Below are 44,971 nucleotides of genomic sequence, written 5' to 3'. Positions count from 1 at the left end.
CCCCGGTCGCCCGGGGAACACGCCGCTTTGACCATCAACGTTGATGGTCGAAGTGACACGTTCCCCGGTCGACCGGGGAACACGCCGCTTTGACCATCAACGTTGATGGTCGAAGTGACACGTTCCCCGGTCGACCGGGGAAAGTTTCGGGACGGCCTCAGGCCGCGAACTCCAGCTCGTCGAGGGACCGCACGCGGCGCACGCCGGCGGCGGGGTGCTCGTCGTAGCGGTCCAGCAGCACCGCCGCGAGGCCTGCGTCGAGCGCGCCGCGGACGTCGTTGACGAGCGAGTCGCCGACCATCAGCGTCGCGCCGGGCGTGACGCCGAGCCGGTCGCACGCGGCGGCGTAGGAGCGCGCGTCCGGCTTCGCCGCGGGGAGGGCGGAGGAGGCCAGCACGGGGGCGCCCAGGCCGTCGAGCAGACCGGCGATCCCCACGGCCTCGGTCTTGCGGCGCTGCTGTGTCGCGTCGCCGTTGGTCAGGACGCCGACGGCGAGGCCGGCGGCTGCTGCCCGACGCAGCGCCCGGGTGGCGTCGCCGAACGCGCGCCAGGCCGCCTGGTAGCCCACCAGGTAGCCCGCGAACGCGTCGTCGGCCGCCGCGTCGCTGCGGAGGTCGAGGTGGGGCAGGAACGCCCGGACCCGCGCACGGCGCTGCTCGGTGAACGTCAGGCGACGCTGCTGGTACGCCGCGTAGTAGCGCACCTCGAGGGCGGTCCAGCGCTCCGCGATCTCGTCGGGGGTGCCTGCCACGCCGTGGCCCGACGCCCATCGCTCGAGGCCCGCACGGGCCGCTCCGCGGTGGTCGACCAGGGTGTCGTCGAGGTCGAACAGCACAGCGGCGAGGGGGCGGCGGGGGATCACCCGCCGCAGTGTGCCAGCGACCTGCGACAGACCTCGATCTCTCCCGGCTGGCCCCGGAGTTGCACCGCTGTGATTCGGCTCGACACGCAGAACGCAAGGCGACACGCCGAGGAAGTCCACATTTTCCGGATCCAATCTTCCCCATCCGTCACACGAGGCCCTATTCTCACGCCAACCCCATGCGTCAGTGGGTCGGACGGCCCGTCCGGCGCGCGTGGGCACGAAAGCGGTGCCTGATGCCCCAGCACGACGGTCCGACCGGCGACCTGTCCGGAGTCCGCTTCCTCACCATCGCCGAGGTGGCCGCGGTCATGCGCGTCTCGAAGATGACGGTGTACCGCCTCGTGCACGGGGGCGACCTCCCCGCCGTGCGTGTCGGGCGGTCGTTCCGGGTGTCCGAGCACGACGTGGACGAGTACCTGCGCCGCAGCTTCTACAACGCCGGTTGATCCCGCGGGGCGACGCTGGTTTCGGTGCGGCGTGGCCCTCCGGCTACGCTGAGCGTCTGGCCGCCCCGTGTCCTCGGTGCGCGGTTCCGCTGTAGGCATGTGAAGAGGTAACTCGTGGGTTCTGTCATCAAGAAGCGGCGCAAGCGCATGGCGAAGAAGAAGCACCGCAAGCTGCTCAAGAAGACGCGCGTCCAGCGCCGCAAGCTCGGCAAGTGACGCCGCTGCGGGACTGAGGCGTCGCGGTGGGCCGGGTCGTTCTCGTCACCGGGGTCTCACGTGACCTCGGGCGGCGGGTCGCGCACGCCCTCGCCGACGATCCCGGCGTCGACCGCGTCATCGGTGTCGACGTCGTCCCCCCGCGGGGGGACCTCGGTTCCGTCTCGTTCGTCCGTGCGGACATCCGCACGCCCGTCATCGCGAAGGTCATCGCGCGTGAGGACGTCGACACCGTCGTCCACATGAGCGTCATCGCGACCCCCGGTGCGACCGGGGGTCGCAACGCGATGAAGGAGCTCAACGTCATCGGCACGATGCAGCTCCTCGCTGCCTGCCAGAAGTCGGAGACGGTCCGCCACCTCGTCGTGAAGTCGACGACGACGGTGTACGGCGCGTCCAGCCGCGACCCGGCGATGTTCACCGAGGACATCGAGCCCCGGGTCGCCCGCGGTGGCTACGGCAAGGACGCACAGGAGGTCGAGGGCTACGTCCGCGGGTTCGCCCGCCGTCGCCCCGACGTGCGCGTGCTGATGCTGCGCGCCGCCAACGTGCTGGGGCCGTCCGTGACGAGCCCGATGACGTCCTACCTCCGGCTCCCGGTGGTGCCGACCGTGCTCGGCTTCGACCCCCGCATGCAGTTCCTGCACGCGGACGACCTCGTCGGCGTGCTGCAGCACGGGGTGCACGCCGAGGTGGGGGGCACGTTCAACGTCGCCGGCGACGGCATCCTCACGCTGCACCAGGCGGTGCGGCGGATGCAGCGACCCAGCGTGGCCCTGCCCCCGTTCGCCCTCGGCGGCCTCGGTCAGGTCGTGCGCAGGGTCCGGCTCGCCGAGCTGTCGCCCGAGCTGGTCGCGTTCCTCACCTACGGTCGCGGCGTCGACACCTCGCGCTGCCGCACCGAGCTGGGGTTCACCCCCCGCTACACGACCGACGAGGCCTTCGCGGACTTCGCGGCGGACCTGGCCCCCACCTTCACGGCACCCCAGCAGGCCCTGGCGCTGCTCGCCGAGCGCCTGCCCGAGCCCGACGTCGAGCGCTCGGCGCCCGTCGCCGTGGCCTCGGGCTCCGTGCACCCCTTCGTCGCACCGGGAGGCCCACGTGGGTGACGCCGACATCATCCCGATCGGCACGCGCGGGCGGCCCGGTCGCGGCAGCGGCCGCGCCCGGCCGTCGACGTCCGCGCGCGACCTCGCCGGGTCCGGTAGCCGCCCTGGGGACGCGGCCACGCGGCGTACCCCCGCGGCGGAGCCGCCCGACTTCGCCGCCCCGCCCGAGGCTCCGAGCACCGAGGCCCCCCGCGCGCCGGCCACGGCCCAGGAGCGGGGCCCCCTCGCCGGGGTGCCCATCGGTGACTGGTTGGCCGCCTTCCAGCAGGCCGCCGCGGAGCTGTTCGGCGACGACGCGGAGCAGCAGCTGGCCCGCTTCCTCGCCTTCCTGCGTCGGCGGGTGACGGGGGAGTACGTCATCGACGAGTTCGGCTTCGACGCCGAGCTGACCGAGCGGTTCTTCCTCGCCGCCCTCAGGCCCATCGCCGAGAAGTGGTTCCGCGTCGAGGTGCGCGGCGTCGAGAACCTCCCGACGACGGGCGGGGCGCTCGTCGTCTCCAACCACTCGGGCACGATCCCCGTGGACGGGTTGATGACGATGGTCGCCGTCCACGACCACGCGGGCCGGTTCCTGCGCCCGCTCGGCGCTGACCTGGTGTTCCGCCTCCCGATCGTGAGCACCGTGGCGCGCCGTGGCGGCACGACGTTGGCCTGCAACGCCGATGCGGAGCGCCTGCTGCGCTCGGGCGAGCTCGTCGGGGTCTGGCCCGAGGGCTTCAAGGGGATCGGCAAGCCGTTCTCGGAGCGGTACAAGCTGCAGCGCTTCGGGCGCGGCGGGTTCGTGGCGGCCGCCGTGCGCACGGGCGTGCCGATCGTTCCGCTGTCCGTCGTGGGCGCCGAGGAGATCTACCCCCTGGTCGGCAACGTGCCCTCCCTGGCGCGGTTGCTGGGGATGCCCTACGTCCCGATCACCCCGACGTTCCCGCTGCTCGGCCCGCTGGGCCTCGTGCCGCTGCCGTCGAAGTGGATGATGGAGTTCGGCGAGCCGATCCGCACGGACGAGTACGACGCGGGTGCCGCCGACGACCCGATGCTGGTGTTCGACGTGACCGACCAGGTGCGCGAGACGATCCAGAGCACTCTCTACCGGTTGCTCATCGATCGCGGCGGCGCCTTCGGCTGACCGGGCTCCTCGGCGGCCGCGGGCCCATCCCGGACGTCATGCGATCCGGTGCGCGGGGCGACCGCAGCGCATGACGTCCCGCGGCGGGCTCGTCCCGACTGCCCCGACTGCCCAGGCCCCGCGCGGAACTGTGCGGATGGTGCGGCTGGGGCCGGGGCGGCGGCGTACCGGCGTCCCACTTGCCGAGTCCGGGCGCGGGGGCTCGCCAGTGCCCACCGGTCGTGGTGCCAGCCCTGCGGAAACCGGTGGCCTCCCACCACGACCCGGGGGACGGGCACTTCCGCCCGCCGGACGTCATGCGATCCGGTGCGTGGGGCGACCGCAGCGCATGACGTCCCGCGGCGGGCTCGTCCCGACTGCCCCGACTGCCCCGACTGCCCAGACTGCCCAGACCCCGCGCGGAACTGTGCGGATGGTGCGGCTGGGGCCGGGGCGGCGGCGTACGGGCGTCCCATTTGTCGACCCCGGGCGCCGGGCCGTCGTCAGTGCCCACCGGTCGTGGTGCCAGACCCGCGAAAAGCAGTGGCCTCACACCACGACCCGGGGGAGGGGGAGCGGTCAGGGCGTCGACTTGAGCCCGAGAAGCGTGTCGAGCGTCTCGGTGATCGCCTGCAGGGGCTCGGCGAGCGGCCCGGTGAGGCCGGTGATGCCGTCGGTCGCGCCGGTGATCCCGCCGCTGGTGCCGGGGATCCCGGCCCCGGGCTGCGGGCTGGCAGGGGCGGTCGGCTCGCTCGGCGTCGCGGCCGGCGGCTGCGACGGGGTGCTCGGCTCGCTGCCTCCGCCGGTCGCGGGCGGGGTGGTCGCGGGCGGCGCCGCGACCGGGTCGCCGCCGTTCTGCGGACCGGACACGCTGCCCGGGGGCAGGGCGGAGACGTCGACGTCGGGCACCACCGGCGGCGGGCCGTCGAACACGCCCTGGTCCAGCAGCGCGGCGGCGTTCGCCAGCGCGAACGGCAGCTCGACCGCGGAGGTCGACCCGCACGTCGGGCACAGCTCGAGAGCTCGACCGTCGATGTCGCGCAGCGCCGCGACGGCCGTCGCCAGGCCCTCCTGGTCGGTGGCCGTCAGGGACGGCTCCAGCTCGGCGAGGGTGGCGACGGAGGCGGCGACGAAGGCCCGCAGGTCGGTGACGGACCGGTCGTCGCCCTGGGCGCCGGCCGCGAGCAGGAGCTCGGCGGCCTCGTCGGACTGCTGCACGAAGGTGTCGAGCGCATCGGCGACGAGCGCGTCGCTCGCGGTGTCGTGCCGGTCGACGAGGCCCTGCACCTCGGCCAGCCGCTGCTGGGCGTGCCGCAGCGTCAGCGCGCCCCGCGACTCGTCGGTGAGGCTGATCGATCCGCGGGCGCCCTCGAGCGCACGCTTGACCGGGTAGAGCGAGTCGCCGGGGAGGGCGCCCTGCGCGGCGTACGCCATCGTGCTCGACCCGCCGGCCACGACGAGCGCGGCGGCGACGGCGGTGACGCGGCGCTGGCGGCGCGGGGCGTGGGGCGAGCGGCGGACGGTGAGCAGCTCGTCGGTGGCCGGGTCGGGGGCGACGAGCACGGTCGCGGCCTCCGTCATGAGGCGCGCGCGGAGCTCGGCCGCGAAGTCGGCACGCGGGGTGGGCACTGCGGCGCCCTCGGCGCGCAGCTGGGCGACCACGTCGAGCAGCGGCTCGAGGTCGGCACTCGGCGCGGAGGCGTCGTGCGCCGACCCGGAGACCGCTGCGTCGAGCTCCTCGGCACGGCGACGCGCCGTCGGGAGGGACATCATGCGGGCATCCTCATCGGTCGGTGGCCCTGTCCGAGGGAGGGCCGGACAGGTGCACTGTCCCGCTCAACGAGGGCGCAGGCCCGGAGGTTACGGCGGCTCACGAGTCCCGCATCCCCTCGGGCATCAGCTTCGCCAGGTTGCGCACGCCGCGCAGCTGGAGCTGCTTCACCGCACCCTCGCTGCGCTCGAGCGCAGCGGCGGTCTCGGCGATGCTCATCCCCTGCAGGAAGCGCATCACGAGGCAGTCCTGCTGCTCGGCGGGGAGCTGCGTGAGGGCCTCCATCAGCAGCTCGTTCGTGATCGCCGAGAGCACCGTCGACTCGGGACCGTCGTCGTGGCCGTCGTCGTGCAGCCCCATGTCCTCGACGGTGTGCTCGAGGCGGGTGCGGCCGGCCTTGAAGTGGTCGGTCGTGAGGTTGCGGGCGATGGTCATCAGCCAGGCGCCGAAGTCCTTGCCCTGCCAACGGAAGTCGCTCATCCGGCGGAGGGCGCGGAAGAAGGTCTCCGACGTCAGGTCCTCGGCGAGGGTGACGGAGCGCGTGCGGTAGTAGAGGAACCGGTAGACCGCGCCGTGGTAGTGGTCGTAGAGCAGGCCGAACGCCTCACGGTCGCCACCGCGGGCGAGGTCGACGAGCGCGATGAGGCGCTCCCGGTCCTCCGGGCGCTCCTCGGCGGAGTGGGCCTCGGCGCTGCCGTCCCCACCGCTGCCGTCCCCGCCCGGCTCTCCCGCGCTGCCGGCCGTGTCGGCCGACGGGGGCGCCGCGGTCCGTGCGCTGCCGACCACCTCGTGGTGGAGCATCGACGCCAGGGGGCCTCCGGCCGTGGCGAGCGCCGGGGGTGCGAGGGAGGCGAGCACGAGGTCACGCAGCGCGTCGAGCCCTCGCTCGAACGCGCGTGCGTGCTGCGCTGCACTGCCCATGGTGGTGCCCTCCCCGCTCCTCTCCCCAGGGGAGCGTCGGCCCAGGTTAGGCCTCGTCCGGGGCCTTGGGAACCGCTATCGACAAACTTGTCGGAGACTCGAGGCGGACCGATCGCCCGTGGACGACGTCCAGCAAGGGCGCGGGATACCGGTCGGTAGGGGTGGGGAGCGGAGGATCAGCGACGGGCGGAGCGGAGCGCCGTGCCGGCCGCCACGGCGCCTGCGGCGGCGCCCACGGCGGCGCCGGTCAGCAGGCCCAGGCGAGCCGCCTTGCGGCCCGTGCGGTAGTCCCGCACCCGCCAGCCCTGCTCCCGCGCGTGGGCCCGCAGCCGGCTGTCGGGATTGATGGCGCAGGGGTCGCCGACGAGACCGAGGAGGGGGAGGTCGTTGAAGGAGTCGGAGTACGCCGAGCAGCGCTCGAGGTCGAGGCCCTCCCGGGCGGCGAGGGCCTTGACGGCCTCCTTCTTGGCCGGGCCGTGGAGCATCTCGCCGACCAGGCGTCCCGTGTAGACGCCCTCGTCGTCGTGCTCCGCGACGGTGCCGAGCGCGCCGGTGAGCCCGAGCCGGCGGGCGATGATCGTCGCGATCTCCACCGGCGCCGCCGTCACCAGCCAGACCCGCTGGCCGCGGTCGAGGTGCAGCTGCGCCAGCGCCCGCGTGCCCGGCCAGATCCGCATCGCCATGGCCTCGTCGAAGATCTCCTCGGCGAGCGACTCCAGCTCGCCGACGGTGTGGCCGGCGATGAAGCCGAGCGCCGAGCTGCGGGCCTCCGCCACGTGCTCGGGGTCCTCGACGCCGACGACGCGGAAGTAGGCCTGCTTCCAGACCGCCCCGGCGATCTCGCGCGTCGTGAAGAACTCCCGCCGGTAGAGCCCCTTCGCCAGGTGGAAGATGCTCGCGCCCTGCATCAGCGTGTTGTCCACGTCGAAGAACGCTGCCGACGTCGCGTCGCGGGGCACGTCGAGCGCGGTCTCCACCTCCGCGGCGGCCGCCGACGCCTCGCCGGCGAGGCGGGAGCGGCGCTTCAGGTCGGTGCGCCGGACCGTCGCGGCGTGCGAGCGCGGACGGTCGGCGGCGGTCTCGTGCTCGGGGTCGGCCACGGGGTCGAGCCTAGGATGAGGAGCGTGACCCTGCCACCGGAAGCGACCCGCGAGCCGCGCGTCGTGCTCTTCGGGCGCGACGGCTGCCACCTGTGCGAGACGGCCCGCGCGGTCGTCGCCGCGGTGTGCGCCGAGCTGGGGGAGACCTTCCGCGAGGTCGACGTCGACGAGGACGAGGACGCCGCCGCCCACGTCGACCTCGACGAGATCCCGGTGACCTACGTCGACGGCCGCCAGCACGACTTCTGGCGCGTCGATCCCGACCGGCTGCGCGCGGCGCTGTCCTGACGGTCGCCGGCCACGCCGCACGGTCCTCGCCCAGCCGCTCCACAGCCCCCGCACGGGCGCGCTCCGTAGACTCCCCGATCGTGTCCGAGCCCGCCGCGACCAGCGCCGTACCCGCCGACGCGCAGGTGCGTCGCCGCGTCGCCTACGTGCTCCCGGTGTACGACGAGGGTCGCACCCTGCAGGCCTTCCACGCCGCGCTGCTGGCGGCCACCGCGCAGCGGCCCGACCTGGACTTCGAGTTCCTCTACGTCGACGACGGCAGCCGCGACGACTCCCTCGAGCAGCTGCTGGCGCTGCGGGCCGCCGACGACCGGGTCGCGGTGCTGGCGCTGTCCCGCAACTTCGGTCACCAGGTGGCGCTGACCGCCGGGCTCGACGCGGCCGGCGACGCGGACGCCGTGGTCGTCATGGACACCGACCTGCAGGACCCGCCGCGCGTCAGCCTCGAGCTGATCGCGCTCTGGGAGACCGGTGTCGACGTCGCCTACGCGCAGCGACGCACCCGGCAGGACACGTGGTTCAAGCGCACCACCGCGAGCCTCTTCTACCGGCTCCTCGCGCGCCTCGCCGACGTCGAGATCCCCCGCGAGGTCGGCGACTTCCGGCTCATGGACGCGCGGGTGGTGGCGGAGGTGGGCCGCTACCGCGAGCACGGCCGCTTCCTGCGGGGGATCGTGGCCCACGTCGGCTTCCGGCAGGAGGCCGTGCTGTTCGACCGCGACGAGCGCCACGCGGGCGCGTCGGGCTACGACCTGCGCACCATGCTCTCGTTCGCCTCCCACGGGTTGCTCGGGTTCTCCACGGCGCCGCTGCGGATGATCAGCAAGCTCGGGTTCGCCATCTCGGCGATCAGCGTGCTGCTGGCGGTCTACGTCTTCTCCGTGCGGGTCTTCACGCCGGAGCAGGCGGTGCCGGGCTGGGCGTTCCTCGGCGTCGGCATGTTCCTGCTCTCGGGCCTGCAGCTGATCATGATGGGCGTGATCGGCTCCTACCTCGGCCGTGTCTACGTCGAGACCCAGGACCGCCCGCTCTACTCGCTCGCCCTCGCGGCGCGGGGCCGCCGCAGCGCCCCCGGCACGCGCGACGCCCGCGACCCTCGGGGATGACCGCCCCCGCCGTACGCCGCGGCGCGGCCCTCCCTCCCGCCGTCCGCTTCGCCGGGGTCGGGATCCTCAACACCGCCATCGACGTCGGCCTCTTCCTGCTGCTGCACGCGTCGCTCGGGATCGTGCTCGCGAACCTCGTCTCGACGAGCGCGGGCATGGCGTTCAGCTTCGTCGTCAACGGCCTGTTCACCTTCTCGGCGCGGCGCCTCACGTGGCGCCAGGCCGGGCTGTTCGTCGCCACGACGGGCACGACCATGTGGGTGCTGCAGCCGCTCTTCATCCACGCCGCGCTGCTCCTGGTCGACCCCCTGCTGGTCGCCAAGATCGTTGCGATAGGTTGCAGCCTCGTCGTCAATTTCGCCGCCTACCGATTCGTGGTATGGCCGCGGGGCGGCCGCTGAGGCCTGCCCTCCCGTTTTGTTCTCCCGCCCCGGACTACCTACAGTGAGCGGGCCGCTCGCCAACCCCCGAGGCGCCCGAAAGTCCGAGTAGGTGCTCGCGCGCGGCTGGAGACGAGACACGTTGACTGCACGGACCCAGGCCGAGAGCCCCCGGGGCATCCCGGAGGCGACCGTCGCGCGGCTGCCCCTCTACCTCCGTGCGCTGACCCTGCTCTCCGACGAGGGCACCTCCACCTGCTCGAGCGAGGCGCTCGCGGTGGCGGCGGGCGTGAACTCCGCGATGCTGCGCAAGGACCTCTCCCACCTCGGCTCCTACGGGACGCGCGGGGTCGGTTACGACGTCGAGCACCTCCGCTACCAGATCGCCCGCGAGATCGGCCTCACCACCGACCGCAACGTCGTCGTGGTCGGCCTCGGCAACCTCGGCCAGGCCCTCGCGAACTACGCCGGCTTCCGCACCCGCGGCTTCCGCGTCGTGGCGCTCCTCGACGCCGACGAGCGGCTGCACGGCACCGTCGTCGGCGGCGTCGCCGTGCGCCCGGTGCACGACCTCGAGCAGGTCGTGGCCGACCTCGACGTCGCCATCGGCGTGCTGGCCCTGCCGGCCGCGGCCGCGCAGGAGGTGGCCGACCGCCTCGTCGCGGCCGGGGTCACCGCCATCCTCAACTTCGCACCGACCGTGCTGTCGGTCCCCGAGGGCGTGGAGGTGCGCAAGGTCGACCTGTCGACCGAGCTGCAGATCCTCGCCTTCCACGAGCAGCGTCGCTCGCCGTCCTACCTCGCGGACGGGGAGCCGGTGGCCACCGGTGTCGGTGGCCGGGAGGAGGTCCGATGAGCGTCCTGGTCGTGGGGGTGTCCCACCACTCCGCTCCGGTGACGGTGCTCGAGCGTCTCGCCCTCGACCCGGAGGGGGCCCAGAAGCTCGTCGCCGACGTCGTCAACGCGGAGCACGTCACCGAGGCCACCGTGATCTCGACGTGCAACCGCCTCGAGGTCTACACCGAGGTCGAGCGGTTCCACGGCAGCATCGAGACGATCTCGCGGCTGCTCATCGAGCGCGGTGGCGCGAGCACCGAGGCGATGCTCCCGCACCTCTACGTGCACTACGACGACGCCGCCGTCTCCCACCTCTTCCGGGTCACGGCCGGCCTCGACTCCATGGTGGTCGGCGAGGGCCAGATCCTCGGCCAGGCGCGGGAGGCACTGCGTCTCGGCCAGGAGCTCGGCACCGTCGGTCCCGCCCTCAACGTGCTCTTCCAGCAGGCCCTCCGGGTCGGCAAGCGCGCCCACGCGGAGACCGAGATCGACCGTGCGGCGCCGTCCCTCGTCTCCGCCTCCCTCGAGCTCGCCGCCCCCCACGTGGGCGGGCTGACGGGCGCGAAGGCGGTCGTCGTCGGTGCCGGTTCGATGGCCTCGCTCGCCGTCGCGACCCTGGCCCGTGCCGGGGCCGGCGAGATCGTCGTCGTCAACCGCAGCGAGGGCGGCGCCCAGCGGCTCGCGGTGGAGTACGGCGCGCGTGCGGCCCTGCTCGCCGACCTCGAGCGCGAGCTGATCGGCGCCGAGGTGGTCGTCTCCTGCACGGGCGCGACCGGCACGGTCGTCACCCGCGAGCTCCTCGCCCGCGCCCGCAGCGGCCAGGCGGACCCGACCTCCCCGCTCTCCATCGTCGACCTGGCGCTGCCCCACGACGTCGAGCCCGCGGTCGAGCACCTGCCGGGCGTGCAGCTCCTGGGGCTCTCGCGCCTCGCCGAGGAGCTGCGGGTCGCCGAGGTCGCGCCGGGCATCGACGCCGTCCGCGAGATCGTCACGCAGGAGATCTCCGCGTTCACGACCGCCCGCCGCCAGGCGAGCGTGACGCCGACCGTGGTCGCTCTGCGCACGATGGCGACGACCGTGGTCGACAACGAGATGGCGCGCCTCGACGGCCGCCTGCCCGACCTCGACCCCGTGGCCCGCGCGGAGGTGCTCCACACGGTGCGACGCGTGGCCGACAAGCTGCTCCACCAGCCGACCGTCCGCGTCAAGCAGCTCGCCAACGAGCAGGGTGCGGTGTCCTACGCCGCCGCGCTCGCCGAGCTGTTCGCCCTCGACCCCGAGGCCGTCGACGCCGTCACCCGCCCGGGAGGTCGTCCGTGACCGCCCCGCTGCGCCCCCTCCGCCTCGGCACGCGTGCCTCGGCGCTCGCCATGACCCAGTCCGGCCACGTCGCCGATGCCCTGCGCGCCCGCCTGGGGCGTGAGGTCGAGCTGGTCGAGGTGACCACCCACGGCGACGTGTCCCGCGCCCCGCTCGCGCAGATCGGCGGCACCGGCGTGTTCGTGAGCGCCCTGCGCGACGCGCTCCTCGCCGGCGAGGTCGACCTCGCCGTGCACTCGCTCAAGGACCTGCCGACGACCCCGGCCGACGGCATCGCGCTCGCCGCGGTCCCGCCCCGGGAGGACTCGCGCGACGTCGTGATCGCCCGCGACGGCCTCACCCTGGGCGAGCTGCCCGTGGGCAGCCGCGTCGGCACGGGCTCGCCCCGCCGGGCGGCCCAGCTCGCCGCGCTGGGTCTCGGCCTCGAGATCGTGCCGATCCGCGGCAACGTCGACACCCGCATCGGCAAGATCGCCGCGGGCGAGGTCGACGCGGTGCTGCTGGCCCGCGCCGGGCTCGCGCGGCTCGGCCGCGTCGACGAGGTCACCGAGGTGATCGACCCGTTCCAGATGCTCCCGGCCCCGGGCCAGGGAGCGCTCGCCGTCGAGTGCCGCGCCGACGACGTCTCGCTCGTCGAGGCGCTGTCGGTGCTCGACGACCCCGCCACCCGGGCGGCCGTGACCGCCGAGCGCGCCGTCCTGGCGACGCTCGAGGCCGGCTGCTCCGCGCCCGTGGGTGCGCTGGGCGAGGTCGTCGAGGGCGACGACGGCGAGGAGCTCTGGGTGCGTGCGGTGGTGCTGTCCCTGGACGGCGCCCTGAGCATCCGGATGTCCACCACCGGCTCCCCCGGCGACGCCTTCGGCGTCGGGAGCCGCCTCGGCCAGGAGATGCTGGCCGACGGTGCCGCCGATCTGATGGAAGGCCCTCAGCCAGGGGGTCCCGACCGAGTGGGAGAGCAGCACGCATGACGCGACGTACCGCAGGGAGCAACGACCGCACCACCGCCGCGCCGGGCGGCTCGCCGGCCGTGGCGACCGGCACGCCCGACGGGGGCTGGGTGTCGTTCGTCGGCAGCGGCCCCGGTGACCCGGGCCTGCTGACCGTCCGCGCGCTGGACCTGCTCCGGGCCGCCGACGTGGTGGTCACGGAGGCCCCCGACCACGAGGTGCTCGTGCGCTCGGTGCTGGGCATCCCGACGCCGACCGTCGTCACCGACGAGGACGGCAACGAGACCGTCGTCGACGAGGGGCCCGTGTTCCTCGACGGCGGCTTCGGCGAGGACGGCCAGCCGCTGACCCACGCCGCCCGCGCCAAGGTCCTCCTCAAGCCCGCCAAGGCGGGCAAGCACGTCGTGCGCCTCATGACCGGCGACCCGTTCCTCTACGCCTCCGGTCCCGAGGAGGCGCAGGCCTGCGTCAAGGCGGGCATCGGCTTCGAGATCGTCCCCGGGGTCTCCGCGGCGACCGCGGTGCCGGCGTACGCCGGGATCCCGCTCACCACCCGCAGCCACCGCGAGGTGACCGTGGTGTCGTGCACCGACAAGGTGGACTGGAGCCAGTACGCCGACGGTCGCACCCTCGTGCTGCTGAGCTCGGTCGGTCCGATCGCCGACGTCGCCTCCGCGCTCGTCGCGGCCGGCCGCCCGGCCTCGACGCCGGTCGCGATGACGCGCGTCGGCACGACCACCGAGCAGGTCACCGTGACGTCGACGCTGGAGAACATCGCGGCCGACGCCCGCGCCGCGAAGATCCAGCCGCCGGCCGTCACGGTCGTCGGCGAGGTCGTCGACCTCCGCGAGACGCTGTCCTGGTTCGAGACGAAGCCGCTCTTCGGCTGGCGGGTGCTGGTGCCCCGCACCAAGGACCAGGCCGGCCCCCTGTCGGCGCGGCTGCGCGGCTACGGCGGCGTGCCCGAGGAGGTGCCGACCATCTCGGTCGAGCCGCCCCGCAACCCGCAGCAGATGGACAAGGCCGTGCGCGGCCTCGTCGAGGGCCGCTACGAGTGGATCGCGTTCACCTCGGCCAACGCGGTGCGCGCGGTGCGCGAGAAGTTCGAGGAGTACGGGCTCGACGCCCGCGCCTTCTCCGGCCTGAAGATCGCCGCGGTCGGCGACAAGACCGCCGAGGCGATCGGCGCCTGGGGCCTGCGGGCCGACCTCGTGCCGACGGGCGAGCAGTCCGCGGCCGGTCTGCTCGAGGTGTGGCCGGAGTACGACGAGGTGCTCGACCCCATCAACCGGGTCTTCCTCCCGCGCGCCGACATCGCGACCGAGAACCTGGTCGCGGGCCTCATCGACCTGGGCTGGGAGTGCGACGACGTGACGGCGTACCGCACGGTGCGTGCCGCCCCGCCGGCCGCGCCGGTCCGCGACGCGATCAAGACCGGCAAGTTCGACGCGGTCGTCTTCACGTCGTCGTCGACGGTGCGCAACCTCGTCGGCATCGCGGGCAAGCCGCACCCGTCGACGGTCATCGCCGTCATCGGCCCGGCCACGGCGAAGACGGCCGAGGAGCACGGCCTGCGCGTCGACGTCATGGCGCCCTCGCCGTCCGCCGAGGTGCTGGCCGACGCGCTCGCCGACTTCGGTGCCGCCCGTCGTCTCGCGCTCCTGGAGTCGGGCCAGCCGGTGACCAAGCCGTCGGACCGCAAGACCACGTCGCGGCGGAAGGTCTCGAACTGACCGGGCCGGTGCAGGACGGCACGCGGGCGGGCCTCGTGCGCCCGCCCGTGGAGTCGCCGTACCTGCGCCCCCGCCGCCTGCGCCGCACGCCCGCCCTGCGGGAGCTGGTCGCCGAGACCACGCTCCGGGCGGGCCAGCTCGTGCTCCCCGTGTTCGTGCGGGAGGGCGCCGAGGCGCCCGTGCCGATCGGCTCCATGCCGGGCGTCGTGCAGCACACGCGCGACTCGCTGCGCGCCGCCGCCGTCGAGGCCGCGGAGCTCGGGCTGGGCGGCATCATGCTGTTCGGCGTGCCCACGGCCAAGGACGCGGTGGGCTCCGGCGCCGTCGACCCCGAGGGCGTCCTCAACCGGGCGATCGCCGACGTCGCGGCCGAGGTCGGCGACGCGCTGCCGGTCATGGCCGACCTCTGCCTCGACGAGTTCACCGACCACGGCCACTGCGGCGTGCTCGACGCGGCGGGCCGCGTCGACAACGACGCCACCCTCGAGGTGTACGCCGAGATGGCGCGCGCGCAGGCCGCCGCCGGCGCCGCGGTGCTCGGGCCCAGCGGGATGATGGACGGCCAGGTCGCCGTCGTCCGCGACGCGCTCGACGGGGTGGGCGCCACCGACGTGGCGGTCATGGCCTACTCGGCGAAGTACGCCTCCGCGTTCTACGGCCCGTTCCGCGAGGCCGTCGACTCGTCGCTCGTCGGCGACCGGCGCACCTACCAGCAGGACGCCCGCAACGCGCTCGAGGGCGTGCGCGAGGCCCAGCTGGACGTCGCCGAGGGCGCGGACCTGGTGATGGTGAAGCCCGCGCTGGCCTACCTCGACGTGGTACGCCGCGTGCGGGACGCCGTCGACGTGCCCGTCGCGGCCTACAACATCTCGGGGGAGTACGCGATGGTCGAGGCCGCCGCGGCCAACGGCTGGATCGACCGTGAGGCGGCGATCCTCGAGACGCTGGTCTCGATCCGCCGGGCCGGCGCCGACGTGGTGCTGACCTACTGGGCCGCCGAGGCCGCGCGGATGCTGCGCTGACCCGACGACGCGGCCCCCTGCGCGGCCACGAACGACGAAGCGCCTCGGACCGCACGGTCCGAGGCGCTTCGTCGTCAGGGGCGACCGGCGGTCAGTAGCCGAGCGCCTTCATGCAGAGGTCCCACGGGTCGTTCGTCTTGAACGGGTTGTCGAACTTGCCCTGGGCGTTGCAGGAGACGCTGGCCTGCAGCCAGGTGAGCGTGTTGCCGACCGTGCCGACGGGGTCGGTGACGACGCCGCCCACGGTGCCCACCGGGTCCTTCGGGAGGTCGGCGAGGCCGCCGTCCTTCGGCTCCTCGGTCGGCGTCGGGGTGGGCGTCGGGACGGGGGGCGTGCCACCGCCGGAGCCACCACCCGTGCCGGGCGTCGAGCCGCCGCCGTCCGAGCCGCCGGAGCCGCCCGTGCCCCCACCGGAACCGCCGCTGCCGCCGGTGCTGCCCGAACCCCCGGAGCCGCCGTTGCCGCCGGTGCCGGGCGTGCTGCCCGGCGTCGAGCCGCCGCTGCCACCGCCGACGGTGCCCGGGTCGGCCGAGTCGACCGAGCCGCCGGTCTGGGGGCGCACCGGGTCGGGCACGAAGTAGTTGGCCGAGGCCACGGCGTTGGGCACCGACGTGTACTCGCCGTCGAGGTAGGCCTGCTCGATCGCGAGGACGAGGTTCACGTACTCCTCGCTCTGGTTGTAGCGCAGCACCGCCGCCCGCTTGCCGGCCTCGGTCGAGAGGTCCTCGGTGCCGGAGCAGAGGTAGACCGCCGTGCCGAGCGCCGCGTCGTGGACGTTCTGGGGGTCGCGCACGCCGTCGCCGTTGGCGTCGACCGCGATGACCCGCCACGTGGAGGGGATGAACTGCATGGGGCCGACGGCGCGGTCGTAGGTCGCGTCGTTGTCGAGCTCGCCCGCGTCGGTGTCGAGGATGCGCGTCGTGCCGTTCGTGCCGTCGAGCGGGATGCCGAAGATGCCGGGGGTGGCGACGCCCTCGTCGGAGAGCTGACCGCCGCCGAAGCGGCCGTGGTCGGACTCGACCCGACCGATGGCCGCGATGAGCTGCCACGAGATGCGGCAGGAGGTGTCGGCGCCGTTGATGATCGTCTGCGCCCGCTGGTAGGCGCCGAGGGCCACGGCCGGGATGCCGCTCGTGCTGCTCGCGCTGACGATCTGCGGGTCGGTCGTCGGCGTCACCGCGTCGGGGACCGAGACGCTCGCCGGCGTCTCGACCGCGTCGGTCGGGACGGCGATCGCGCCCTCCGTCACGGTGTCGTCGGCGGCCGTGAGGGTGCCGACCGGTCCGCCGGACCCGGCGATGACGACCGTGGCGGCGGCCGACAGGGCCGCCATCGGTGCGAGCGCGGTCGCCTTCTGCCAGCGCGCGAACTTGCTGTTGCTCATCTGCTCTCCCCATCGCCCGTGCGCCTCGTGGCTCACGCTCGGATCCGTGGCTCCCTCAAGCCGTGTGACGTGACTAACGCCGGTGTTCCCCGGAGGTTACGACTGTTCACCAAGCGCCGATCTTCTTGAGGATACCTTGAGGAATCGTTGCGTGTCAGCCCTCTGCTGCGATGGGTGGACCCGCCATCAACGACGCTGTGTCGTAGCCCGATGTGCCTTGCTTGCCGGCTTGCGCGAGAATGGGCCGGTGACTGCCCCGACCTCCCGTCCGACAGCACGCTCCGCCGACCTCTTCGCGCGGGCGTCGGCCGTGACCCCCGGCGGCGTCAACTCGCCCGTCCGCGCCTTCGGTGCCGTCGGCGGCACGCCGCGGTTCATCGCCTCGGCGCAGGGCGCCTGGCTCACCGACGTCGACGGCAACGAGTACGTCGACCTCGTCGGCTCCTGGGGGCCGATGCTGCTCGGTCACGCCCACCCCGAGGTGATCGAGGCCGTGCAGGCCGCGGTGGCGCGGGGCACGTCGTACGGGACGCCGACGGAGCCCGAGGTGCTCCTCGCCGAGGAGATCGTCGCGCGCACGCCGGTCGAGCGGGTGCGGTTCACGTCGTCGGGCACCGAGGCGACGATGTCGGCCATCCGCCTCGCGCGCGGCGCGACGGGCCGGGACGTCGTCGTCAAGTTCGCCGGCTGCTACCACGGCCACGTCGACGCGCTGCTCGCCAGCGCCGGCTCGGGCCTCGCCACCTTCGCGGTGCCCGGCACCCCCGGGGTGCCGCAGAGCGCGACGGACCTGACGATGGTGCTGCCCTACAACGACCGCGCCGCGGTGGAGCGGGTCTTCGCCGAGCACGGCGACCGCATCGCGTGCGTCATCACCGAGGCGACGCCCGGCAACATGGGCGTGGTCAACCCGGAGCCCGGGTTCAACGCCTTCCTCGCGGCCACCTGCGCCGCGCACGGCGCGCTGTTCGTCTCCGACGAGGTGATGACGGGGTTCCGGGCCACCAAGCGGGGCGGGTGGGGCCTCGACGGCGCGGTCGAGGGCTGGGTCCCCGACCTCATGACCTTCGGCAAGGTGATGGGCGGCGGGCTGCCCGCCGCGGCCTTCGGTGGTCGCGCCGACCTCATGGGGCTGCTGTCACCCGAGGGGCCCGTCTACCAGGCCGGCACGCTGTCGGGGAACCCCGTCGCGACGACCGCGGGCCTCACGACGCTGCGGCTCGCCACCGACGAGGTCTACGCCCACGTCGACGCCGTCGCGACGACGATCAGCGAGGCCGCCTCCGCGGCGCTCGGCGAGGCCGGGGTGCCCCACCTCGTGCAGCGCGCGGGCACGATGTTCTCGATCTTCCTGCTGGAGCAGGGCTCGACCCTGACGGCCGTGCGGGACTTCGACGAGGCGGGACGCCAGCACCTGCCCGCCTACGCGGCCTTCTTCCACGCGATGCTCGACGCCGGGGTGCACCTGCCCCCGTCGGCGTACGAGGTGTGGTTCTGCTCCGCCGCCCACGACGAGCGCGCCGTCCAGCACGTGCTGGCCGCGCTCCCCGCAGCAGCCCGGGCCGCGGCCGCGACGTACGGATCGCCCGCCTGAGCGGGCGGACCACCGAGAGGAACCGATGACCGAGCAGACCGTCGTCCACCTGCTGCGCCACGGCGAGGTGCACAACCCCGAGGGCGTGCTCTACGGCCGCCGCGACGGGTTCCACCTGTCCGCCAACGGCCGGGCCATGGCCGAGCGGGTCGCCGAGCGCATCGGCGACCGTCCCATCGTCCACCTGCGGGTCTCCCCGCTCGAGCGGGCGCAGGAGACGGCGGCGCCCCTGGCGGCGGCCCGCGGGCTCGACGTCGTCACGGACGCGCGGGTCATCGAGTCGACGAACAAGTTCGAGGGGATGCGGTTCGGCGGCGGCGACAACGCGCTCCGCAAGCCGTCGACCTGGCGGCACCTGTGGAACCCGTTCACGCCGTCGTGGGGCGAGCCCTATAAGGAGGTCGCCGCGCGGATGCTGGCGGCGGTGCACGACGCGCGCGACGCCGCGGCCGTGGCTCCCGAGGCGGTCGCGGGCCAGCCCAACGAGGCCGTGGTCGTGTCCCACCAGCTCCCGATCTGGACGACGCGCCTGGTCGTGGAGAACCGCTCGTTCCTGCACGACCCGCGCAAGCGCCAGTGCACGCTGTGCTCGCTCACCTCGCTGCACTTCCGCGGCGACCTGCTGACCCACCTGACGTACTCGGAGCCGGCAGGCGACCTCATCCCCACCCGTGACAAGGCAGCGCCGTTCTCGGCCGGCGGCGCGGCGGAGGAGCACCGACCCTGATGCGGAACCGACGGCGCGCCGCCCCGGCCGGGGCGGCCCTGCTGCTGGGCCTCGCCCTCCTGGCGGGCTGCAGCGACGTGGAGGCGACGGGCGACGCGGGCTACGTGTCCGCCGACGGGCAGCTCACCGAGTACGAGCCCGCCGACCGGGGCGAGCCCATCGTGCTCGAGGGCGAGGACCTCGAGGGCCAGCCGCTCTCGCTCGAGGACTTCCGGGGCACGCCCGTGGTCGTCAACGTCTGGGGCTCCTGGTGCCCGCCCTGCCGCGCCGAGGCGCCGGACCTGGTGGAGGCGGCCGACCAGCTGGGCGACTCCGCGGTGTTCGTCGGCATCAACAACCGCGACTCCTCGACCGCGCAGGCGCAGAGCTTCGAGCGGGAGTACGAGGTGGAGTACCCCTCGTTCTACTCGCCGGACGGCCGTGCCCTGCTGGCCTTCGCCGGCTCCCTGTCGCCGCGGGCCATCCCGTCGACCACGATCCTCGACAGCGAGGGGCGGGTCGCGGCCACGATCGTCGGGCGCGTGCCGTCCGCGACCACCGTGGTGACGCTCGTCGAGACGGTCATCGACGAGGAGGGCGGGGCCGGTGAGGGCGATGGGTGACGCGTTCGCGGAGACCGCCGCGGGCGGCTCGCTCCTGCTCGCCGTGCCGGTCGCCCTCATCGCGGGGTTCGTCTCCTTCTTCTCCCCGTGCGTGCTCCCGCTCGTGCCCGGCTACCTGTCCTACGCGACGGGCATGTCCGCCGCCGAGGTCGTCGACGCCACCGGCGGTCGGACCACCGGCGGCGGGGCGGCGACCCTCGAGCGGACGCGGGTACGCCGCGGGCGCCTGCTCGCCGGGTCCCTGCTGTTCGTCGCGGGGTTCGCCACGGTGTTCGTCCTGCTCGGGGTCGCGTCCGCCAGCATCGCCGTCTGGTTCTTCGAGTGGCGGCGCACGCTCACGGTGGTGCTGGGCGCCCTGACGATCGTGCTCGGCCTGGCGTTCGCCGGCTTCCTGCGGATCCCCGGCCTCGACCGCGACGTGCGGATCCACAAGATCCCGTCCGTCGGCCTGCTCGCCGCTCCGGGTCTCGGGTTCCTCTTCGGCCTGGGGTGGACGCCGTGCGTCGGACCCACGCTGGTCGCCATCACCTCGCTCGCCTACAACGAGGGCACCGCCGGGCGCGGGGCCCTGCTGTCCGGCGTCTACGCCCTCGGCCTCGGCATCCCCTTCGTGCTCATCGCCCTCGGCTTCGGCTGGTCGATGCGCGCCGTCGGCTGGCTCCGCAAGCGCCAGGTGCTCGTCATGCGCATCGGCGGCCTCATGCTCGTCGCCGTCGGCGTGCTCCTGGTGACGGGGTGGTGGGACGTCGTGGTGCAGGACCTCCAGCGCTCCCTCATCTCCGGGTTCGAGGTGGGCGTGTGAGCGGGCGCGACACCCCCGGGGCCGACGTCGAGCCCGGCGCCGCCCCCGTCGAGGGGCCGGGCTCCGGCAATCCGGGCCGGCGCAGCGGCGAGCTCAACGCCGTCGAGCTCGTCCGCTGGGGCTGGCGCCAGCTGACGTCGATGCGCACGGCGCTCGTGCTGCTGCTGCTCGTCGCGCTCGCGGCGATCCCCGGATCCGTCGTGCCCCAGCAGGCCGTCGACGCCTTCGAGGTCTCGCAGTGGCAGGACCGCCACCCGAAGCTGACGCCGGTCTACGAGGCGCTCGGCCTGTTCTCGGTCTACGACTCGCCGTGGTTCGCGGCCATCTACCTGCTGCTCATGGTGTCGCTCGTCGGCTGCATCCTGCCGCGCATCAAGGTCTACGCGAAGGCGGTGCGCGCGCGCCCGCCCCGCGCGCCCCGCAACCTCACCCGCCTGCCCGACCACGCGGCGTACCGGGACCCCGGGAGCGCCGAAGAGATCGGGAAGCGGTACGCCGCGGCGTTGCGCAAGCGGCGCTACCGCGTCGTCGACACCGACGTGGACCCCGACGGCGACGTCGTGGTCGCGGCCGAGCGCGGCTACCTGCGCGAGGCCGGCAACCTGGTCTTCCACCTGTCGGTGCTCGTCGTGCTCGCCGGTTTCGCCATGGGCAGCCTGCTCGGCTTCCAGGGCGGCGTGATCGTGCTCAAGGGCGGCGGGTTCTCCAACAACCTGACGCAGTACGACGACCTGAACCCCGGCAGCCTCTGGTCCGCCGACGACCTGCAGCCGTTCGCGTTCACGGTCGACGACTTCACCATCGACTGGTACCGCTCCGGCCAGGCCTTCGGCCAGGCGCGCGGCTTCGCCTCGGAGATCACGTACGTCGAGGACGCGACCGACCCGGACGCGGAGCAGAAGTCGTACGAGCTCAAGGTGAACCACCCGCTGAGCATCGGCGGCACGGACGTCTTCCTCATCGGCCACGGCTACGCGCCCGTCATCACGGTGCGCGACCCCGACGGCGAGGTCGTCTACTCCGGCCCCACGATCTTCCTGCCGACGGACCTGACGTTCGCCAGCTTCGGCGTCGTCAAGGTGCCGGACGGCCTGGAGCAGCAGGTGGGGCTGCAGGGCCAGTTCTACCCGACCTACGGCTTCGACATGGAGACCGGCCCCTACTCGGTCTTCGGCGAGGCGCAGAACCCCTTCCTCTCCATGGTCGTCTTCACCGGCGACCTGGGGATGGACGACGGCACCCCGCAGTCGGTCTACGCGCTCGACATGGACGGGCTGACGCCCGTCGAGGGCACGGGCGGGGCGCAGTTCCGGATGGACCTGGCGCCGGGCGAGAGCGCCGACCTGCCCGACGGGCTCGGCACGGTGAGCTTCGACGGGATCCAGCAGTGGAACCGCGTGCAGATCAGCGAGACGCCCGGCAAGCTCGTGGCGCTCGGCGGCGTCGTCGCCGCGCTGCTCGGCCTGCTCGGTTCGCTGTTCATCCGCCCCCGCCGGGTGTGGGTGCGCGTGAAGGACGACGGCGACGGTGCGCTGGTCACCGTCGGTGTGCTCGATCGCTCCACCGGGGCCGGTGGCGGCGAGGAGGCCCTCGAGGGCATCCTGGAGGACGTGCGTGCGCCGGACGGCGCCGCCGGTGACGAGCGGGCCCGGCCCGCGCAGGAGGAGGACCGCCCGTGAGCAACGAGGCGTGGGAGACGCTGAGCAACCAGGCCGTGGGATTCTGCGGGATCCTCTACTTCCTGGCGCTGGTGGCGCACCTGTGGCAGTGGGCGTCGCTGCGCAAGGTGCCGGTCGCGACCGCGTCGCGCGTGGCCGTCGGTGCCGGCGCGGGGCGCTCCCCGCGGCGTACGGCGGACGCGTGGACCGAGGCCGAGGTCGCCGACGCGGCCGGGGAGGACACCCGCCGGCGCGTCGCCATGGGCGAGCGGCTCGGCATCATGCTCACCGTCCTCGCCGCCGGTGCGCACTTCGTCGCGCTCCTCGGCCGCGGTCTCGCGGCGGAGCCGGCGCGGGTGCCGTGGGGCAACATGTACGAGTTCACACTGTCGGGCTCGTTCTTCGTGACGCTGACCTACCTGGTGCTGCTGAAGAAGTTCCGGCTCGGCTGGCTCGGCCCCATCGTCACCGGCTTCGTCGTGACGGTGCTGATGGTGGACGTCATCTGGCTCTACCAGCCGGTGGCGCCGCTGACGGAGGCGCTCAACTCCTACTGGCTCGTCATCCACGTGGTCTCCGCGGTCATCGCCACGGCCGCCTTCACGCTCGGCGGCTTCACCTCGATCCTGTTCCTGCTCAAGGAGCGCGCGGAGCGGAAGGCGAAGGCTGCGGTTCCTGCCGGTGACGTCGACCCGGTCGACGGCGCCGAGGCCCCCGTCGTGCGGGGCTACCTCGCCCGCGTGCCCGACCTCGTCGGCCTCGACCGCCTGACCTACCGCCTGCACGCCTTCGCGTTCCCGGTGTGGACCTTCGCGGTGCTCATCACGGGCCCGATCTGGGCGCACGAGGCCTGGAGCCGCTACTGGAACTGGGACCCGAAGGAGGTCTGGGCGTTCATCACCTGGGTCGTCTACGCGGCGTACCTGCACGCCCGCGCCACCGCCGGCTTCAAGGGCCGCAACGCCGCGATCCTCGCGCTCATCGGCCTGGCGACGCTGTGGTTCAACTTCATCGGGATCAACTTCTTCTCGACGTCGAGCATGCACTCGTACGCCTGAGCCGGCCGCGCCACTTTCCCCGGTCGACCGGGGAACACGCCGCTTCGACCATCAACGTTGATGGTCGAAGTGACACCTTCCCCGGTCGACCGGGGAAAGTGCCACCACCTCGGGAGCGACGTCAGTCGGCGACGCCGTACAGCCGGTCGCCGGCGTCGCCGAGACCGGGCACGATGTAGCCCTGCTCGTTGAGCCGCTCGTCCATCGCCGCCGTCACGACGGTCACGGGGATGGAGAGGTCGGCCAGCTCCTGCTCGAGCCGGGCCGTGCCCTCGGGGGCGCACAGCAGCGTCACGGCCGTGATGTGGTCGGCGCCGCGGTCGACGAGGAAGCGGATCGCGGCGGCCAGGGTGCCGCCCGTCGCGAGCATCGGGTCGAGCACGTAGCACTGGCGGCCCGACAGGTCGTCGGGCAGCCGCTCGGCGTACGTCGACGCCTGCAGCGTCTCCTCGTTGCGCACCATGCCGAGGAAGCCGACCTCCGCCGTGGGCAGGAGCCGCACCATCCCGTCGAGCATGCCGAGGCCGGCGCGCAGGATGGGTACGACGAGGGGCTTGGGGCTCGAGAGCCGCACGCCCGTGGTGGGCGAGACCGGCGTGGTGATGTCGGACGGCTCGACGCGCACGTCGCGGGTGGCCTCGTAGGCCAGCAGCGTGACGAGCTCGTCGGCGAGACGACGGAACTTGGGGGAGTCGGTCCGCTCGTCGCGGAGTGCGGTCAGCTTGTGGGCGACGAGCGGGTGGTCGACGACGAGGGTGTCCATGGGCTGAACCCTACGGTGAGCAGCGCGTATCACCATGGCGTGTCGTGGCCGGGTCTGTCACGCTGGGGCCCGGAGGGTCCGCAACGGCACGAGGAGGGATCGACGTGGAGACCGAGAACATCGACTTCGCCTTCGTGGCCTACCGCGAGGAGGGGGTCTGGCAGCTGCACGAGATCGTCGACGACGTGCTCGACTCGGTCGACGAGTTCGCGGCGGCGCTGCGCCGCTTCCCCGGGGACGGCGGCGCGATCGGTGTCGTGGCGGTCGACGAGGACTTCTTCGTGCTGCTGCGCGTCGCGGGTGCCCGCACGCGGGTGCTGCTCTCCGACGTCACGGCGGCCGACGAGTGGGAGATCGCCCGCTCCGCGCTGGAGACCCTCGACCTGCCGATGCCCGACGACGAGGACGAGCAGGAGCCGGCCGGCGACCTCGGTCTGCTCGCCGACCTCGGCATGAACGCCATGGACCTCGGCCTCCTGCTCGACGACTTCGACCTCTACCCCGACGAGATGGTCTCGGAGATCGCCCGCAAGCTGGGCTTCGGCCGGCTCTTCGACGACGCGGTGGGGCTCACCTCCGCGTGACGTCGTGATCCACCCGCAGGGCGGCCGCTGGCACGTCCCGATGCGTGCTGCGCTCACCGAGGCGGCGGCCGCGCGCGCCACCGGGGACGTGCCCATCGGCGCCGTCGTGCTCGGACCCGACCGGCGCATCCTCGCCCGCGGCCGCAACGTGCGCGAGGCCGACGGCGACCCCACCGGTCACGCGGAGGTCGTCGCCCTGCGCGCGGCCGCCCGCGAGGTCGGCGAGTGGCGCCTGTCGGGCTGCACCCTCGTCGTCACGCTCGAGCCGTGCACGATGTGCGCCGGCGCCGCCGTGCTCGCCCGCGTCGACCGCATCGTCTTCGCCGCGTGGGACGAGAAGGGCGGCGCCGTCGGGTCGCTGTGGGACGTCGTGCGCGACCGCCGCCTCAACCACCGCCCCGAGGTGGTCACCGGGGTGATGGCCGCCGAGTCGGCGCGGCTCCTCGAGGAGTTCTTCGCCGAGCAGCGCTGACCGCGCCGCCCGTCCGCCCTCAGGCGTCCGCGACGACCACCGCACCGTGGGGCGGCACGACGACGGAGGCGCCGCGCTCGTCGTACCCGCCCGGCGTCGCCCACACGACCGCGCGCCCCGCGGGCACGTCGACGGTGACGGGCTCGGTGCCGAGCGCGAGCACGAGCTCCACGCTGCGGCGCCGCACCCGCACGACACGGGTCGCCTCGTCGACCTCGCAGCCGGTGGAGGTGAAGTCGGGGTCGAGCAGGTCGGGCTGGCTGCGGCGCAGACGGGCGAGCGACCGGTAGACCTCGAGCAGCACCGCGTGGCGGCCCTCCGTCAGCTCCGACCAGTCGAGCTTGGAGCGCGTGAAGGTCTCCGGGTCCTGCGGGTCGGGCACCACGGCGGGGTCCCAGCCCATCTTGGCGAACTCCTCGATCCGCCCCTCGGCGGTCGCCTTCCCGAGCTCGGGCTCGGGGTGGGACGTGAAGAACTGGAACGGGCTCGAGGCCGCCCACTCCTCGCCCTGGAACAGCATCGGGGTGAAGCCCGTGCACAGCGTGAGCAGCGCGGCCGTGGCGAGCTGGTCGTCGTCGAGGTGCTCGGTGAGCCGGTCGCCGCGGGCGCGGTTGCCGATCTGGTCGTGGTTCTGCGAGCACACGACGAGCCGCCACGTCGGCGTGGTGGCCCGGTCGATCGCCACGCCGTGGTCGCGCTCGCGGAACGAGCTGTAGGTGCCGTCGTGGAAGAACCCGTGGGTGAGCACCTTCTGCAGGGCGGCCAACGGCTCGAAGTCCGCGTAGTAGCCGCTCGTCTCGCCCGTCAGCGCCACGTGCACCGCGTGGTGGAAGTCGTCGCTCCACTGCGCCGTGAGGCCGTGGCCGCCGGCCTCGCGCGGCGTGAACATGACGGGGTCGTTGAGGTCGCTCTCCGCGATGAGCGTGAGCGGTCGACCGACCTGCGCCGAGTACGCCGCGGTCTCGACCGCCATCTCCTCGAGCAGGTGCCGGTCGGAGACGTCCTTGAGCGCGTGCACGGCGTCGAGCCGGAGGCCGTCGACGTGGAAGTCGTGGAACCAGGAGCGCACGTTGTCGAGCACGTAGCGCCGCACCTCGTCGGAGTCCTCGCCGTCGAGGTTGACGTAGTCGCCCCACGTGTTGCGGCCGGTCGCCAGGTAGGGCCCGTAGAGCGGCAGGTAGTTGCCGGACGGACCGAGGTGGTTGTAGACGACGTCCTGCACGACACCCAGGCCCGCGGCGTGGCAGGCGTCGACGAACCGCTGGTAGGCGGCCGGCCCGCCGTACGCCTCCGTCACCGCGAACCAGCCCACGCCGTCGTACCCCCAGTTGTGGGTGCCGTTGAACGCGTTGACGGGCAGCAGCTCGACGAGGTCGACGCCGATGGAGAGCAGGTGGTCGAGGCGGCCGGCGGCCGCGTCGAGCGTGCCCTCGGGGGTGAAGGTGCCGACGTGCAGCTCGTAGACGACCGCGCCCGGCAGCTGCCGACCCGTCCAGCCGTCGTCGGTCCACGTGAAGGCGCCCGGGTCGAAGGTGCGCGACAGGCCGTGCACGCCCGCGGGCTGGCGCCGCGACCGGGGGTCGGGGCGCGGGTCGGGGTCGTCGTCGAGGAGGAAGCCGTAGTCGACCCCCTCGGGGAAGGCCGCGAGGTCGAAGCGGTCGAGGGTGCCGGCGGGCGGCGCCCACCAGCCGTCGGCCCCCCGGGCGAGGTCGACGACCTCCTCGTGGTCGCCGGTGCTGACGACGAGCCGCACGGTGCGCGGCCGCGGCGCCCAGACGGAGAAGCGGTGGTCGGTCACGAGTCCTCCCGGGTGAGCAGGGCGACGGGGTACGTCGCGAGCAGGTCGGCGACGCGGGTGCCGGTCACCGGTCGGGCGGCCATCCGGTCGAACCAGCGGCCGGGGGGCAGGTCGAGCTCGGTGTCGCCCCAGCCGCCGCGCCGCTCGAGACCGAGGGGGAGGCGGGTGGCGACGGCCACGACGCCGCCGCGGTCGTAGGCGAGCACGTGGTCCGCCGCCGGTCCGGTGGCGCCCACCGGGGCGTAGCCGGTGAAGCGGTGGGCCTCGTCGCGGCGGAGCCGCAGGGCGGTGGCCACGAGGCGCAGCTTCACCGCGCCCGAGTCGGACAGGCCGCCGACGAGCGGGGGCGTCACGCCGCCGAGCAGGGCGGGGAGCACCTCGGCGCGCAGGTCGAGGTCCACCGGCCGCCGGTTGTCGGGGTCCACGAGGGACTGCTCCCACAGGTCGCTGCCCTGGTAGACGTCCGGCACGCCGGGCATCGTCAGCGTCAGCAGCTTGGCCGCCAGCGCGTTGGACCACCCGGGGTCGACCACCGTGTCCAGCAGGGTGGCGAGCACGCGGCGCACGCGGGGGTCGTCGAAGGCGGCGTCGACGCAGCGGTGCATCGCGTCCTCGTACGCCGCGTCCGGGGCCGTCCACGTCGTGCCGTCGCCGGCCTCGCGCATCGCCTTCTCGGCGTACCCGTGGAGACGGCGGCGGTAGTCCGTGCCCGGCGACGCCGGCCAGGCGCCGACGATCGCCTGCCAGAGCAGGGCGGCGAACCCGGGGTCCGGCACCGGCACGGCCTCGAGCAGCTCGGAGAGGGCCCCCGCCCACAGGTCCGGGACCTCGGCCAGCACGCTGATGCGCGCCCGCACGTCCTCGCCGCGCTTGGTGTCGTGGGTCGAACCGGCGCTCATGGCCTGGGGCCGGGTGGCCTGGCGCTCGAGCATCGCGGCGTGGAAGTCGTCGGGGGTGGTCGCGAAGACCGACGGGTCGCCGCCGACCTCGTTGAGGCTGGTGAGGCGCGACGAGCGGTAGAACGCGCAGTCCTCGACGCCCTTCGCCATCACCATGCCGGAGGTCTGCTGGAACCGCACGGCCGCCGGGTGCGCCGGGTCGCCCAGCACCGACGCGAGGGCGTCGAGCGTGGCGGCCAGGTCGGGCCGGGCGGCGCGGGCGGCGGCGAACGCCTGGTCGAGGTGCTCGCGCCCCACCGGCAGGTAGGACCGGTAGACGGGCATCGTGGTGACCAGCTCGGCGACGGCGTCCACCACCTCCGGGGGCGCCTCGGGGCCGCCGACCACCTCGCGGGAGATGCGGCGGACCTCGGAGCCCAGGATCCCGTCGGCGACGTCGCGCTTGCGGTCGTGGACGAGCTGCTCCCAGTCGACCGGTGCGCCGCGGAGCGAGGCCTCGAGGGCGTCGAGCGGCTCCTGGCCGGCGGGGTCGACGAGCACGCGGTCGACGAGCGCCATCGCGTCGTACCCCGTCGTGCCCGCGGTCCGCCAGCCGTCGGGCAGCCGCTCGCCGTGCTCGAGGATCTTCTCGACGAGCACGTAGGCGTCGTCGGTGAGCCCCGCCAGGTCCTCCAGGTAGCCCACCGGGTCGCGGAGCCCGTCCGGGTGGTCGACCCGCAGGCCGTCGACGAGGCCCTCCGCGAACCACCGACCGATCTCCGCGTGGGTCGCGTCGAACCAGCGGCGCTCCTCCACCCGCACGGCGGCGAGCGTGTTGACCGCGAAGAAGCGTCGGTAGTTCAGCCGGTCGTCGGCGGTGCGCCAGCCGACCAGCTCGTAGTGCTGCGCCGCGTGGGTCGCCCGCGCGTCCGGTCCGCCACCCCCCTCGACGAGCGTGCCGGGCGCGATCGGGAACCGGTGGTCGTGGTAGCGCAGCTCGCCGTCCACGACCCGCAGGTGGTCGATGCCGCCGTCGGCCAGCAGGTCGTCGTCGCCGACCACCGGCAGCCGGAGCCGGCCGCCGCCGGCCGCCCAGTCGACGTCGAACGCGCTCGCGTACGGCGAGGCCTCGCCCGCGGTGAGCACGGACCACCACCAGGCGTTCTGCGCGGGGGTCGCCACGCCGACGTGGTTGGGCACGACGTCGACGAGCACGCCCATGCCGAGCGACCGGGCCCGCGCGGACAGGGCGGTGAGGCCCGCGGCGCCGCCCCGGGAGGCGTCGATGCCGTGGTGGCCCACCACGTCGTAGCCGTGGTCGCTGCCCGGCTCGGCCGCGAGCACGGGGGAGAGGTAGACCCAGTCCACCCCGAGCGCGTGCAGGTACGGGAGCGCGCGCGCCGCGGCGTACAGGTCGAAGGAGGAGGTGATCTGGAGCCGGTAGGTGCTCGTGGGGACGCGAGCGGGCGGCGTGGCGGTCAAGTGAGCTCCGTGGGGTGGGGTGACCGGGCGGGCTGGTCGTCCCAGCCTAGGGTGGGGGTGGCAGCCGGGGCCGGTACCCGACGGCGGCCACCCGAGACGACGACCACGTGGGGAGAACGACCGATGCGACTGACGATGCGAGGCACGACGGGACGAGGGGCGCGCCGCGGCATGGCGCTGCTCGGCACCGCGGTGATGGCGACGACCGTGCTCGCCGGGTGCGGCAGCGACTCCGACGACTCCGACGGCTCCGGGGACTCCGGCGACTCGTCGTCGTTCGTCGACCAGGACGCGCAGGCGATCATGGACGCGGCCGAGGAGGCCACCAAGAACGCGTCGTCGTTCCGCATCGTCGGCGAGATGCAGTCCGACGGCTCGGAGGCGTCGCTCGACCTCGTGCTCGCCACGGACGGGTGCGAGGGCACGGTCGGCATCGACGGCAGCGACGTCGAGGTGCTCAAGATCGGCGACGAGGGGTGGTACCGCCCCACCGCCGACTTCTGGCGCGCCCAGCTCGGCGGCACCGGCATGGACGACGCCACCCTGGACCAGCTGCTCAGCCAGGTCGAGGGCAAGTGGATCACCGACGAGGAGGGCAGCTTCGACGACTTCTGCACCATCGAGGCCTTCTTCGACGATGACGACGACGATGACGACGACAACAGCGAGGCGACCAAGGGCGACGTCGAGGACGTCGACGGCGTCGAGGCCATCGCCATCGACCACGAGAGCGACGGCACGCCGGCGACGCTGTGGGTCGCGGTCGACGAGCCGCACTACGCGGTGCGCGTCGACGGCGGCGACGAGGGCTCGTTCGACCTCACCGACTTCGACGAGGACGTCTCGTTCGAGGCCCCGGACGACGCCGACGTGGTCGACCTGAACTCGTTGATGGGCTGAGTCCCCGGAAGCGGGCAGCACGACGGCCCGGCACCCCGAGGGGTGCCGGGCCGTCGTGCGTCCTGCCGCGGTCGGTGGGTCAGTCGTCCGCGAGGGCCGCGATGCTGGCGGCCACCGAGTGGTCGACCTCGGTCTCGTCGGCGGGCTGCTGCTCGCGCAGCACGATGACGCTGCGGGAGGCGAGCGGCAGCTCGGCGCCCGGCGCGTGGGTCGAGTCGTCGGCCAGCTTGCCCGCCGTGTCGATGACGACGTCCCAGCCCTCGGCGTACTCCGCCGGCGGCAGCGTCACCGTGCAGTCGCCGTCGGCGTTGAAGTAGAGCAGGAAGTGGTCGTCGACGATCGCCTGGCCGCGCGGGTCCTTGCCGGCGATCCCGCGGCCGTTGAGGTACATGCCGAGCGCCTGCGCGGCGGCACCCTCGCCGTCGGTCCAGTCGCCGTCCTCCATCGGGCGGCCGTCGAGGTGCAGCCACACGATGTCGTTGAGGCGGTCGCCCTCCTCCCCGGGCAGCGGGGTGCGCACCGTGCTGCCGGTGAAGAAGCGCTTGCGTCGGAACGTCGGGTGGGCGCGCCGCAGCCGCGCGACGGCCGCGGTGAACTCGACCAGGGGCCGGTCGGCGGCGTCCCAGTGCACCCACGCGATCTCGGAGTCCTGGGCGTAGGTGTTGTTGTTGCCGCCCTGCGTGCGTCCCAGCTCGTCGCCGTGGAGGAGCATCGGCACGCCCTGGCTGAGCAGCAGGGTGGCGATGAGGTTGCGCTGGTCGCGTGCCCGCAGGGCGAGCACGTCCTGGTCGTCCGTCTCGCCCTCGACGCCGTGGTTCCACGACCGGTTGTGGCTCTCGCCGTCGTTGCCGTCCTCGCCGTTGGCCTCGTTGTGCTTCTCGTTGTAGGACACGAGGTCGCGCATCGTGAAGCCGTCGTGGGCGGTGATGAAGTTGATGCTCGCGAACGGTCGACGCCCCGAGTTCTCGTAGAGGTCGCTGGAGCCCGCGAGCCGCGAGGCGAAGTCGCCGAGGATCCGCTCGCCGCGCCAGAAGTCGCGGACGGTGTCGCGGTACTTGCCGTTCCACTCGGTCCACTGCGGGGGGAACCCGCCGACCTGGTAGCCGCCGGGGCCGACGTCCCACGGCTCGGCGATGAGCTTCACCTGGCTCACCACCGGGTCCTGCTGCACGAGCTCGAAGAACGTCGCCAGCCGGTCCACGTCGTAGAACTCGCGCGCCAGGGTCGAGGCGAGGTCGAAGCGGAAGCCGTCGACGTGCATCTCGGTCACCCAGTAGCGCAACGAGTCCATGATCAGCTGCAACGAGTGCGGGTGCCGCACGTTGAGGCTGTTGCCCGTGCCCGTGTAGTCCATGTAGTAGCGCTGGTCGTCCTCGACCAGGCGGTAGTACGCCGGGTTGTCGATGCCCTTGAAGCTGAGCGTCGGACCGAGGTGGTTGCCCTCGGCGGTGTGGTTGTAGACCACGTCGAGGATGACCTCGATGCCCGCCTCGTGCATCGCCTTCACCATCGACTTGAACTCCTGCACCTGCTGCCCGTCGCCGTGCGCGGCGTAGGAGGCGTGGGGAGCGAAGAAGCCGATCGTGTTGTAGCCCCAGTAGTTGCGCAGGCCCTTCTCGATCAGGGTGTTGTCCTGCACGAACTGGTGCACCGGCATGAGCTCGATCGCCGTGATGCCCAGCTTGGTGAGGTGCTCCGTCACCGCCGGGTGCGCGAGCGCGGCGTAGGTGCCCCGGATGTCCTCGGGGACGTCGGGGTGGAGCTGCGTGAGGCCCTTGACGTGCGCCTCGTAGATCACGCTCTCCTCGTACGGCGTGCGCGGTCGCCGGTCGCCCTCCCAGTCGAAGAACGGGTTGATGACGACGCTGTGCATCATGTGCGGCCCGGAGTCGTCGTCGTTGCGCGTGTCCTCCTCGCCGAAGACGTAGGAGAACAGCGCCGGGTCCCAGTCGATGTCGCGGCTCGTGGCCTTCGCGTACGGGTCCAGGAGCAGCTTGGCGGGGTTGCACCGCAGGCCGTTCGACGGGTCCCACGGGCCGTGCACCCGGTAGCCGTAGTGCTGGCCCGGCTGCACCGTGGGCAGGTACGCGTGCCACACGAACGCGTCGACCTCGGTGAGCTCGACGCGCGTCTCTGTAAACCCGCCCCCGCCCTCCGGGTCGGGGTCGAGGAGGCAGAGCTCCACCCGCTCCGCCACCTCGCTGAACAGCGCGAAGTTGGTGCCGCTTCCGTCGAACGTCGCGCCCAACGGGTACGCCGTGCCTGGCCAGACCTCCACGAGGTGCCCTCCCTGATCGTCAGTGTCGTCCCCATTAGAGGCAGGGCTCCGAAACGCGGTGCCCAGGCGGCGCGGCCCTCACCCTTTCGACGGGTCACCTTGGTCAAATCTTGAAGATCCAACCCTTGAAATTGCGGAAGCCTAGAGACGCCGCGCGCAATCGTGCTTATGATCCCGACAGGCTGGGATGGGTTCCCCGGCCTGCCGATCCGACCGTCAGGGGAGCACGACATGACCGAGATCCAGAACGACGGACGGCGCCTCGTCAGCCGCCGCGCCGTCACCCGCACCGCCGCCTGGTCCGTCCCGGCCGTCGCCGTCGTGTCCGCCGCGCCGGCGTTCGCGGCGTCGACGACCGACGTCGGCTACTACGCGATCACCGCGCACTGCGGCGCGGTCGCCGGCGTCATCAACTCGGGCTTCGACCTCACCGCAGGCGCGGCCGGGCTCCCGGCTGGCACCATCGTCGCGATCAACTCGACCAACGGGGTGGCCGTCAACGTCAGCGCCCCCACCGGGGTCGTCGAGCTCGGTGGTGGCAACTACAGCCTCTCGGCGGGGCTGGCGGCCAACCAGAAGATCACGTTGAACCGCCTCCTCAACGTGAGCGTCGCGACCGTCACGACGGCCACCGTCATCCTCCCGGCGGGCTTCACGTCGTCCGGCAACCCCAAGACGACGGCGGAGCTGCGCTACGTCGACTCGGGTGTCGCCGGGCTGCTCGGCTGCCAGGTCGGCGCCTGACCCGAGGTGCGGCGGGCCCGGCGCAGATCTCGCGGGGCCTGGAGCCCTGCTCGCGGGTCCGGGCCAAGGTAAAGAATTCGGCAGGCTCTCACCTTCTTGGGTGTTGGTGCGTCATCGTGAACCTGCCCGGTCCGTTTCTCGCTACGGTGCTGGGCAGGTCCCGCGGAGGGGTTCCGGCGGGCTTCGACGTCAGGGGAGCACATGACCGACATCCGTGAGTCCGAGCCGCGTCCAGGGCTCGTCAGCCGCCGCGCCATCGCCCGCACCGCCGCCTGGTCGGTGCCTGCCGTCGCCGTCGTGGCCGCTGCGCCGCCGGCGTCGGCATCGGTGAACAGCACGACCCTCGCGGTGACCGGCCTCGAGACCTCGTTCCTGACGCTGAACCTGGTGGACGGTGGGGGGACCCTCACCGCGTCGGCGCTCGTGACGGTGCCGACGGAGGTCACGATCACGAACGGACCCGGACTGGTCAGCCAAGCGGTCACGGTCACGGTGACGGTCGGGCGCCCGTCCGGCATCAACGTCTCCGTCGGCCGGGCTCGGGGGTTCGGCGTCTACTCGTTCAACGGAGTGCAGTCCACGTCGGGCCAGCGCACGACGACGTACCAGTCGGCGCCGATCGTGGGTCAGTACGGGTTCCCCCTGACCACCTTCACGACCACGCTGCCGGTGGCCGTCCCGTCCAACGGTTCCCTCGCCCTCCCTCTCGTGCTGGGGCTGGCTGGAGTCAGCACCGGCTTGTCCATCGGGGCGACCGCGAGCTACCCGGTGACGATCGTCGTCGACTTCGGCAACGGCCTCACGCGGACCGCCGCCTCGACGGTCGCCGTCCCGGTCGGAGCCGGCATCCTCTGAGCACCGCACTGCACGTCGCGACCGCCAGCACCCTCTGGGGGGTGCTGGCGGTCGCTGCGTTCGCGAAGCTGTGCGACCCCGACGCGGCGCGCGCCGGGTGGCGTTCCCTCGCGCCTGCGCCGTGGCGGGGGTGGCGGGCCGCGCCGTACGCGCTGGCCGGGGTGGAGGGGGCCCTCGCCGTCGGGCTCCTGCTGCCGGATCCCCTCGCCACGGTGGCCGCCGCCGGCGCCGCCGCGCTGCTCGGCGTCTTCGCGGTGGTCCTCGCGCGGGCGGTACGCCGCGGCGACGGCGCGTCCTGCGGGTGCTTCGGCGCCTGGTCGACCGAGCCCGTGTCGGGGCTGGCCGTGACGCGCACCGCCGGGCTGGCGGGGCTCGCCGTCGTCGCGCTCGTCGTGGGGGAGGGCGGGCTCGTGCGGGCGGTGGCCCGGGAGGCGACGCCCGACGTGGTCACCGGTCTCCTCGGTGCCGGGCTGCTCGGGCTCGTCCTGCTGCTCACCGCGGCGTTGGGCGTCGCCCGCGCGCGGGTGTCCGCCGGGCCGGTGGTCGCGCGCGGGGCCGACGCCGCGGCGTACCCCCTCGACGTCAACGGGATCCCCGACCGCACCGGTGCGGAGGTGCCCGACGTCGAGGTCGTGCTGGCGGGCGGCCAGGTGCGGAGCCTGCGGCACCTCGCCGGTGACCACGGCCTCCTGCTCGTGCTCGCGAGCCCGACCTGCGGCACCTGTCGCGAGGTGCTGGCCGAGCTGCCGGCGTGGCAGGACGACCTCGGGCGTGGGGCGCGGATCCTCGTCGTCACCTCCGCGGACCGGGACGCGGTGCTCCGCGACTTCCCCGCGCTCGAGCCCCTGCTGGCGCTCGGCGCGGCCGGGGTGGCAGCGGCGCTCGACGTGCCGGGCACGCCCGCCGCGGTGCTCATCGGGGTCGACGGTCGGATCGCGACCCGGGTCGCCGCGGGCGTCGACGAGGTCTTCGGCCTGCTCGCCGGCACGCTGGCGGCGGTCGAGGAGGCCGGTCCCTAGGTCGCCCGCGTGTGACCAGCGCCTCATCCGCGCCGCTGATGACAGCCGAGTTACCGATAGGTAGCCTCACGCCTCGTGAAGCGTGAGATCTACGACGAGGACCACGAGGCGTTCCGCAGCTCGGTGCGGGAGTTCCTGGAGCGTTCGGTCATCCCCGAGGTGGAGGCCTACGCCGAGAAGAAGGGGATCCCGCGCGAGTTCTGGCTCGAGGCGGGCAAGCAGGGCTTCCTCGGGCTGGAGATCCCGGAGGAGTACGGCGGCGCCGGCGCCGGCGACTACCGGTTCAACGCCGTCATGGGCGAGGAGCTGAGCAAGGTCAATGCCGCCCTCGGCTCGTGCTGGGGCATCCACGCCGACATCACGGCGCCCTACATCGTCGCGCTCGGCACGGAGGAGCAGAAGCAGCGCTGGCTGCCGGGTGTCGCCGCGGGCGAGATCCTCCTCGCGATCGGCATGACCGAGCCGTCCGGCGGCTCCGACCTGGCCGCGCTGAAGACCACGGCCGTGCGCGACGGCGACGAGTGGGTCATCAACGGGTCCAAGACGTTCATCACCAACGGATACTCCGCCGACATCGTGCTGACCGCCGTGCGCACCAGCCCGGAGAAGAAGGCCAAGGGCATCACGCTCTTCGCGATCCCGGCCACGGCGGAGGGCTTCAGCCGGGGCCGCAAGCTCGACAAGGTCGGGCAGGACGAGTCCGACACCGCCGAGCTGTTCTTCGAGAACGTGCGCCTCGGCGACGACCACATCGTGGGCGAGCTCGACGGCGGCTTCATCCACATGATGCAGAAGCTGCCGCAGGAGCGTCTCGGCTGCGCGGTGTCCAACATCGCCCACGCGAAGCAGATCCTGCTGGAGACGGTCCAGTACGCGAAGGACCGCAAGGCGTTCGGCCAGTCCATCGGCCAGTTCCAGCACTCGAAGTTCCTGCTCGCCGAGCTCGTCACCAAGATCGAGGTCAGCGAGGCGTTCCTCGACCAGTGCGTCGCCGCCCACGCGAAGGGCGAGCTCACCCCGGTCGACGCCGCCAAGGCGAAGTGGTGGACGAGCGAGATCCAGAACGACGTGCTCGACCACTGCGTCCAGCTGCACGGTGGCTACGGCTTCATGAACGAGTACCGCGTGGCGCGCGCCTGGCGTGACGCCCGCGTCTCGAAGATCTGGGCCGGGTCGAACGAGATCATGAAGGAGCTCATCGGTCGCGACCTGGGTTTCTGACCTGACGCGCACGCGGCCCGTCCTCCTCGCTGGGAGGGCGGGCCGTTGCCGTTCCGGTGGGCTCTGTCCACAACGGCGGAGAACGGGTCTCCAGGCCCCCCGGTCAGGTGTCCGAGCCACCCGTTCTCCGCCTGGCGCGTCCTCCACAGGCCTGTGGACGACGGATCGCGACCTGTCGTGCCTCGGTCCACGCTGGGCGAGTGGACGAGCTCACCCCTGCCGAGCGGGTCGCGCGCTGCGGCGGGCTCGCGACCCGGGCGCAGATCGCGCGCTGCCGACCCCGCGCCATCACTGCGGCGGTCGCGTCCGGCCAGATCGTGCGCGTGCGCCGCGGGCTCTACCGCCTCCCGGACATCGACCGCGCGGTCCGGCTCGCGGCCGAGTGCGGGGGCCAGGTGGCGCTCCTCCACGCAGCCCAGGCCCATGGCTGGGAGGTCGCACTCCTGCCCGACCGCCCGACCGTCAAGCTCTCGCCGGGCGGCCATGCGCGCACGGGTGTCGACACCATCTGGGGTGAGGTCGACGCCTCGACGGGCCGGGTGACCTCCCAGCGGCTGACCGTCCTCGACTGCGCGCGGCGGCTGCCGTTGCGCGACTCCCTGCCGGTGCTCGACTCGGCCCTGCGCCACGGGTACGACGCCGCAACTCTCCTGGCCGACGCCCGATCGGTGCGCGGCAAGGGGGCAGCGAGGGCCCGGCGGGCGGCCGCGCTGGCCTCGGGGCTCGCCGCCAACCCGTTCGAGTCGAGGCTGCGCGCGCTCGCGGTCGAAGCCGGGTTGGACGTTCGGCCCCAGGTCACGATCGGGCTGCCTGCCGAGACGCGGGGCACGGCGCCGGCGACGGTCCGTCCTGACGTCGTGGACGTCGGTCGGCGCCTCGTGCTGGAGGCCGACTCCTGGGAGTTCCACGGCACCAAGGAGGCGTTCCAGGCGGACTGCCTGCGCTACACGGCCCTGACCGTGGCGGGCTGGACCGTCCTGCGCTTCACCTGGTGGCAGGTCATGCACGACCCGGAGTGGGTGGTGACCTGCTTGGCGCGCTACGCGTGAGCGTGAGGTGCCTGTCCGCAACGCCGGAGAACGTCGCCGTGCAACCGCTTTCACGGCCCGGCGCACGTCGGTTCTCCGCGCCGGCGACCCGGAAACCCGGGTGCGCGCCGGTCGCTCCGCTCCTAGGCTCCGCGGTGATGCGCCTCTTCACCGCCGTCCTCCCGCCCGACGACGTGGCGGCCCACCTCGACGCGTTCCTCGACGTCCGTCGCGCGGCGGCCGACCTCCGCTGGACGCGCGGCGACGCGTTCCACCTCACGCTGGCCTTCGCCGCGGAGGTCGAGGAGTGGCGCCTCGACGAGGTGCTCGAGCGGACCGCGGTGGCGGCGGCGCGCCGTACGCCGTTCGAGGTGCGCCTCGCCGGAGGCGGGGCGTTCCCCCACCCGGACGCCGGCAAGGTGCTGTGGGTCGGTGCCCCCACCGCGGCCGAGGGCGAGCTGGAGGCCCTGGCGAGGGGTGCGCGGGCGGCGTACGCGACCGCCGGTGCGCCGGTCGACGGCGCCCGGTTCCGTCCGCACGTCACGGTGGCGCGCTCGGGACGTCCGGTCGGGCTGGACGACTGGGTGAAGCTGCTCGACGCCTACGCGGGTCCGTCCTGGGTCGTCGACGAGGTGGCCGTCGTGGCGTCGCACCTCGGCGAGGGGGCGGGGCGCCGCCCACGGCACGAGGTGCTCGCGACCGCGCCCCTCGGCGGCCACTAGTCTGAGCGCCCATGAGCGCTCCTGACTCCCCCGCGAAGCGGACCGTCCTCGCCCAGGTCAACGAGAAGGCCATCGTGCGGGGCGAGGTGACGCTGAGCTCGGGCGCGACGGCGAGCTACTACGTCGACATGCGGCGCGTGACCCTCGACGCCGCGGCGGCGCCGGCGATCGGTCGCACGATGCTGGAGCTGACGGCCGACTGGGAGTACGACGCGGTCGGTGGCCTCACGCTCGGCGCCGACCCCGTGGCCACCGCGATGCTGCACCAGGCGGCGGCCGACGGCCGGGTGCTCGACGCCTTCGTCGTGCGCAAGGCCCAGAAGGTGCACGGCCTGCAGAAGCTCATCGAGGGCCCCCCGGTGAAGGGCCGCCGCGTGCTGGCCGTCGACGACACCTCCACCACCGGCGGCTCGGTGCTCGAGGCGGTCGCCGCGCTGCGTGCCGAAGGTGCCGAGGTCGTCGGGGTCGCCGTCATCGTCGACCGCGACACGGGGGCGGCCGAGCGGGTCGAGGAGCAGGGCGTGCCCTACCGGTACGCCGTGGGCAAGGCCGAGCTCGACATCTGAGCCGAAGCCGGTGGACCGGTGGCAACCGGGCCGGTAGCAGAGGCGAGGGTGACGCCGGGCACGGCGTCGCCTCCCGTGCGCCGGGTTCCTGCTGGCTATCCTCGCCGGGTGATCCCGACCAGCATCCTGCCTGGCCTGACCGTGCTCGCAGCGAGCGATCCCCACGACCCGAACGACCTGACCGGCTTCGCCGGGTGGGCGGTCGACCTCATGGAGAAGATCGGTCCGGTCGGCGCCGGCATCGCGATCGCGCTCGAGAACCTGTTCCCGCCGCTGCCCAGCGAGGTGATCCTGCCGCTCGCGGGCTTCACGGCGGCGCGCGGTGAGTTCACGATCGCCGAGGCGATCCTGTGGACGACGGCCGGGTCGGTCTTCGGCGCGATCGTCCTCTACTACCTGGGCGTCGTCTTCGGTCGCGACCGCATGTACTGGATCTGGGAGCGGATGCCCCTGGTGAAGACCGAGGACCTCGAGCGCACGGAGGCCTGGTTCGCCAAGCACGGCCGCAAGGCGGTGTTCTTCGGGCGGATGCTGCCGATCTTCCGGAGCCTCATCTCGGTGCCCGCGGGCATCGAGCGGATGCCCATCGGGATCTTCGTCGTGCTCACCACCCTGGGCAGCCTCATCTGGAACTCCCTGTGGGTGATGGCCGGCTACTTCGCGGGCGACCAGTGGTACCGGGTCGAGCCCTACATGGGCATCGTCCAGAAGGTCGTCATCGTCGCGGTCGTCCTCTTCGTCGCCTGGTTCGTCGTCTTCCGCGTGCGCCAGATCCGCCGGTCGCGCCACCACCGCAACCCCCACGACCCCGACGGGGTCGAGGAGGCGTGAGCTCCGTGGTGGCCCGGTCGTGACGGAGGGGTACGACGCGGGCGGGCGCGCGCCGTACGACCCCATGCCCCACGGCCCCGCCGAGGTCGGGGTGGGGCCGTGGGAGGGACCGTGGCCCACGGGGGAGCAGTACGACCCGGAGCTCCTCGCGGCGGGGGACCGACGCAACGTGGTGGACCGGTACCGCTACTGGAGCCTCGAGGCGATCGTGGCGGACCTCGACACGCGCCGGCACGGGTTCCACGTGGCCATCGAGAACTGGCAGCACGACTTCAACATCGGCACGATCGTGCGCACGGCGAACGCGTTCCTGGCGGCCGAGGTGCACATCGTCGGCAACCGCCGCTGGAACCGGCGGGGGGCGATGGTGACGGACCGCTACCAGCACGTGCGCCACCACGCGTCGGTCCCGGAGCTCGCCGACCACCTCCACGCCCTGCCGGCACCCGTGCGGCTGCTCGGCATCGACAACCTGCCGGGGTCGGCCCACCTCGAGACGATGGCCGTGCCCCACGACGTGTGCTTCCTCTTCGGCCAGGAGGGGCCGGGCCTCTCCGAGCAGGCGCGTGCGGTCTGCGACGGCACCTTCTCGATCGCCCAGTTCGGCTCCACCCGCTCGATCAACGCGAGCTCGGCCGCGGCCATCGCCATGCACGCCTGGGTGCGGGCCCACGCCGACCTCGGCGCCGACCCGGTCTGGCGCGGCTAGGCCCGGGGTCCGCCCGCCCCGCGGAGCCGGGTGTTCTCGGCGCGCAGCCGGGCCACCTCGTCCTCGAGGGCGAGCACCCGGGCGACCCCGGCGATGTTGAGGCCCTCGCCGAGCAGGTCGCGGATGCGTTCGAGCCGCTCGATGTCGGCCTCGCTGTAGAGCCGCGTGCCGCCGGCCGTGCGGTCGGGCGTCAGGAGGCCCCGCCGCTCGTAGACGCGGAGGTTCTGCACCTGCATCGCGACCATGTCCGCCGCCACGGAGATCGCGAAGACCCCGGTCGTCCGTCGTCGTGCCACCGCCGCATCGTCGCACACTTGATTCCTGGCGCGACATGGAATATATAACGGAGGCGTCAGATTAAGTGGTGTGAGAACACCACGATCACCGCCCCGGTGATCGTCGATCCGAAGGAGGAATCCGTGATGCTGCTCCGAACCATCGATCCCTTCCGCGAGTTCGACCGTCTCGCGGCCCAGCTGACCGGCCCGGCCGGCACGACGAACCGGCCCGCGGTGATGCCGATGGACGCGTGGCGGGAGGGTGACCGCTTCGTCATCGAGTTCGACCTGCCGGGCGTGAGCGCCGACAGCATCGACCTCGACGTCGAGCGCAACGTCCTCACCGTCAAGGCCGAGCGGGTCGCCCGCAACGGCGACTGGGAGATGCTCGCCAACGAGCGCACGCGCGGCACGTTCACCCGTCAGCTCGTGCTCGGCGACAACCTCGACCTGGACCGCATCGAGGCGGGCTACGCCGACGGCGTGCTCCGACTGGTCGTCCCGATCGCGGAGCGGGCCAAGCCGCGCAAGATCGCCGTCGCCCAGACCGGCGACCCGGTCGAGCGCGCGATCGAGGCCTGATCCCGCAGCCGCGGATCGATCCGAACGATCGCGAGGGGCGCCCCCGCCGTCACCGGCGGGGGCGCCTCGTCGTGTGCCGTCCACCCTCCCGTCCCTCGGGGGCCGGCCACGCGTCGTACCGTGGCGTGTCCGTCCCGAGGAGGTGCACCGTGAACCGTCGCCCGTTCCGTCCGCTCGTCCCCGGTGCTGCCGAGCCCGAGGTGGCGGTGCCGCCCGAGCAGCACGGCCGCAGCGTGATCGACAGCGCCGTGTACGTCGAGGGTCGACGCGTCGCGTCCCCCGGGGGCCTCGCCGCGACGTACCGGAGCCTGCGGGAGCACACGGAGGGCACGGCCTGGATCGGGCTCTACCGTCCCGAGCTGCACGAGCTCGCGTCGCTCGCCGCCGAGTTCGACCTGCACGAGCTGGCCGTCGAGGACGCCGTCGTGGCCCACCAGCGGCCGAAGCTCGAGCGCTACGACGACACGCTCTTCGTCGTGCTGCGCCCCGCGCGCTACGTGGACGAGCGGGAGGAGGTCGAGTTCGGCGAGGTGCACGTGTTCGTCGGGCCCGACTTCGTCATCAGCGTCCGCCACAGCGAGGCGCCCGACCTGGCCGCGGTCCGGCAGCGGCTCGAGACCGACCCGGACCTGCTCCGCCTGGGCCCGGAAGCGGTGCTCTACGCGATCCTCGACCGCGTCGTCGACGGCTACGCGCCCGTCGTGGCGGGTCTCGAGAACGACATCGACGAGATCGAGGACGAGGTGTTCCGCGGCGACCCGTCCGTGTCGCGGCGCATCTACGAGCTGACCCGTGAGGTCGTCGAGTTCCAGCGCGCCACCCGGCCGCTCGTCGCCGTGGTCAAGGGGCTGGCCGCCGGCTTCGGCAAGTACGGCGTCGACGAGGAGCTGCGGCGCTACCTGCGCGACGTCGACGACCACCTCACCGTGGTCGTCGAGCAGGTCGACGAGTTCCGGCAGCTGCTCCGCGACATCCTCACGGTCAACGCGACGCTGGTCGCCCAGCAGCAGAACGAGGAGATGAAGGCCCTCTCCGAGCACGGCATCGACCAGAGCGAGGAGGTGAAGCGCATCTCCTCCTGGGCCGCCATCCTGTTCGCGCCGACCCTCGTCGGCGGGGTCTACGGCATGAACTTCGCGGAGATGCCCGAGCTCGACTGGCGCTACGGCTACCCGATGGCGCTCGGCATGATGCTGCTCGTCGGGCTGGTGCTCTTCCTGGTGTTCCGCCGCCGCGGGTGGCTCTGAGGCCCGGTGTGGTCCAGCCCGCGTCGTCCGGGGGTGCCGCGACGGCGCTAGGGTGACCGCGATCCCACCCGATCCCTCGAGGAGCGCACGATGCCCATCGCCACCCCGGAGAAGTACGCCGAGATGCTCGACGCGGCCAAGGCCGGGTCGTTCGCCTACCCGGCTATCAACGTCTCGTCGTCCCAGACCCTCAACGCCGCCCTCAAGGGCTTCGCGGACGCGGGCTCCGACGGCATCATCCAGATCTCGACGGGCGGCGCGGAGTACCTCTCCGGCCCGTCGATCAAGAACATGGTGACCGGCTCCGTCGCGTTCGCCGCCTACGCCGCCGAGGTCGCCAAGAGCTACCCGGTCAACATCGCCCTGCACACCGACCACTGCCCCAAGGACAAGCTGGACGGCTTCGTGCGGCCCCTGCTCGCGATCTCGAAGGAGCGCGTCGCCCGCGGCGAGGCCCCGCTGTTCCAGTCGCACATGTGGGACGGCTCGGCCGTGCCGCTCGACGAGAACCTCGTCATCGCCGAGGAGCTCCTGGCCCTCTCCGCCGAGGCGAAGGTCGTGCTCGAGGTCGAGATCGGGATCGTCGGCGGCGAGGAGGACGGCGTCGAGGGCGGTCTGGGCGACCACCTCTACACCACCCCCGAGGACGCGCTCGCCACCGTCGCGGCGCTCGGCACCGGCGAGAAGGGCCGCTACCTGACGGCACTGACGTTCGGCAACGTGCACGGCGTCTACAAGCCCGGCAACGTGAAGCTGCGCCCCGAGATCCTCAAGGCGGCCCAGGAGGCCGTGGTCGCGAAGCTGGGTCTCGAGGCCGGCGCCAAGCCGTTCGACCTCGTCTTCCACGGCGGCTCGGGCTCCACCGCGCAGGAGATCGCCGACGCGGTGTCCTACGGCGTCATCAAGATGAACATCGACACCGACACGCAGTACGCGTTCACCCGCCCGGTCGTCGACCACATGCTCAGCAACTACGACGGCGTGCTGAAGATCGACGGCGAGGTCGGCAACAAGAAGGCCTACGACCCGCGCGCGTGGGGCAAGGCCGCCGAGGCCGGCATGTCCGCGCGCATCGTGGAGGCCTGCCAGGACCTCAGCTCCGCGGGCACGACGCTGGGCGCCTGAGCCCCCTCGTCACCTGCTGCTCGCCGACGCGGCGTCCCCGGCTCCGGCCGGTGGGCGCCGCGCGGTCGTTGGTGGTGCGAACTATCTTGCGGAATCCCCCCTCGTCGCCCGCGGCGACGTGGGACGGTGCCCCTATGTCGATCACGACCCCCCGCACCTCGCGCCGCACCGTCATCCGCACGACCCTCTGGACGGCGCCGGCGGTCTCCGTCGTCGCGACCGCGCCCGCCTGGGCAGCGAGCACCGGCACGTCGGTGGCCATGGCGAGGCGCACGCCCACCACGGCGTCCGCCCGCGCGTTCGACCCCGGCCAGGCGCAGGGCGTCTCGGTCGTGGTGACGAACCCGTCGGACGGCTCCCCGGTCGTCGGGCGTGCGGTCACGTTCACGCTCGCCACGCCCGCGCCGACCTGGCTCCGCCTGGTCGACAGCGCCGGCGTCGCCGTCACCTCGGTCGTCGTCGCCTCCGACGCACGTGGCGTAGCCACCGCGCCGGTGCTGGTCGTCGGGGTCGCCGGGGGGACGACCGCGGACGTCGTGGCCAGCCTGAGCGATCCGTCGGGAACGGTCTCGCCCGTCTCCTGGAGCTTCGCGCAGGCCGCCCGCGGACTGTCGCCCTCCGGTCCCGTCGGGACGGCGGGCAGGTTCACGGGGGCGTACGCCGATGGGCGTGCGTTCACCTGGGGCACGCAGACGGAGGGACAGCTGGGCGTCGGTTCGAGCGCGAGCATCGCCTACCTGCCTGCGGCGGTGAGCGCGACGGCTCCGTCGACGCTTGCGGGGCGCGACGTGGTGTCCCTGGCCGCCGGTGACGAGCACATGCTCGCGCTGACGGCCGACGGGACGGTCCACGGCTGGGGCCGCAGCACCTACGGCCAGCTGGGCAACGGGACCGCCACCAGCAACCTCGTCCCCGGGTCGGTCTCGACGGCGCAGGGGTCGTCGCTGGCGGGGCGCACCGTCACCGCCATCGCCGTCGGCGCGTTCTTCTCGCTGGCCCTCGCGTCGGACGGCACGGTGCACGCCTGGGGTCGCAACAGCGACAGCCAGCTCGGCGACGGCACGACCGACAGCCGGTCGCTCCCCGTGCAGGTGGGGACCATGGTCGGTTCCAGCCTCGAGGGTCGGCGGATCGTGGCGATCGCCGCCGGCAACGGCCACAGCCTCGCGCTCGACGCGGACGGGAACCTCCACAGCTGGGGGCGGAACTCCTCGGGCGTCCTCGGGCAGGGCACCGTCGGAGGCTCGCGCGCCGTGCCCGCGCTCGTCTCCAGCACGCCGGGGACCCAGGCGGGCGTGAGCGCGGTCGCGGCCGGCGCGAACTACACCCTGGCGCTGGCGGTCGACGGGACCGTCCACGCGTGGGGCACCAACGCCCAGGGTCAGCTCGGCTCCTCGGCGACGCTCGGCGGCACCCTGTCCGTGCCGACCCCCGTGGCGACCACCGGCTCGTCCTCGCTGGCGGGCAAGGCCGTGGTGGCGATCGCCGGGGGGCAGCAGCACGCGCTGGCCGTCGCCAGCGACGGCACGCTCCACTCCTGGGGCGCGAACGGCGCCTCGCAGCTCGGCTGGGGAGGCACGACCAACCAGGGCCTCCCCGGCGCAGTGGCCACCGGGTCGCCGTCGTCCCTCGCCGGGCGCACGATCGTCGCGGCCAGCGGCATGCGCTCCACGTCCTTCGCCCTTGCCGCGGACGGCACGTTCCACTCGTGGGGCAGCGACGCCAACGGCGAGCGTGCCGACGGCGACGGTGTCAGCAGCGGGGCCACGCCCACGCAGATCGTGGGCATCGGCTGAGCGAACCGGCCCCGGTCGTGGGGGGGGGGGGGGGGGGGGGGGGGGGGGGGGGGCCCCGCCCCCCCCGCGGGGGGGGGGGCGCCGGCGGCGGCGCGGGGGGGGGGG

At 73.3% G+C, this 44,971-nt stretch carries 44 protein-coding genes; 34 read left to right on the top strand and 10 right to left on the bottom strand.

Annotated elements, in window-relative coordinates; genetic code table 11:
• Positions 1–157: 157 nt before the first annotated feature.
• Positions 158–862: an HAD-IA family hydrolase gene (locus tag G3T38_RS19350; RefSeq protein WP_206675936.1), complete on the bottom strand. Its 705-nt coding sequence runs from the start codon at positions 860–862 to the stop codon at positions 158–160.
• Between the two features lie 236 nt (positions 863–1,098).
• Here G3T38_RS19350 and G3T38_RS19345 point away from each other — a divergent pair, with 236 nt between their 5' ends.
• The 4 genes from G3T38_RS19345 to G3T38_RS19330 all read left to right on the top strand — a co-directional run bounded on the left by G3T38_RS19345 (position 1,099) and on the right by G3T38_RS19330 (position 3,759).
• Positions 1,099–1,311, top strand: coding sequence for a helix-turn-helix domain-containing protein (locus G3T38_RS19345; protein ID WP_163774237.1), 213 nt, complete (start codon positions 1,099–1,101; stop codon positions 1,309–1,311).
• 114 nt (positions 1,312–1,425) lie between these two features.
• The gene (locus tag G3T38_RS19340) at positions 1,426–1,527 is read left to right on the top strand and encodes a 30S ribosomal protein bS22 (RefSeq protein WP_008356322.1); all 102 of its coding nucleotides are present in this window, start codon (positions 1,426–1,428) and stop codon (positions 1,525–1,527) included.
• Positions 1,528–1,553: 26 nt separating this feature from the next.
• A complete protein-coding gene (locus G3T38_RS19335; protein WP_163774235.1) occupies positions 1,554–2,636 on the top strand; it encodes an NAD-dependent epimerase/dehydratase family protein in 1,083 nt (360 codons plus the stop codon).
• Complete coding sequence (locus G3T38_RS19330) at positions 2,629–3,759, top strand: 1-acyl-sn-glycerol-3-phosphate acyltransferase (RefSeq protein ID WP_163774233.1); 1,131 nt, start codon at positions 2,629–2,631, stop codon at positions 3,757–3,759. The genes G3T38_RS19335 and G3T38_RS19330 overlap by 8 nt, the downstream gene beginning before the upstream one ends.
• 558 nt (positions 3,760–4,317) lie before the next feature.
• Here the strand turns inward: G3T38_RS19330 and G3T38_RS19325 are convergent.
• The 3 genes from G3T38_RS19325 to G3T38_RS19315 form a co-directional block, all read right to left on the bottom strand.
• Positions 4,318–5,511 (bottom strand): DUF5667 domain-containing protein, encoded by a 1,194-nt coding sequence (locus tag G3T38_RS19325; protein WP_163774231.1) that lies wholly within the window; start codon positions 5,509–5,511, stop codon positions 4,318–4,320.
• Positions 5,512–5,608: 97 nt separating this feature from the next.
• Positions 5,609–6,430 (bottom strand): sigma-70 family RNA polymerase sigma factor, encoded by an 822-nt coding sequence (locus G3T38_RS19320; RefSeq protein ID WP_241729078.1) that lies wholly within the window; start codon positions 6,428–6,430, stop codon positions 5,609–5,611.
• A gap of 176 nt (positions 6,431–6,606) precedes the next feature.
• Positions 6,607–7,530 carry an HAD-IB family hydrolase gene (locus tag G3T38_RS19315; RefSeq protein WP_163774229.1) on the bottom strand — a complete coding sequence of 308 codons (924 nt, stop codon included), beginning with the start codon at positions 7,528–7,530 and terminating at the stop codon, positions 6,607–6,609.
• 24 nt (positions 7,531–7,554) lie between these two features.
• On the opposite strand from G3T38_RS19315, the gene G3T38_RS19310 reads away from it, so the two are divergent.
• The 8 genes from G3T38_RS19310 (at position 7,555) to hemB (ending at position 15,163) form a co-directional block, all read left to right on the top strand.
• Positions 7,555–7,818 carry a glutaredoxin family protein gene (locus G3T38_RS19310; protein WP_338037772.1) on the top strand — a complete coding sequence of 88 codons (264 nt, stop codon included), beginning with the start codon at positions 7,555–7,557 and terminating at the stop codon, positions 7,816–7,818.
• Between the two features lie 80 nt (positions 7,819–7,898).
• Positions 7,899–8,924, top strand: a complete 1,026-nt coding sequence (locus G3T38_RS19305) for a glycosyltransferase family 2 protein (protein ID WP_338037771.1) — start codon at positions 7,899–7,901, stop codon at positions 8,922–8,924.
• Entirely contained in the window at positions 8,921–9,325 is a 405-nt protein-coding gene (locus G3T38_RS19300) for a GtrA family protein (protein WP_163774226.1), read from the top strand. Before G3T38_RS19305 ends, G3T38_RS19300 begins: the two co-directional genes overlap by 4 nt.
• Before the next feature lie 121 nt (positions 9,326–9,446).
• Positions 9,447–10,160, top strand: a complete 714-nt coding sequence (locus G3T38_RS19295) for a redox-sensing transcriptional repressor Rex (protein WP_163774223.1) — start codon at positions 9,447–9,449, stop codon at positions 10,158–10,160.
• Entirely contained in the window at positions 10,157–11,461 is a 1,305-nt protein-coding gene (locus G3T38_RS19290; protein ID WP_163774221.1) for a glutamyl-tRNA reductase, read from the top strand. The genes G3T38_RS19295 and G3T38_RS19290 overlap by 4 nt, the downstream gene beginning before the upstream one ends.
• Entirely contained in the window at positions 11,458–12,429 is a 972-nt protein-coding gene (gene hemC / locus G3T38_RS19285; protein ID WP_338037770.1) for a hydroxymethylbilane synthase, read from the top strand. The genes G3T38_RS19290 and hemC overlap by 4 nt, the downstream gene beginning before the upstream one ends.
• On the top strand, positions 12,426–14,141 hold the full coding sequence (locus G3T38_RS19280; RefSeq protein ID WP_163774220.1) for a bifunctional uroporphyrinogen-III C-methyltransferase/uroporphyrinogen-III synthase: 1,716 nt from the start codon (positions 12,426–12,428) through the stop codon (positions 14,139–14,141). Before hemC ends, G3T38_RS19280 begins: the two co-directional genes overlap by 4 nt.
• A gap of 8 nt (positions 14,142–14,149) precedes the next feature.
• A complete protein-coding gene (hemB, locus tag G3T38_RS19275; protein WP_338037769.1) occupies positions 14,150–15,163 on the top strand; it encodes a porphobilinogen synthase in 1,014 nt (337 codons plus the stop codon).
• 91 nt (positions 15,164–15,254) lie between these two features.
• On the opposite strand, the gene G3T38_RS21095 is transcribed toward hemB, so the two are convergent.
• Positions 15,255–16,547, bottom strand: a complete 1,293-nt coding sequence (locus G3T38_RS21095; protein ID WP_194247592.1) for a lytic transglycosylase domain-containing protein — start codon at positions 16,545–16,547, stop codon at positions 15,255–15,257.
• Positions 16,548–16,794: 247 nt separating this feature from the next.
• Between G3T38_RS21095 and hemL the strand changes: the two genes are divergently transcribed.
• Genes hemL through ccsB form a run of 6 tightly spaced genes read left to right on the top strand, consistent with a single transcriptional unit; the run spans position 16,795 to position 22,988 of the window.
• Positions 16,795–18,141, top strand: coding sequence for a glutamate-1-semialdehyde 2,1-aminomutase (hemL, locus tag G3T38_RS19265; protein ID WP_163774218.1), 1,347 nt, complete (start codon positions 16,795–16,797; stop codon positions 18,139–18,141).
• 25 nt (positions 18,142–18,166) lie between these two features.
• Entirely contained in the window at positions 18,167–18,868 is a 702-nt protein-coding gene (locus G3T38_RS19260) for a histidine phosphatase family protein (RefSeq protein ID WP_163774216.1), read from the top strand.
• On the top strand, positions 18,868–19,470 hold the full coding sequence (locus tag G3T38_RS19255; protein ID WP_163774215.1) for a TlpA disulfide reductase family protein: 603 nt from the start codon (positions 18,868–18,870) through the stop codon (positions 19,468–19,470). Before G3T38_RS19260 ends, G3T38_RS19255 begins: the two co-directional genes overlap by 1 nt.
• Positions 19,463–20,272 carry a cytochrome c biogenesis CcdA family protein gene (locus G3T38_RS19250; protein WP_163774256.1) on the top strand — a complete coding sequence of 270 codons (810 nt, stop codon included), beginning with the start codon at positions 19,463–19,465 and terminating at the stop codon, positions 20,270–20,272. Before G3T38_RS19255 ends, G3T38_RS19250 begins: the two co-directional genes overlap by 8 nt.
• Positions 20,269–21,951, top strand: coding sequence for a cytochrome c biogenesis protein ResB (gene resB / locus G3T38_RS19245; protein ID WP_338037768.1), 1,683 nt, complete (start codon positions 20,269–20,271; stop codon positions 21,949–21,951). Before G3T38_RS19250 ends, resB begins: the two co-directional genes overlap by 4 nt.
• Entirely contained in the window at positions 21,948–22,988 is a 1,041-nt protein-coding gene (gene ccsB / locus G3T38_RS19240; RefSeq protein WP_163774214.1) for a c-type cytochrome biogenesis protein CcsB, read from the top strand. The genes resB and ccsB overlap by 4 nt, the downstream gene beginning before the upstream one ends.
• Before the next feature lie 121 nt (positions 22,989–23,109).
• Here ccsB and upp read toward each other — a convergent pair whose 3' ends face one another.
• Positions 23,110–23,751, bottom strand: coding sequence for a uracil phosphoribosyltransferase (upp, locus tag G3T38_RS19235; protein ID WP_163774212.1), 642 nt, complete (start codon positions 23,749–23,751; stop codon positions 23,110–23,112).
• Between the two features lie 104 nt (positions 23,752–23,855).
• On the opposite strand from upp, the gene G3T38_RS19230 reads away from it, so the two are divergent.
• The gene (locus G3T38_RS19230) at positions 23,856–24,335 is read left to right on the top strand and encodes a tRNA adenosine deaminase-associated protein (RefSeq protein WP_338037767.1); all 480 of its coding nucleotides are present in this window, start codon (positions 23,856–23,858) and stop codon (positions 24,333–24,335) included.
• A gap of 40 nt (positions 24,336–24,375) precedes the next feature.
• Entirely contained in the window at positions 24,376–24,807 is a 432-nt protein-coding gene (locus G3T38_RS19225) for a nucleoside deaminase (protein WP_163774249.1), read from the top strand.
• Positions 24,808–24,826: 19 nt separating this feature from the next.
• Here G3T38_RS19225 and treZ read toward each other — a convergent pair whose 3' ends face one another.
• Both treZ and treY read right to left on the bottom strand, forming a co-directional pair.
• Entirely contained in the window at positions 24,827–26,605 is a 1,779-nt protein-coding gene (gene treZ / locus G3T38_RS19220; RefSeq protein ID WP_163774210.1) for a malto-oligosyltrehalose trehalohydrolase, read from the bottom strand.
• Entirely contained in the window at positions 26,602–28,965 is a 2,364-nt protein-coding gene (treY, locus tag G3T38_RS19215; RefSeq protein WP_163774208.1) for a malto-oligosyltrehalose synthase, read from the bottom strand. The genes treZ and treY overlap by 4 nt, the downstream gene beginning before the upstream one ends.
• Before the next feature lie 123 nt (positions 28,966–29,088).
• Here treY and G3T38_RS19210 point away from each other — a divergent pair, with 123 nt between their 5' ends.
• A complete protein-coding gene (locus tag G3T38_RS19210) occupies positions 29,089–29,865 on the top strand; it encodes a hypothetical protein (RefSeq protein WP_163774206.1) in 777 nt (258 codons plus the stop codon).
• A 79-nt stretch (positions 29,866–29,944) separates the two neighbouring features.
• On the opposite strand, the gene glgX is transcribed toward G3T38_RS19210, so the two are convergent.
• Positions 29,945–32,143 carry a glycogen debranching protein GlgX gene (glgX, locus tag G3T38_RS19205; RefSeq protein WP_163774204.1) on the bottom strand — a complete coding sequence of 733 codons (2,199 nt, stop codon included), beginning with the start codon at positions 32,141–32,143 and terminating at the stop codon, positions 29,945–29,947.
• Between the two features lie 231 nt (positions 32,144–32,374).
• On the opposite strand from glgX, the gene G3T38_RS19200 reads away from it, so the two are divergent.
• From G3T38_RS19200 to G3T38_RS19160, 9 genes are all read left to right on the top strand, one after another.
• Complete coding sequence (locus G3T38_RS19200) at positions 32,375–32,887, top strand: hypothetical protein (protein WP_163774202.1); 513 nt, start codon at positions 32,375–32,377, stop codon at positions 32,885–32,887.
• A gap of 201 nt (positions 32,888–33,088) precedes the next feature.
• Positions 33,089–33,742, top strand: coding sequence for a hypothetical protein (locus G3T38_RS19195; RefSeq protein WP_163774200.1), 654 nt, complete (start codon positions 33,089–33,091; stop codon positions 33,740–33,742).
• Positions 33,739–34,761 carry a TlpA family protein disulfide reductase gene (locus tag G3T38_RS19190; RefSeq protein ID WP_338037774.1) on the top strand — a complete coding sequence of 341 codons (1,023 nt, stop codon included), beginning with the start codon at positions 33,739–33,741 and terminating at the stop codon, positions 34,759–34,761. The genes G3T38_RS19195 and G3T38_RS19190 overlap by 4 nt, the downstream gene beginning before the upstream one ends.
• A 75-nt stretch (positions 34,762–34,836) precedes the next feature.
• Positions 34,837–35,982 (top strand): acyl-CoA dehydrogenase family protein, encoded by a 1,146-nt coding sequence (locus G3T38_RS19185; protein WP_163774197.1) that lies wholly within the window; start codon positions 34,837–34,839, stop codon positions 35,980–35,982.
• Between the two features lie 200 nt (positions 35,983–36,182).
• Complete coding sequence (locus tag G3T38_RS22830; protein ID WP_163774195.1) at positions 36,183–37,031, top strand: type IV toxin-antitoxin system AbiEi family antitoxin domain-containing protein; 849 nt, start codon at positions 36,183–36,185, stop codon at positions 37,029–37,031.
• A gap of 137 nt (positions 37,032–37,168) precedes the next feature.
• Positions 37,169–37,732, top strand: a complete 564-nt coding sequence (gene thpR, locus G3T38_RS19175) for an RNA 2',3'-cyclic phosphodiesterase (RefSeq protein ID WP_163774193.1) — start codon at positions 37,169–37,171, stop codon at positions 37,730–37,732.
• Between the two features lie 11 nt (positions 37,733–37,743).
• Positions 37,744–38,298 carry an orotate phosphoribosyltransferase gene (gene pyrE, locus G3T38_RS19170; protein WP_163774191.1) on the top strand — a complete coding sequence of 185 codons (555 nt, stop codon included), beginning with the start codon at positions 37,744–37,746 and terminating at the stop codon, positions 38,296–38,298.
• A 108-nt stretch (positions 38,299–38,406) separates the two neighbouring features.
• Positions 38,407–39,129 (top strand): DedA family protein, encoded by a 723-nt coding sequence (locus G3T38_RS19165; protein WP_338037766.1) that lies wholly within the window; start codon positions 38,407–38,409, stop codon positions 39,127–39,129.
• Positions 39,130–39,193: 64 nt separating this feature from the next.
• Positions 39,194–39,838 carry a TrmH family RNA methyltransferase gene (locus G3T38_RS19160; RefSeq protein WP_163774244.1) on the top strand — a complete coding sequence of 215 codons (645 nt, stop codon included), beginning with the start codon at positions 39,194–39,196 and terminating at the stop codon, positions 39,836–39,838.
• Here G3T38_RS19160 and G3T38_RS19155 read toward each other — a convergent pair.
• Positions 39,835–40,134 (bottom strand): MerR family transcriptional regulator, encoded by a 300-nt coding sequence (locus G3T38_RS19155; RefSeq protein WP_163774189.1) that lies wholly within the window; start codon positions 40,132–40,134, stop codon positions 39,835–39,837. The two genes, G3T38_RS19160 and G3T38_RS19155, sit on opposite strands and share 4 nt — an antisense overlap.
• 126 nt (positions 40,135–40,260) lie before the next feature.
• On the opposite strand from G3T38_RS19155, the gene G3T38_RS19150 reads away from it, so the two are divergent.
• From G3T38_RS19150 to G3T38_RS19135, 4 genes are all read left to right on the top strand, one after another.
• Positions 40,261–40,698, top strand: coding sequence for an Hsp20/alpha crystallin family protein (locus G3T38_RS19150; protein ID WP_163774242.1), 438 nt, complete (start codon positions 40,261–40,263; stop codon positions 40,696–40,698).
• Between the two features lie 149 nt (positions 40,699–40,847).
• The gene (gene corA / locus G3T38_RS19145; protein WP_420846837.1) at positions 40,848–41,945 is read left to right on the top strand and encodes a magnesium/cobalt transporter CorA; all 1,098 of its coding nucleotides are present in this window, start codon (positions 40,848–40,850) and stop codon (positions 41,943–41,945) included.
• Between the two features lie 90 nt (positions 41,946–42,035).
• Positions 42,036–43,070, top strand: coding sequence for a class II fructose-bisphosphate aldolase (gene fbaA, locus G3T38_RS19140; RefSeq protein ID WP_163774185.1), 1,035 nt, complete (start codon positions 42,036–42,038; stop codon positions 43,068–43,070).
• Between the two features lie 134 nt (positions 43,071–43,204).
• Complete coding sequence (locus G3T38_RS19135) at positions 43,205–44,866, top strand: RCC1 domain-containing protein (protein ID WP_163774183.1); 1,662 nt, start codon at positions 43,205–43,207, stop codon at positions 44,864–44,866.
• The last annotated feature ends 105 nt before the right edge of the window (positions 44,867–44,971 follow it).

Source organism: Nocardioides zeae (assembly GCF_010686755.1).
Taxonomy (GTDB): Bacteria; Actinomycetota; Actinomycetes; order Propionibacteriales; family Nocardioidaceae; genus Nocardioides; species Nocardioides zeae.
The sequence above is the reverse complement of the archived record's forward strand: the minus strand, read 5'-3'. Positions and strand labels throughout refer to the sequence as shown.

Bases quoted from the DNA above. Each gene is read 5' to 3' on its own strand.
- thpR (WP_163774193.1), top strand. From the start codon at position 37,169: ATGCGCCTCTTCACCGCCGTCCTCCCGCCCGACGACGTGGCGGCCCAC.
- G3T38_RS19260 (WP_163774216.1), top strand. From the start codon at position 18,167: ATGACCGAGCAGACCGTCGTCCACCTGCTGCGCCACGGCGAGGTGCAC.
- G3T38_RS19325 (WP_163774231.1), bottom strand. From the start codon at position 5,511: ATGATGTCCCTCCCGACGGCGCGTCGCCGTGCCGAGGAGCTCGACGCA.
- G3T38_RS19195 (WP_163774200.1), top strand. From the start codon at position 33,089: ATGACCGACATCCGTGAGTCCGAGCCGCGTCCAGGGCTCGTCAGCCGC.
- G3T38_RS19135 (WP_163774183.1), top strand. From the start codon at position 43,205: ATGTCGATCACGACCCCCCGCACCTCGCGCCGCACCGTCATCCGCACG.
- G3T38_RS19160 (WP_163774244.1), top strand. From the start codon at position 39,194: ATGCCCCACGGCCCCGCCGAGGTCGGGGTGGGGCCGTGGGAGGGACCG.
- G3T38_RS19345 (WP_163774237.1), top strand. From the start codon at position 1,099: ATGCCCCAGCACGACGGTCCGACCGGCGACCTGTCCGGAGTCCGCTTC.
- G3T38_RS19280 (WP_163774220.1), top strand. From the start codon at position 12,426: ATGACGCGACGTACCGCAGGGAGCAACGACCGCACCACCGCCGCGCCG.
- G3T38_RS19200 (WP_163774202.1), top strand. From the start codon at position 32,375: ATGACCGAGATCCAGAACGACGGACGGCGCCTCGTCAGCCGCCGCGCC.
- G3T38_RS19225 (WP_163774249.1), top strand. From the start codon at position 24,376: ATGCGTGCTGCGCTCACCGAGGCGGCGGCCGCGCGCGCCACCGGGGAC.
- G3T38_RS19150 (WP_163774242.1), top strand. From the start codon at position 40,261: ATGCTGCTCCGAACCATCGATCCCTTCCGCGAGTTCGACCGTCTCGCG.
- G3T38_RS19250 (WP_163774256.1), top strand. From the start codon at position 19,463: ATGGGTGACGCGTTCGCGGAGACCGCCGCGGGCGGCTCGCTCCTGCTC.
- G3T38_RS19290 (WP_163774221.1), top strand. From the start codon at position 10,157: ATGAGCGTCCTGGTCGTGGGGGTGTCCCACCACTCCGCTCCGGTGACG.
- pyrE (WP_163774191.1), top strand. From the start codon at position 37,744: ATGAGCGCTCCTGACTCCCCCGCGAAGCGGACCGTCCTCGCCCAGGTC.
- fbaA (WP_163774185.1), top strand. From the start codon at position 42,036: ATGCCCATCGCCACCCCGGAGAAGTACGCCGAGATGCTCGACGCGGCC.
- G3T38_RS19320 (WP_241729078.1), bottom strand. From the start codon at position 6,430: ATGGGCAGTGCAGCGCAGCACGCACGCGCGTTCGAGCGAGGGCTCGAC.
- G3T38_RS21095 (WP_194247592.1), bottom strand. From the start codon at position 16,547: ATGAGCAACAGCAAGTTCGCGCGCTGGCAGAAGGCGACCGCGCTCGCA.
- G3T38_RS19255 (WP_163774215.1), top strand. From the start codon at position 18,868: ATGCGGAACCGACGGCGCGCCGCCCCGGCCGGGGCGGCCCTGCTGCTG.
- G3T38_RS19300 (WP_163774226.1), top strand. From the start codon at position 8,921: ATGACCGCCCCCGCCGTACGCCGCGGCGCGGCCCTCCCTCCCGCCGTC.
- upp (WP_163774212.1), bottom strand. From the start codon at position 23,751: ATGGACACCCTCGTCGTCGACCACCCGCTCGTCGCCCACAAGCTGACC.
- G3T38_RS19210 (WP_163774206.1), top strand. From the start codon at position 29,089: ATGCGACTGACGATGCGAGGCACGACGGGACGAGGGGCGCGCCGCGGC.